Source organism: Achromobacter sp. (assembly GCF_057314935.1).
In genome coordinates this window covers 1-56,746 of sequence record NZ_DBHKZA010000032.1, presented here as the reverse complement: position 1 = coordinate 56,746, position 56,746 = coordinate 1, and the positions used below count along the sequence as shown (strand labels likewise).

47 protein-coding genes (1 of these 47 cut by a window edge) are annotated in these 56,746 nt (G+C 66.6%); 16 read left to right on the top strand and 31 right to left on the bottom strand.

The window, feature by feature from the left end; translation table 11 throughout:
* Positions 1-460: the 5' portion of an SIR2 family NAD-dependent protein deacylase gene (locus ACO6D5_RS14015; RefSeq protein ID WP_485825720.1), read on the bottom strand. The gene continues 326 nt to the left of window position 1, outside the view; only the first 460 of its 786 coding nucleotides appear in the window; the start codon lies at positions 458-460; its stop codon lies beyond the left edge, outside the window.
* Positions 461-629: 169 nt separating this feature from the next.
* On the opposite strand from ACO6D5_RS14015, the gene ACO6D5_RS14010 reads away from it, so the two are divergent.
* Both ACO6D5_RS14010 and ACO6D5_RS14005 read left to right on the top strand, forming a co-directional pair.
* Positions 630-1,256, top strand: a complete 627-nt coding sequence (locus ACO6D5_RS14010) for a cysteine dioxygenase family protein (protein ID WP_485825719.1) — start codon at positions 630-632, stop codon at positions 1,254-1,256.
* A 77-nt stretch (positions 1,257-1,333) separates the two neighbouring features.
* Complete coding sequence (locus ACO6D5_RS14005) at positions 1,334-2,098, top strand: IclR family transcriptional regulator (RefSeq protein ID WP_006225528.1); 765 nt, start codon at positions 1,334-1,336, stop codon at positions 2,096-2,098.
* Here the strand turns inward: ACO6D5_RS14005 and ACO6D5_RS14000 are convergent.
* A complete protein-coding gene (locus ACO6D5_RS14000; RefSeq protein WP_485825718.1) occupies positions 2,007-3,668 on the bottom strand; it encodes an FAD/NAD(P)-binding protein in 1,662 nt (553 codons plus the stop codon). The two genes, ACO6D5_RS14005 and ACO6D5_RS14000, sit on opposite strands and share 92 nt — an antisense overlap.
* Complete coding sequence (locus ACO6D5_RS13995) at positions 3,665-4,630, bottom strand: tripartite tricarboxylate transporter substrate binding protein (RefSeq protein WP_485825717.1); 966 nt, start codon at positions 4,628-4,630, stop codon at positions 3,665-3,667. The genes ACO6D5_RS14000 and ACO6D5_RS13995 overlap by 4 nt, the downstream gene beginning before the upstream one ends.
* Positions 4,631-4,929: 299 nt before the next feature.
* Here ACO6D5_RS13995 and ACO6D5_RS13990 point away from each other — a divergent pair, with 299 nt between their 5' ends.
* From ACO6D5_RS13990 to ACO6D5_RS13970, 5 genes are read left to right on the top strand one after another with little or no spacing between them, the layout of a single operon-like run.
* Positions 4,930-6,099, top strand: coding sequence for a CoA transferase (locus tag ACO6D5_RS13990; RefSeq protein ID WP_315527975.1), 1,170 nt, complete (start codon positions 4,930-4,932; stop codon positions 6,097-6,099).
* Positions 6,096-6,818, top strand: coding sequence for an enoyl-CoA hydratase/isomerase family protein (locus tag ACO6D5_RS13985; protein ID WP_485825716.1), 723 nt, complete (start codon positions 6,096-6,098; stop codon positions 6,816-6,818). The genes ACO6D5_RS13990 and ACO6D5_RS13985 overlap by 4 nt, the downstream gene beginning before the upstream one ends.
* A gap of 32 nt (positions 6,819-6,850) precedes the next feature.
* Positions 6,851-7,684, top strand: coding sequence for a CoA-transferase (locus ACO6D5_RS13980; protein ID WP_315527972.1), 834 nt, complete (start codon positions 6,851-6,853; stop codon positions 7,682-7,684).
* Positions 7,677-8,411 carry a CoA-transferase subunit beta gene (locus tag ACO6D5_RS13975; RefSeq protein WP_485825715.1) on the top strand — a complete coding sequence of 245 codons (735 nt, stop codon included), beginning with the start codon at positions 7,677-7,679 and terminating at the stop codon, positions 8,409-8,411. Before ACO6D5_RS13980 ends, ACO6D5_RS13975 begins: the two co-directional genes overlap by 8 nt.
* A 9-nt stretch (positions 8,412-8,420) precedes the next feature.
* Positions 8,421-9,926 (top strand): class I adenylate-forming enzyme family protein, encoded by a 1,506-nt coding sequence (locus ACO6D5_RS13970; RefSeq protein WP_485825714.1) that lies wholly within the window; start codon positions 8,421-8,423, stop codon positions 9,924-9,926.
* A gap of 62 nt (positions 9,927-9,988) precedes the next feature.
* On the opposite strand, the gene ACO6D5_RS13965 is transcribed toward ACO6D5_RS13970, so the two are convergent.
* From ACO6D5_RS13965 to ACO6D5_RS13945, 5 genes are all read right to left on the bottom strand, one after another.
* Positions 9,989-10,903: a GntR family transcriptional regulator gene (locus ACO6D5_RS13965; protein ID WP_485825713.1), complete on the bottom strand. Its 915-nt coding sequence runs from the start codon at positions 10,901-10,903 to the stop codon at positions 9,989-9,991.
* Positions 10,904-10,908: 5 nt separating this feature from the next.
* Complete coding sequence (pdxA, locus tag ACO6D5_RS13960) at positions 10,909-11,961, bottom strand: 4-hydroxythreonine-4-phosphate dehydrogenase PdxA (RefSeq protein WP_315527967.1); 1,053 nt, start codon at positions 11,959-11,961, stop codon at positions 10,909-10,911.
* Positions 11,958-13,175 carry a D-threonate kinase gene (gene dtnK / locus ACO6D5_RS13955; protein WP_315527966.1) on the bottom strand — a complete coding sequence of 406 codons (1,218 nt, stop codon included), beginning with the start codon at positions 13,173-13,175 and terminating at the stop codon, positions 11,958-11,960. The genes pdxA and dtnK overlap by 4 nt, the downstream gene beginning before the upstream one ends.
* Positions 13,172-14,200 (bottom strand): 2-keto-3-deoxygluconate permease, encoded by a 1,029-nt coding sequence (locus tag ACO6D5_RS13950; protein WP_315527964.1) that lies wholly within the window; start codon positions 14,198-14,200, stop codon positions 13,172-13,174. The genes dtnK and ACO6D5_RS13950 overlap by 4 nt, the downstream gene beginning before the upstream one ends.
* A gap of 194 nt (positions 14,201-14,394) precedes the next feature.
* On the bottom strand, positions 14,395-14,928 hold the full coding sequence (locus tag ACO6D5_RS13945) for a MarR family winged helix-turn-helix transcriptional regulator (RefSeq protein WP_485825712.1): 534 nt from the start codon (positions 14,926-14,928) through the stop codon (positions 14,395-14,397).
* Positions 14,929-15,056: 128 nt separating this feature from the next.
* Between ACO6D5_RS13945 and ACO6D5_RS13940 the strand changes: the two genes are divergently transcribed.
* Both ACO6D5_RS13940 and ACO6D5_RS13935 read left to right on the top strand, forming a co-directional pair.
* Positions 15,057-16,031 carry a Bug family tripartite tricarboxylate transporter substrate binding protein gene (locus tag ACO6D5_RS13940; protein WP_485825711.1) on the top strand — a complete coding sequence of 325 codons (975 nt, stop codon included), beginning with the start codon at positions 15,057-15,059 and terminating at the stop codon, positions 16,029-16,031.
* Between the two features lie 11 nt (positions 16,032-16,042).
* Positions 16,043-17,611, top strand: coding sequence for a sulfatase-like hydrolase/transferase (locus tag ACO6D5_RS13935; RefSeq protein ID WP_485825710.1), 1,569 nt, complete (start codon positions 16,043-16,045; stop codon positions 17,609-17,611).
* 10 nt (positions 17,612-17,621) lie between these two features.
* Here the strand turns inward: ACO6D5_RS13935 and ACO6D5_RS13930 are convergent, their stop codons facing one another.
* From ACO6D5_RS13930 to ACO6D5_RS13885, 10 genes are all read right to left on the bottom strand, one after another.
* Positions 17,622-19,328 (bottom strand): AMP-binding protein, encoded by a 1,707-nt coding sequence (locus ACO6D5_RS13930; RefSeq protein ID WP_485825709.1) that lies wholly within the window; start codon positions 19,326-19,328, stop codon positions 17,622-17,624.
* Positions 19,329-19,336: 8 nt separating this feature from the next.
* Positions 19,337-19,927: a chalcone isomerase family protein gene (locus ACO6D5_RS13925; RefSeq protein WP_315527958.1), complete on the bottom strand. Its 591-nt coding sequence runs from the start codon at positions 19,925-19,927 to the stop codon at positions 19,337-19,339.
* Positions 19,891-20,436, bottom strand: a complete 546-nt coding sequence (locus ACO6D5_RS13920; RefSeq protein ID WP_315528115.1) for a DUF4442 domain-containing protein — start codon at positions 20,434-20,436, stop codon at positions 19,891-19,893. The genes ACO6D5_RS13925 and ACO6D5_RS13920 overlap by 37 nt, the downstream gene beginning before the upstream one ends.
* Positions 20,436-21,635, bottom strand: coding sequence for an acetyl-CoA C-acyltransferase (locus tag ACO6D5_RS13915; RefSeq protein ID WP_485825708.1), 1,200 nt, complete (start codon positions 21,633-21,635; stop codon positions 20,436-20,438). Before ACO6D5_RS13915 ends, ACO6D5_RS13920 begins: the two co-directional genes overlap by 1 nt.
* Before the next feature lie 160 nt (positions 21,636-21,795).
* A complete protein-coding gene (locus tag ACO6D5_RS13910) occupies positions 21,796-24,186 on the bottom strand; it encodes a 3-hydroxyacyl-CoA dehydrogenase/enoyl-CoA hydratase family protein (protein ID WP_485825707.1) in 2,391 nt (796 codons plus the stop codon).
* A 54-nt stretch (positions 24,187-24,240) separates the two neighbouring features.
* Positions 24,241-25,563, bottom strand: a complete 1,323-nt coding sequence (locus ACO6D5_RS13905; RefSeq protein ID WP_485825706.1) for an OmpP1/FadL family transporter — start codon at positions 25,561-25,563, stop codon at positions 24,241-24,243.
* A 64-nt stretch (positions 25,564-25,627) separates the two neighbouring features.
* A complete protein-coding gene (locus ACO6D5_RS13900) occupies positions 25,628-27,592 on the bottom strand; it encodes a 3-hydroxyacyl-CoA dehydrogenase NAD-binding domain-containing protein (RefSeq protein WP_485825705.1) in 1,965 nt (654 codons plus the stop codon).
* Positions 27,589-28,884 carry an acetyl-CoA C-acetyltransferase gene (locus ACO6D5_RS13895; RefSeq protein ID WP_315845291.1) on the bottom strand — a complete coding sequence of 432 codons (1,296 nt, stop codon included), beginning with the start codon at positions 28,882-28,884 and terminating at the stop codon, positions 27,589-27,591. Before ACO6D5_RS13895 ends, ACO6D5_RS13900 begins: the two co-directional genes overlap by 4 nt.
* Before the next feature lie 12 nt (positions 28,885-28,896).
* A complete protein-coding gene (locus ACO6D5_RS13890) occupies positions 28,897-31,245 on the bottom strand; it encodes an acyl-CoA dehydrogenase (RefSeq protein ID WP_485825704.1) in 2,349 nt (782 codons plus the stop codon).
* A 50-nt stretch (positions 31,246-31,295) separates the two neighbouring features.
* The gene (locus ACO6D5_RS13885; protein WP_255469041.1) at positions 31,296-31,967 is read right to left on the bottom strand and encodes a TetR/AcrR family transcriptional regulator; all 672 of its coding nucleotides are present in this window, start codon (positions 31,965-31,967) and stop codon (positions 31,296-31,298) included.
* Between the two features lie 416 nt (positions 31,968-32,383).
* Here ACO6D5_RS13885 and ACO6D5_RS13880 point away from each other — a divergent pair, with 416 nt between their 5' ends.
* From ACO6D5_RS13880 to ACO6D5_RS13870, 3 genes are all read left to right on the top strand, one after another.
* Positions 32,384-33,994, top strand: coding sequence for a glucosamine inositolphosphorylceramide transferase family protein (locus tag ACO6D5_RS13880; protein WP_485825703.1), 1,611 nt, complete (start codon positions 32,384-32,386; stop codon positions 33,992-33,994).
* A gap of 563 nt (positions 33,995-34,557) precedes the next feature.
* On the top strand, positions 34,558-35,307 hold the full coding sequence (locus ACO6D5_RS13875; RefSeq protein WP_006225555.1) for a response regulator transcription factor: 750 nt from the start codon (positions 34,558-34,560) through the stop codon (positions 35,305-35,307).
* A gap of 355 nt (positions 35,308-35,662) precedes the next feature.
* A complete protein-coding gene (locus ACO6D5_RS13870) occupies positions 35,663-36,328 on the top strand; it encodes a LuxR C-terminal-related transcriptional regulator (RefSeq protein ID WP_315845294.1) in 666 nt (221 codons plus the stop codon).
* Between the two features lie 151 nt (positions 36,329-36,479).
* On the opposite strand, the gene ACO6D5_RS13865 is transcribed toward ACO6D5_RS13870, so the two are convergent.
* The 13 genes from ACO6D5_RS13865 to ACO6D5_RS13805 form a co-directional block, all read right to left on the bottom strand.
* A complete protein-coding gene (locus ACO6D5_RS13865) occupies positions 36,480-37,751 on the bottom strand; it encodes a WcaI family glycosyltransferase (RefSeq protein WP_485825702.1) in 1,272 nt (423 codons plus the stop codon).
* Positions 37,748-38,308 (bottom strand): putative colanic acid biosynthesis acetyltransferase, encoded by a 561-nt coding sequence (locus ACO6D5_RS13860; protein ID WP_006225559.1) that lies wholly within the window; start codon positions 38,306-38,308, stop codon positions 37,748-37,750. The genes ACO6D5_RS13865 and ACO6D5_RS13860 overlap by 4 nt, the downstream gene beginning before the upstream one ends.
* Entirely contained in the window at positions 38,305-39,192 is an 888-nt protein-coding gene (locus ACO6D5_RS13855) for a glycosyltransferase family 2 protein (protein WP_315845296.1), read from the bottom strand. The genes ACO6D5_RS13860 and ACO6D5_RS13855 overlap by 4 nt, the downstream gene beginning before the upstream one ends.
* A 13-nt stretch (positions 39,193-39,205) precedes the next feature.
* Positions 39,206-40,333, bottom strand: a complete 1,128-nt coding sequence (locus ACO6D5_RS13850; protein ID WP_315845297.1) for a glycosyltransferase — start codon at positions 40,331-40,333, stop codon at positions 39,206-39,208.
* Positions 40,326-41,630, bottom strand: a complete 1,305-nt coding sequence (locus tag ACO6D5_RS13845) for an O-antigen ligase family protein (RefSeq protein ID WP_485825701.1) — start codon at positions 41,628-41,630, stop codon at positions 40,326-40,328. The genes ACO6D5_RS13850 and ACO6D5_RS13845 overlap by 8 nt, the downstream gene beginning before the upstream one ends.
* A 20-nt stretch (positions 41,631-41,650) precedes the next feature.
* The gene (locus ACO6D5_RS13840) at positions 41,651-42,553 is read right to left on the bottom strand and encodes a glycosyltransferase family 2 protein (protein ID WP_183012914.1); all 903 of its coding nucleotides are present in this window, start codon (positions 42,551-42,553) and stop codon (positions 41,651-41,653) included.
* 22 nt (positions 42,554-42,575) lie between these two features.
* The gene (locus ACO6D5_RS13835) at positions 42,576-43,892 is read right to left on the bottom strand and encodes an oligosaccharide flippase family protein (RefSeq protein ID WP_315845299.1); all 1,317 of its coding nucleotides are present in this window, start codon (positions 43,890-43,892) and stop codon (positions 42,576-42,578) included.
* 32 nt (positions 43,893-43,924) lie between these two features.
* Positions 43,925-44,887, bottom strand: coding sequence for a GDP-L-fucose synthase family protein (locus ACO6D5_RS13830; RefSeq protein WP_485825700.1), 963 nt, complete (start codon positions 44,885-44,887; stop codon positions 43,925-43,927).
* A gap of 6 nt (positions 44,888-44,893) precedes the next feature.
* Entirely contained in the window at positions 44,894-46,003 is a 1,110-nt protein-coding gene (gene gmd, locus ACO6D5_RS13825; protein WP_175174023.1) for a GDP-mannose 4,6-dehydratase, read from the bottom strand.
* A gap of 10 nt (positions 46,004-46,013) precedes the next feature.
* Positions 46,014-46,376 (bottom strand): VanZ family protein, encoded by a 363-nt coding sequence (locus tag ACO6D5_RS13820; protein ID WP_485825699.1) that lies wholly within the window; start codon positions 46,374-46,376, stop codon positions 46,014-46,016.
* Between the two features lie 91 nt (positions 46,377-46,467).
* Entirely contained in the window at positions 46,468-47,898 is a 1,431-nt protein-coding gene (locus ACO6D5_RS13815; protein WP_315845303.1) for a mannose-1-phosphate guanylyltransferase/mannose-6-phosphate isomerase, read from the bottom strand.
* A 5-nt stretch (positions 47,899-47,903) separates the two neighbouring features.
* Complete coding sequence (locus ACO6D5_RS13810; protein ID WP_315845336.1) at positions 47,904-48,356, bottom strand: GDP-mannose mannosyl hydrolase; 453 nt, start codon at positions 48,354-48,356, stop codon at positions 47,904-47,906.
* Positions 48,357-48,408: 52 nt separating this feature from the next.
* Entirely contained in the window at positions 48,409-49,818 is a 1,410-nt protein-coding gene (locus ACO6D5_RS13805) for an undecaprenyl-phosphate glucose phosphotransferase (RefSeq protein WP_485825698.1), read from the bottom strand.
* A 241-nt stretch (positions 49,819-50,059) separates the two neighbouring features.
* On the opposite strand from ACO6D5_RS13805, the gene ACO6D5_RS13800 reads away from it, so the two are divergent.
* The 4 genes from ACO6D5_RS13800 (at position 50,060) to pgi (ending at position 56,645) form a co-directional block, all read left to right on the top strand.
* Positions 50,060-51,196: a polysaccharide biosynthesis/export family protein gene (locus tag ACO6D5_RS13800; protein WP_315845305.1), complete on the top strand. Its 1,137-nt coding sequence runs from the start codon at positions 50,060-50,062 to the stop codon at positions 51,194-51,196.
* A gap of 82 nt (positions 51,197-51,278) precedes the next feature.
* Positions 51,279-53,540, top strand: coding sequence for a GNVR domain-containing protein (locus ACO6D5_RS13795; protein WP_006225572.1), 2,262 nt, complete (start codon positions 51,279-51,281; stop codon positions 53,538-53,540).
* A gap of 20 nt (positions 53,541-53,560) precedes the next feature.
* A complete protein-coding gene (locus ACO6D5_RS13790; protein WP_485825697.1) occupies positions 53,561-54,964 on the top strand; it encodes a phosphomannomutase/phosphoglucomutase in 1,404 nt (467 codons plus the stop codon).
* A 13-nt stretch (positions 54,965-54,977) separates the two neighbouring features.
* Positions 54,978-56,645 (top strand): glucose-6-phosphate isomerase, encoded by a 1,668-nt coding sequence (gene pgi / locus ACO6D5_RS13785; RefSeq protein ID WP_315845307.1) that lies wholly within the window; start codon positions 54,978-54,980, stop codon positions 56,643-56,645.
* The last annotated feature ends 101 nt before the right edge of the window (positions 56,646-56,746 follow it).

The window sequence follows — 56,746 nt, the reverse complement described above, 5'->3', positions numbered from 1 at the left end:
GGCGTCCTTCGTCGGGTTCTTCAGGCATGCCGTCGGAAAACGCTTGTGGCGCGCCGCAAGACGAACAGCGCGGCGCATGCAGGCTGCCGTGCAGGTGCGCCACCTGCGCGCTGCCGGCGCGCTCATGCAGGTCGTCCACGTTCTGCGTGACGACGGTCAGCTCGGGAACGTGGCGCGCAAGCGCCGCGATGGCGCGGTGCGCGGCATTCGGCTCGGCACGCAGGGCTTGCGCGCGACGCCATTCATACCAGCCCCAGACGATATCGGGGTGCGCGCGGAACGCGTCGGGCGTGGCCAGCGCCTGCGCGTCAAAGCGCGACCACAAGCCCGTCAATGCATCCCGGAAGGTGGCGATGCCGCTTTCCGCGGAAACCCCGGCGCCGGTGAAGACGACGACGCGTTGCGCGCCGCGTAAGGTCTCTGCCAGCGTGGGCGGAATATCTTGATAAGTACTCGTCATTTTCAACCTGGAAGATAGTCCGATACGCTGCGCGCTCAGGCCCAGGCCTGTCAAGCGCGGCTTGCCACCGATCGCCGTGACGGCGGCAGGGGCAAGCGTGCGCAAGTATCCCGAATGGTGGATACTGGTTTTCTCATCTGGGATTTTCCCGACGATACGGAGATACGCAATGCTCGACGCCACACCCGGTCTGGACCGGCTTCGCCGTTTCATCGCCACCGCAACGCGGCTGGCGGCCCCGGACGCGCTGGCGCAGACGCCCGCGCTCGAGGCGGCTTTCGCCGACCTGGTGCGCCACGATGACTGGCTGCCCGAAGCCTGTACCACGCCGCACCCGCAGTACTACCAGCAGTTCCTGCTGCATTGCGATCCCCTGGAGCGGTTTTCGCTGGTCAGTTTCGTCTGGGGGCCGGGGCAGTTCACGCCCGTGCATGACCATGAGGTCTGGGGCTATGTGGGCATGCTGCGCGGCGCCGAAATCAATCAGCGCTATGTGCGCCATCCGGACGGCCGGCTGACGCCCGCCGGCGAGGCCTCCACCTTGCAACCCGGCGATATCGAACGCCTGTCGCCTGAAGCAGGCGACATCCATCGCGTCTCCAACGCCTTCGCGGACAGCGTGTCGATCAGCGTGCATCTGTACGGCGGCAACATCGGCGCGGTGTCGCGGCATGTCTACGATCCGCAGACGGGGCAGCCCAAACCATTTGTCTCCGGCTATTCGTCGCCCAGCCTGCCGAATCTTTGGGACCGGTCCGCCGCCGTGCGCGCCGCGATCCCCGGGCTGAAAGGCTGAGCGCCGCGTCCCGAAAGCGCTGTTCGCGCGCGGCGTCTCATGCTATGTTCCTGTCCTAAATATTAGGAAAAAATAGCATGGACAAGACGCTGCTCAAGGGGCTGATGGTGTTGGAGGCGGTGACCGACGTGGACAATCCGCCGCGCACCATCGATGCGCTGGCCGCGAGGGTTGGCCTCACCCGCAGCAATACGCATCGCACACTGCAAACGCTGATCCATGCCGGCTACGTCATCAAGGACGATGACGGCGGTGGATACCGTGGCGCGGTGCGCCTGTTCGAACTGGCCGCGCGCCAGCTTGCGCAACTTGACGTGCGCAAGCTGGCCGCCCCGTTCATGCGGACGCTGGCCGACCAGACGGGCGAAACCGTGCACTTGTCGGTGCTGGATGGGTTTGACGTGGTCTACGTCGACAAGATCGACAGCCCGCAGCCCATCCGGGCCTATTCGATGGTGGGCGGCCGCGCGCCCGCTTACGCGGTCGCGACCGGCAAGGCCTTGCTGGCCTACCAGCCGGACGGCTATGTCGAGCGCTATGCCGAGCAACTGGTGCGGCACACGCCTTCCACCATCGTGTCCATGGCGCTGCTGAAAGACGAGCTGCGCAAGATCGCCCGCGCGGGCTACGCCGTGAACCGCGGCGAATGGCGCGAAGGCGTGGGCGGGCTGGCCGTGACGCTGTTCAACAGCCTGGACCAGCCCGTGGCGGCAGTGGGCATCTCTGGACCGCTGGACCGCCTGAGCGCTGCTAGGATGAAGCAGCTGGCGCCGGATGTGTCCGCCTGTGCGCAGGCCATCTCGCAGGGGATGGGCTATCGGCGAGGCTTCCTGGATCAGTAAGCGGCGCCGGGTGGGCGAGCGTCGCCGCGATGCGCTGCGCCTGATCCCGCGCCAGCCGCGCGTTCACGTCCATGGACGTGGTCCAGAAGTAGGTGCCACCGGCCAGGCTGCCCAGCACCGAGATCTGCGTCAGCACCGCATGTCGCGCATCTTTCAGGCAACCCGATTCGTAGTCCAGCGACAGTCCGCCGAACGGGTCCGGTTGCGCATGGCCATCGTGCAGCAACGCCGCCACCAGCGGATCACGAGTCGCCGCGGCATCTACCGAGAAGCTCGTGGCATTGATCAGGTGGCGGCTGGCGTGCGCGACGGTGCCGTCGGCGCTGCGCAGGCGCGTGTGGAACTGCAGATCCGCCGGGTCGTAGCGGCTGTCCACATAGCCTGCCCGCACGTGCAATTGCCCGCGTTGGAACAGCGCCTGAAGCTTCAGGGCATTGCGCATCGGGAAGGTGGCGCGGCGCGCCATCCACAACGACCGCCATTGCGATTGGAAACGGCGGCGTTCCGCCGCGGGCATCAAATGCCAGATCTGATCGACCGCCGCGTTGGTGGCGGCGGCCACGGCTTGCCAGGGTCGGGCCGCTAGCGACGAACGGCGGATCTCGTCGTTCAACGCGGTTTGCGCGTCCGCCTGCAAGCCCATCACGTCGTCGGCGTCCAGCGGGCCGCCCATCGCCCGCACTTCGTCCTTCAGCGCCTGCGCGATCACCTCGACGGATAGTGCGCCGCCGTAGCGCGCCGCCAGCTGCAAGGCGCCATCGCGGCTCAGCTGGCGCAGCGCTGCCGGCGGCTGGTTGTGAGGGCTGCGCACCGAGGGCAGCCGGCCGTTGCGCGATACGCACAGAATGGGGCCGCGATGGCCGGATTGCTGCAAGGCGGCGATGGCGTCCACCGCGCTGAGGCTGGTGCCGACCACACACACAGAGGCGTCCGGCGCGATCGCGCCCGCCAGTTCGGCGACCGGGTAGGGGCTGTTGAAATAGCCGGGCGCGCCTTCCAGATGCGGAAAGGCCTGCGAAGGCAGGTTGCCGTTGCACAGCACCGCATGGCGGGCATGCCAAGGCGCGCCCGCGTCCGGATTCACGCGCACGCCGCCATCGGGTAGCGGCGCCACGCGTTGTACCCGGCTTTGCACATGCAACAGCGCGACGCCCAGCCGCGGCGCCAACTGGCGGCAACGCGCATGGACGGCCCGCATGTAGGCGCCGAAGAGCGGCCGCGGAAGGAAGTCGGACGGGGCGATGGCCTGCACGCCATAGCCGCGCAGCCAGGCGGGATCCTGCTCGCGCAGCCAGTCGACGAAGTCCATCCGCTGGTCGGCCCGCGCCGACATGTTGCCGGCGGGGATGTTGAGCAGATTGCTGGAGAGGTCTGCTTGATAGGCGCCGCCCGGTCCCGGTTCGGCCTGGGGTTCGAAGACCGCCACGCGAAGCGGAGGGGAGGCAGGGCCGCGGCCCGCGGTTTCGAGCGTCAGCAGGAACTGGTACAGCAGGCTGACGCCGACCGAGCCGCCGCCCACGATGGCCAGGTCCGCGGCCGACGGCGGAGATGAGGCGGGGGCGGGCATCATTTGGCGGTAGACAGGCGCACCACGTCGGCCCAGCGGGCGACTTCCTGCTTCAGCACGCGGCTGGTGTCGGCGGGCGACGTGGCCACGGCATCGGCGCCAAGCTTCAACGCGGCCTGCTGTACCGAGGCCATGGCGGCGGCTTTCTGCATGCCGGCCGACAGTTTGTCGACGATGGCGGGCGGCGTGCCGGCGGGCGCCAGCAATGCGTAGGCGGTGGCGACGGAATAGTCCTTCACGCCTTGCTCTATCAGCGTCGGCAAGTCGGGCAGGGCGGTGGCGCGCGTGGCGGTGGTCACCCCCAACAGCCGGATCTTGCCGCTGGCGACCTGCGGCAGCAGCGCGGGCAGGGTTTCGATCACCATGTCGATCTGGCCGCCCAGCAAGTCGGTGATGGCCGGGCCGCTGCCGCGGTAGGGCACATGCATCAGGCGGGTGCCCGTCACCACCTGGAACAGTTCGCCCGCCATGTGTTGCGACGTGCCGGGGCCGGCCGAGCCGAACGTGATGGTGCCCGGCTTGCTCTTGGCCAGCGCGATCAGTTCCTGCACGTTCGCGGCGGGCACCTTGCTGTTGACGGCGACCGCCATCGGCATGCTGGTCGCCATGGAAACGCCGACGAAGGCGGTGGCGAAGTCATAGCCCGGCTTGTCCGGCATGGCGGCATGGATCGCATGGCTGCCCACGGCCCCCATCAGCAGCGTATAGCCGTCCGGCGCCGATTTGGCGACGTACTCGGCGCCGATTTCGCCGCCCGCGCCCGCCTTGTTTTCGACCACCACGCCTTGCCCCAGGAAATCCCCAAGGTGTTGCGCGTAGATGCGCGCAGCGGCATCCGTGGCGCCGCCAGGCGGGAACGGCACGACCATGCGCACGGGTTTCGAGGGCCAGGCCTGCGCCAGGGCTGGGCCGGCGGCCAGTGCCAGGACGGCGCCGGCGAGCGCAATGCGCCACGTTTGCTTCATGGGGAGTCTCCTTGGTGTGGTCGGTCCGTCATGCGCGGGCACCTGCGGTCGCGGGGCTTGCGGCGCTGCGGTCCTGTTTTATAAGTCCTAACATATAGGACTCGTATTCCAATAAATGGTTTACGTAGAATTCCACACGGTGATATGCTGGTCAACAATTAAGCGCTTCACTTAGGGATTGCACTAGGAAACACAGGGGGCTCGCACAAATCCGTCCGGCATGATGCCATCCTGGAAACCGCGCTCTTATAATATTTTTCGAATCCTAAATATTGAATTTTCATAACGAGAGGTCAGACATGACACCCAGTTCGGCACTTGCCGGCATCACGGTGCTGGAGATTTGCAATGTCGCGGCGGGGCCGTTTTGCGGCATGTTGTTGGCGGATATGGGCGCCGACGTGATCAAGGTCGAAAACCCCGAGGGCGGCGACACCCTGCGCAGCTGGCCCCCCATCTCCGACGGCTACAGCGAGAACTTCGCGTCACTGAACCGCAACAAGAAATCGGTGACGCTGAACCTGAAAGACCCCGGTGACCTGGCCCTGGCGCGCGAACTGGCGCTGGCCGCCGACGTGCTGATCGAAAACAATCGGCCGGGCGTGATGGACCGCCTGGGGCTGGGCTACGCGCAACTGCGCGAGGCCAATCCCAAGCTGGTCTATTGCTCCATCTCGGCCTATGGCCAGTCGGGTCCGCGCTCGCAGGAAGGCGGTTTTGACCTGACGATCCAGGCGATGAGCGGCATCATGAGCGTCACCGGCGAGGCCGGCGGCGAACCCGTGAAATGCGGCGTGCCGGTGGCGGACTTTTCGGCTGGCCTGTACGGCGCCTTCGCCATCGCTTCGGCGCTGCGCGCGGCCGCAGCCAGCGGGCAGGGCACGCACATCGACGTGCCGATGCTGGGCGCCACGCTGGGCATCGCTGCCTTGCAGACGTCGGAGTTCTTCGGCAGCGGCAAAGACCCCGTCAAGCTCGGGTCTGCGCACCCGCGCAACGCGCCGTACCAGGCGTTCCGTTGCAAAGGGGGCTACTTCGGCATGGCCGCGGGCAACCAGGCGCTGTGGAAGGGCGTGTGCGCTACCGTGGGCCGCGACGACCTGCTGGCAGATCCGCGCTTTACCGACACCAGCGCCCGCGCCCGCAACCAGACGGCGTTGCGCGAAATCCTTGAAGCCATCTTCGCCGCGGAAGAGGCGCACACCTGGCTGGCGAGGTTTCGCGCGGCCGGCGTGCCGTGCGCACCTATCAACACGTATTCCGAAGTGCTGGCGGATCCGCAGGTGGAGCATATGGGGTGGGTGCAGCCCGTGGAACTGCCCAACGGCGTGCAGACCCGCACCTTCGGCCTGCCGGTGCGCTTCGACGGGCAGACCACGGCGCTGCGCTTGCGCCCGCCCGCGCTGGGCGAGCACAACGACGAGGTGCTGGGCGCCTTGCGTGCCGCCAGGAAAGGAGTGACGGCATGAGCGGCGTTCTGCATATCGACAAGCAGGGAGACCGGCATGTGCTGACGCTTGCGCGCGCCGACAAGATGAACGCGCTGTCCGCTGAACTGGTGGAAGCGCTGATCACGGCGCTGGACGAGGCCGAGGCGCAGGCCGCCAAGCTCATCGTGTTCAAAGGCGAGGGCAAGAACTTCAGCGCGGGGTTCGACTTCGGCGACTGGCAGACGCAAAGCGAGGGCGACCTGCTGCTGCGCTTCGTGCGCATCGAGACCTTGCTGCAGCGCGTGGCGGCATCTCCTTGCCTGACCGTGGCGTTGGCGCATGGCCGCAATTTTGGCGCGGGCGTCGACCTGTTCGGCGCGTGCAAGTGGCGCGTCAGCGCACCAGACGCCACGTTCCGCATGCCGGGCCTGAAGTTCGGCCTGGTGCTGGGCACGCGCCGCTATGCCGCGCTGGTGGGCGCCGAACGTGCCCGCACGGTCTTGGAGCAGGCCGCGACATTCAGTGCGGAAGAGGCGTTGCGCGACGGTTTCGCCAGCCGGCTTGCCGCGCAGCAGGAATGGCCTGGCGTCGAGCAGCAGGCGGCGGAAACGGCAGCCGCGTTGACGGACGCCAGCCGGGTCCAGCTGTATGCGGCCTTGTCGCTTGAGACGCCGGACGCCGACCTGGCGCGCCTGGTGCGTTCCGCGGCGGCGCCGGGCCTGAAGGACCGCGTGGCCGCCTATCTGCAGGCGCGCTAGCGGCACAAGAACCAGCAGGGGAGGACAAGACAATGGCTTCGGGTTTCAATCAAAAGAACAAGCAGTGCTCGGTGGCGGCGTTGGCGGCGCTGGTGCCGGATGGCGCATCCATTGCGCTGGGCGGCAGCTTCCTGCACCGCGGGCCGTTCGCGTTCGTGCGCGAACTGATCCGCCAGGGCAAACGCGATCTTGAACTGATCAAGCAATCGCCCGGCTACGACGTGGACATCCTGTGCCGCGCCGGCGTGCTGCGCCGCGTGCGCGCGGGCATCGTGGCGATGGAAGGCAACTTCGGCCTGGCGCCGTGGTACCGGCGCGCGGTGGAGCGCCGCGAGATCGAATTGGAAGAGCACGCCTGCGCCAGCCTGACGGCGGGGCTGCGGGCGGCGGCCTTCGGCGTGCCGTTCCAGCCTTGCGGCGGCCTGCATGGCAGCGGCTTGCCGGCGCTCAATGGCTGGGCCTGCCTGGACGACCCTTACGGCAGCGGCGAGAAGACGTATGTCGTGCCGGCCATCCGTCCGGACTTCGCCGTGATCCAGGCGTCTGAAGTGGATGCGCTGGGCAATGTGCGGGTACATGGCACGGCGCATTGGGACCGCATCATGTCGCGCGCCGCGGGCAGCGTGCTGGTGGTGGCCGAGAAGGTCGTCGACAGCGCGGTGTTCGAAGCGCAGCCGGAATCCACGCTGGTGCCGTACTTCATGGTGCAGGCCTACGCCGTGGCGCCAGGCAGCGCGTGGCCGGGATCGTGCTGGCCGGATTACGCCATCGACTATCCCGCGGTAGAGGCATACATGGACAAGAACAGCGATCTGCAAGCGCACCTGGCCGCGGCGCCCGAAGCGCAAGGGGGCAATCATGGCTGAGCAATGGTCGGGCTTTTCGTACATCGTCACCAACCTGGCGCGTTTCATCCGCCCCGACGAGATCACGTTCAGCGGCGTCAATTCCACGATGCCGATGTTGGCGTGCCTGCTGGCCAAGCGCGCCTATGACTGGGACTTCGTCTACATCAACGTGGCGGGCGGCGTGAATCCGCGGCCGTCGCACATCCCGATATCCAGCTCCGATCCGGTGCTGGCCGAGCACACGGCGTCGATTTTCTCGAACGAGGATTTCTACGATCTGTGCACGCGCGGCCGCATGGACCTGACCTTCCTGGGCGCGGCGCAGATCGACGGCGCGGGGTGCGCCAACAATTCCTGCATTGGCGACTGGCACGAACCCAAGGTGCGCCTGCCGGGCGGCGGGGGCGGCGCGGTGATGCTGCCCACCGCGCGTCGCGCGTGCACGTGGCGCACGGAACACTCGCGCCGCACGTTCGTGCAGAAGCTGGATTTCATGACGTCCTGGGGCGGCTTCCATGGCGTGGTGACGCCGATCGCCGTATTCGTGAAGCGCGACGGCAAGCTGGCCTTGCAGTCGTGGCATCCGGAGTCCAGCCTGTCGGAAGTGCGCGAACGCACGGGATTCGATTTCGACGCGACCGGCGCCGCGCCGTCCGAGCCGCCCACGGCGGCTGAAGCCCGTGCGCTGCGCGAGCTGGATGCGGACGGTCAGTTCGAACGCGACGCCGCCGTCGCGCTGCGCTAGGAGGCCGCCATGACGATTGCCGAGGCCACGCTGGTGGCGGCGTGCGAACGCGCGTGGCGCCAGCCTGAATGGTCGGCGCGGCCCGCTATCTTGACGGCCGACGAAACGTTGACCTATTCGGCGTTGCATCGCCGGGTGGGGCAGGTGGCCGGTGGCCTGCGCGCTGCCGGCGTGCCCCGTGGCGCTTTTGTGGCGGTGGCTATGGAACGTTCGCTGGCGCAGGTGCTGGCCATTCTGGGCGTGATGGCGGCGGGGGCTTGCCCTTGCCCGCTGGAGCCGCGCCTGTCGGTCGAGGAAACGGCGCGGCGCGTGTCGGCGGTGGGGCTGGGCTGGATGCTGCACGACGTGGTCAACGCCGCGACGGCAGAGGCTTGCGGCCTGCCCCCGGCACGCTTGCTGGCAGCCGGCCAGATCGCGCAGGGGCCGGTGGACTGGTCGGGCAGCGACGTCGCTACCGCGGACCCCGGCCTGCTGCTGTTCACCTCCGGCAGCACGGGCAATCCCAAAGGCGTGCTGCTCAGCCACCTGGGGCTGGCGAACAACGCGCGCGGCGTATTGGCGCACACCGGGTTGACCCCCGATGACCGCCTGCTGCACGTGATGCCGCTGCATCACACCAATGCCCTGAACAATCAGATTTTCACACCGCTGCTGGCGGGCGCCAGCGTGGCGCTGGCCGGCCGCTTCCGGGCGGACGACATGCCGGGATTGCTGCGCGCGTTCCGGCCCACCATCATCACCGGCGTGCCCACCATGTACGCCCGCATGCTGGAATTGGCGTTCGATCCGCAAAGCCTGGCGGGCTTGCGCTTCGCGCGTTGCGGGTCGGCCCCGATCACGGAGGCGTTGCACCGGCGTATCGAGGCCTTCCTGGGTTGCCCGCTGGTGGTGTCCTATGGCTTGTCGGAGGCGACCTGCACGTCCACGATGAACCCGCCCGCGGCACGGCGCGTGGGCTCCGTCGGTACGGTGCTGGCTGGTCAACGCGTGACGTTGCGGCTGCCGGACGGCTCGCAGGCCGCACCCGGCGGCGAAGGCGAGATCTGCATCGAAGGCGACAGCCTGATGCTGGGCTACCTGGGGGTAGGCGACGCGGACGGGGGCGCGCCTTTGCTGTTGCGCACCGGCGACCTGGGCCGATTCGACCCGCAGGGATATCTGAGCATCACCGGCCGCATCAAGGATGTGATCATCCGCGGCGGCGAGAACATTTCACCGGCGTTGGTCGAAGGCGTGGTTACAGGCTTGCCAGGCGTGGCAGCGTGCTGCGTGGTCGGCGCGCCCGATGAGGACCTGGGGGAGGTGCCGGTGATCTTCGTGCAGCGTGGCGGCGACGGCGTGGCGGATGACGCGTTGCAGGGGGCGGCGATCCAGGCCGAGGTGCTGGCCCGCCTGGGACGCATCTATGTGCCGCGCGATGTCGTGTGGATCGATCGGCTGCCGGAGAATGCGGTGGGCAAGGTGGACCGCAAGGCCTTGGCCCGCCAGGTGGCCGCGCAGGCTGCCAGCGCCTGAAAGGGTCTGTCGGGCCGGGCAGGGCCAGATCGGCACGTCCCGCGCAGGTCGGCAGAGGCCAGTCAGGACTGGCCGCGCAGCCTGGCCAATTCGGCCGATAGCTGCGCGACAAGCGCCTGCGCGCGGGCCAGCGGATCGTGCCCCTCGGGCAGGGAGCCCGCGGGCGCGGCGTGGCCAGTTTCGGCTTGGGCGGGAGCATCCTGCAGCCGGGGGTGCACGCTTTCGTGGCCCACGCTGACATCCACGTCGAACACCAGTTGCTCGGCGCGGTGCCAGGTCGTGAACCATTCCAGCGGCCGGCCGTGCTGGTCCATGCCCTGGCCTTGCAGCATCAGCAAGGGCGTACCCGCCTGCGTATCCAGCAGGCCGGCCAGCGCGGCGTCCGCGGCAACGGCGCGGATCTGGTTGCGGCCGGCGCCTGGGCGCAGGCCGAAGCGCCGCGTCAGCACGCCGTGCAACGACGCGTCGGTCAGGTCATCGGCGCGCAGGCCAGGCACCGCGTCGGCGGGCAACCAGGTGCGCACATATGCCAGCGGGGCGTCTGCCACGTGGCGCAGGCGTTCCAGCATCAGCAACTGGGCCGTGCCGAAAAAAGCCGCCACGTCATCGGGTGGTTCGGCGCGCGCGAAGGCCAGCACGCGGGTCTGCAAGGCAACGCCCGATTGGGCGAACTGTTCGTACAGGCCGGTAGAGCGCTGCACCAGCCGGCGGTGTTCCTGCGGCGCCGCTACGGTCGCGGGACGCCCGGTTTCGCGCTGGATCAATCCTTCGGTGGCCAGGGCGGCCAGTGCCTGGCGCACCACGCTGCGCGCGACGCCGAACCTGTCGCATAGCGCGGCTTCGCTGGGCAGCACGGCGCCGGCCGCGAGCTTGTTCGTCCGGATGTAGCCCCGCAGCAGGGTTGCCACCTGGGCGTGCAGCGGGATGTCTCCACTGCGATCAAGAACGGGCAATGCGTCGTGCGTGGCGGGCGCCATGGGAATCAACCTCCGGTTTGTGCCCGCGCAGTTTCCCACACATGCGTCCAGCCCGGGGCCAGATGCGCGGCGCGCTCGGCGGCCAGGATCAAACTGTCTTCGCGGGCGATGCCCTTGCCGGCGATGTCGAACGCGGTGCCATGGTCGACGGACACGCGCACGACGGGCAGGCCCACCGTGATGTTCACGCCGTCGTCGCCATAGACCGCCTTGAAGGGCGCGTGGCCCTGGTCGTGGTAACAGGCGATCACGAACTGCCATTTGCCGCGCACGGCTTGCGGGAACAGGGCGTCGGCCGGGATCGGGCCGGCGGCCAGGATGCCGGCCGCGTTGGCTTCGGCGACGGCCGGGGCCAGGATGTCGGCGTCTTCGCTGCCGAAGATCCCGTTTTCACCAGCGTGCGGGTTCAGGCCCGACACGGCCACCGGCTGGTCGCCGCGGCCCAACGCCTTGGCGAACGATCCGGCCAGGCGCAAGACGGCGCGCATGCGCGTCGGGGTCAGGTCTTCAATGGCCTGGCGCAGCGACACGTGGGTGGTGGCGTGGAAGATGTACAGGTCGCCGGCCGATAGCACCAGCGAGAACGTCTTGACGCCGAACTCGTGCGCCAGCAGTTCGGTGTGGCCGGGCCACTTGTGGCCGGCGGCGTGCATGGCGGCCTTGTTCAAGGGCGCGGTGACGATGCCATCGACTTCTCCGGCGCGCGCCAGGGCGCAGGCCGTCGTGACGAAGCGCACCGATCCGTCGCCGGCGTCGGCGCTGATTTCACCCAGCTTGACGTGGGCCAGCGACGGGCCGGCTTGCAGCACTTCGATCGTGCCGGGGGCGTTGCTGCAGTCGGCCGCGCGGTCAAGCTTGCGCACGATGGCGGGGTCGCCGCCCAGGTTGCGAACGGCGTTTGCCATGACGTCCACGTCGCCGACCACCAGCAGGCGTGCCTTCTGGCGCAGTTCGTCATGGCCCATCAGCATCTTGGCCGTGATTTCCGGGCCAATGCCCGCCACGTCGCCCAGGGTGACGGCCAGCAGCGGCAGCTTGTTGGGTTGGGGTTGTGTCATCGCTTGAATCTCCTGTCGCGGATCGCGCTCACCGCGCGAACCAATACGTCTTCGGTGCCAAAGCCGCCGGCCTTGGTCACCACGGGCAGGCCAGCGGCCGTGCCCCCGGTCAGCGTGCCCAGAGGCACGCCGCCCATCACTTCGTCCACCAGCGCGATGCCGCGGGCGGCCAGCGCCACCAGCACGCTGCGCGCGCCGTCCCCGCCGGTGGCGACCACGCCTGCCGCGCGCGAGGTGGTGATCAATTGCGCCGCCAGGCTGCCCAGGCGCTCGGCGACCATTTCGGAATCCAGTCCGTCGAGCTGCCCTTCGGGCGCCAGCAGCAGCACGGTGCCGGCCTCGGCCGGCGCCTGCGCATGGTGTTGCAGCAGCGGCTGGCTCCAGGCGCGCCAGGCCGCGTCGTCCGCCAATTGCGCCAGCGACGGCGTCCACGTGTCGGCGCCCGCGGCCTGCAGCGCGGCGGCTTGCGCGCGCGCCGCGCTGTGCTGCGACGTCACGACGACGACGACAGGCGCCGTCTGGTCGGCGCCTGCCCAGACACGGGCCAGCGGCACGGCCAGGCCGCCCGCGCCCACGGGCAGGGCCTGTTCGCCGAGCAGGCCGATGGCGCGGGCCAGGCGTTCCAGGTCGGCATCGGTGGCGGCGTCGACCACGACCGTGTTGCCGGCCTGCCGGATGCGCGCGGCCAGCGTGTCGGGCGTATCGCCCGCTTGCGCCGCGACGTGGGCGCAACCCAGCAGCGTGGGGATATGGCTTTCGGTCACCGGCGTGACCGGGTCGGTCGCGGCCGAGGTCTCGGTGACCGGCTTGCCGTTCACATACAGGATGCCCTGTTCGACGGTGCGGCCCGTGGCAGGAAAGGCGGGGCAGATCACCGCCACCGTGTCCGGGCCCCAGGCGTCGCGCGCCGCGTCGATCTCGGCCTTGAATGCGCCGCGCAAGGTGGAGTCCACCTTCTTGTACAGGCGCGATACGCCGGCGGCACGCAACTGCCGCACGTTCTGCTCAATGACGCGTGCGGCGTCGGCGGCGGGCAGGGCGCGGCTGTTCGTCGTGACGGCCAGCACTTCCACGCCGGCCGTGGCCGGGCCGGACAGCGCCTCGTCGGCGCCGCCGATGGACAGGTGAGTGCTCCAGCCGGCGCGGACGAACTGCACCGCGGTATCGCCGGAACCGGTCAGATCATCGGCGACGATGGCGATCGTGGGATTCAAAGAGCCTCTCCGCGCGCCTCGCCCAACGTGGGCGTGCCGCTAGTAGTTTCCGCATCCTCGGATTTGAGTTCACCGGCTCGTTTGAGGAAGTACGAGGCCAGGATCGGCGCCAGGATCGAGCTGATCAGCACGCACGCGGCGACCTGCGCGGTGGCGGTCGCGACGTATTGCTGGAAGTTGGGGTCGGCTGCCGCCACCACGGCGGGCGTGGCGATGGCGTTGCCGGCCGTCGTGCCGGCAGCGAAGCCCAGGCCGCTCTTGCCGCCGCGGCGCAGGATCATACGATAGCCCAGGTAGACCAGACCGCCGGTGATGGGGCTGATGATCAGGCCCAGGATCAGGCCGCTCATGCCGCCGCTGACGACTGCGCCCAGGTTGATGCCGGTGCCCAGCGCGAAAGCGAAGAACGGGATGACGATGTTCGGCACGGGCTTGAGCACGTCGCGCCATTTGGGGTCCAGGTTGCCGACCACCACGCCCAGCAGGAAGGGCACCAGCGCCGCCACCAGGGCGATCATCGGAATGTCGGCCAGGCCGGACGCGCCCAGGAACAGCAGGCTGAAGAAGGGGCCGTCGTTGACTGCGCTGGCGACGTAGGCGCCGCGGTCGCGGGCATCGCCGTACTGGCCGGTGTAGGCCAGCCACAGGCCGCCGTTGCTGTTGTCGAAGGCGGCCAGCATGGCCAGGATGGACACGCCCAGCACGCCGTCCAGGCCGACATAGCTGCCCAGGATGATGATGAGGGTGGCGGGCACCAGCGTCTTCATCAGCAGGATGGTGCCTGCGGTGGCCAGGATGGGGCCGCCGGTGCGGGTGTTGACCTGCGTGCCGGTCGCGAAGATCAGCAGAGCGATCAGCGGCAGGGCGCTGTTCTTGAAGAGGGCGGTGGTGAAGCCGCCGATGGCCAGCGCATCAGGGGCGAAGGTGCCGATCAGGGAACCCAGGATCAGCGGCACAAGCATCAATCCGCCAGGGATCTTTTGCATGGTGCCAAAAAAAGGCGAACGGGAAGTTGCGGTCGACACTGGCTTCAGTCTCCAGGATGGTTCTGTTGGGTTGCAGACGTTCGTTGACGCGTCTGTCACGGTTGAAAACCGACAGTGTACACCTGTACGTACAGCTAGTACGTACAGGTTTTCCCTTCCCGCAGCCGGTCGTCGCTGCGCCGCATCGGGGCCCGGTGCCAGGGGATGTGGGCGCCCGCGTGCCAAACAGCGTGTCAGGCGTACCGCGCCCGGCGCGTGCCACCTTCGCGGCGGCTGGCTTTTTCCGAAACGATGTTGTCTTCGGCCATGCGGCGTCCGCGTTGTTCGATACGGGCCAGCAAGTCGCGCAGCAGCGCGATTTCATCGTGACTCAGGTCCTGCACCAGCAGGTCGTTCAGCCGGGCGACCTCGGGCAGCAGCCCCCGGTAGCGGGCGATGCCTTCGGCGGTGGCTTCCACGCGCACGACCCGGCGGTCGGCGCTGTCGTGAAGCCGCCGCAGCCAGCCCTTTTCGCACAGCGTCCCGAGCGTGCGCGACGTGCGGGGCAGATCCAGCTTGGCGGCAGCAGCCAGTTCGGCCGAGTTCATGATGCCGCCCTCGACGGCGCAGGCCAGGATCCGCCATTCCCGGCGTGTGATGCCGAAACGCCCTTCGCACAGCCGCACGAAAACCGGATTGGATTGCGACCAGGCCTGGTACAGCCGGTACATCAGCATGTCCGCCAGATGAGGCGGTTCGGATGGGAGCATGGATGGCATGGCGTGCATATCGTTATGGAAAGTCCTGGATTAGATCAACCAACGGCCGCGTTGCTACAGTCCATTCACTCATTCGGGTATCGGCCAAGCATGGATAACCATAACCGACAGCGGGCCACTGTCTCCAGGAGAAGACAATGCGGAAATGGATGACGGGCGCCCTGGTGGCGACGGTGTTGATCGGGCTGAGTCCGCTGGCCTGTGCGCAGCAAGCGCCGCTGGACGGCCCGCTGACCATCGTGGTCGGCTATCCGCCGGGCGGCAGTTCGGACCGCATCGCGCGGCTGGTGGCTGACCGGCTGAAAGACCGGGCTGGCGTGTCGGTGGTGGTTGAGAACAAGACCGGCGCCGGCGGCCGCATCGCCGCGCAAGGATTGCACGCGGCGCCCGCCAGCCAGAACGTGCTGATGCTGGCCAACCCGGCCGTGATGGTGGTGGCGCCCCTGGTCTATGCCCAACCGGGCTATGACGCCCAGCAGGACTTCACGCCCGTGTCGTTGGCCAGCCGCTACAAATTCGCGCTGGCGGTGCCGGCCAGTTCACCCATCAAGGACGTGGCGGCATTGCGCCAATGGCTGCGCGATAACCCCAAGCAATTCACGGTGGGCGTGCCGGCCACGGGCAGCTTGCCGCATTTCTTCGCGTTGATGCTGGGCCGCGAGATCAAACAGGAGCCGGAAGTGGTTGGCTACCGGGGCTCGGCGCCGCTGATCTCGGAACTGATCGGCGGCATTCTGCCGCAAGGCATCGACACGCTGGACACGCTGCTGCCGCAGCACCGCGCCGGCAAGATACGCATCCTGGCCACGTCCGGGGACACGCGCGACGCGGATCTCAAAGAGGTGCCGACCTTCAGGGAAAGCGGCGTGAACCTGGCGGCCGACGGCTGGAACGCCTTCTTCGCGCCCGCCGCCATGCCGCGGGCCAAGGTCGACCGGCTGGGCGCGGACATCGCCGCCATCCTGCGCGAGCCGGCCATGCAGGAAGCCGTGCGCAGCGTATTCCTGGAGCCCGTCTCGCTGGATGCCGCGGGCACCGCCGATGCACTGGCCGCCTACCGCAAGCAGTGGGAGCCCGTGGTGCGCGCGTCCGGCTTCACGGCCACGCAATGACAGGATCCGCAATGAGCACCGTGCAGAATGTCCTGTTCATCATGGCCGATCAGTTGCGGGCCGACCACCTTGGCTGCTATGGGCATCCCTACCTGCAGACACCCAGCCTGGATGCGTTGGCGGCGCGCGGCGTGCGCTTTGACCGGGCCTTCGTGAATTCGGGCGTCTGCGGCCCCTCGCGCATGAGCTACTACACGGGGCGCTATCCTTCACGCCATGGCGCGACCTGGAACCGCGTGCCGCTGTCGGTCAATGAGATCACGCTGGGCGAGTACCTGGCCGGGCAGGGGCGTGAGCTGGCGTTGGCGGGCAAGACCCACATCATCCCCGATAAAGCCGGCATGGAGCGGCTGGCGATCGACGGTGCCTCCGAGCTGGGCGTGTTGCTGAGCCGCGGCGGCTTCACCGAGCTGGACCGTTATGACGGCCACCACACCCCCGGAAAGGAAAGCGGCTACCCCGCATTCCTGCGCCGCAACGGCTATGACAGCGCGGACCCCTGGACCGATTACGTGATCGCAGGCGTGGACGCTGGCGGCAACGTCGTCAGCGGATGGAACATGCGCAACGTGCATCTGGCCTCGCGAGTCGCCGAGCCGCATTCCGAGACCGCCTACATGACGGACCAGGCGCTGGACTTCATGAAGCAGCGCGGCGGCCAGCCCTGGGTATTGCACCTGAGCTACGTCAAGCCGCACTGGCCCTACATGGCGCCCGCGCCCTACCACAAGCGCTATACCGCCGACCAATGCCTGCCCGTGCGGCGCAACCGCGAAGAACTGGTGGACGCGCATCCCGTCGTGGCGGCCTACCGCCAGCAGGAAGAAAGCGTCAGCTTTTCCACGGATGAATGCGTGCGTGTGGTGCGGCCCGCCTATCAGGGCCTGATCCGGCAACTGGACGACCATCTGGGCCGCCTTTTCGACTACATGGAAGGCGCCGGTCTGATGAAGAACACGCTGATCGTGTTCACGGCGGATCACGGCGACTTCCTGGGTGACCATTGGCTGGGCGAAAAAGAACTGTTCTACGACACCGTGCAACGGGTTCCCTTCATTGTGATGGACCCGTCGGCCGCGGCCGACGCTACGCGCGGCCGCGCCTTGGCGGACATGGTCGAGAGCGTGGACGTGGTGCCGACCGTGCTGCGAGCGCTGGGTACGCCGGGACCGGGGCATCGGCTCGAAGGCCGGGAGCTGCAGACGCTATTGCATGGCCGGGATGCCGCCACGCCTTGGCGGGATTGCGTGTATTCCGAACTGGACTACAGCTTCCGGCAGGCGCGCGTGCTGCGCGGCAAGACGCCGCTGAACGCGCGCGCCTGGTCGGTGCGGACCGACCGCTGGCGCTACGTGCATTGGCTGGACGAGCCCGAGCAGCTCTTCGATCTGCATGCCGACCCTGACGAATTCCAGGATCTGGGCACCAGCGGCGCACACGCAGGCGTGCGCGCGGAGTTGCGTGCACGCTTGCTGGACTGGATGCTGCGCGGCAAGCGCCGCACCACGATCAGCGACGAGGCCGTGGAAAACGCCACCAACGCGCATAAGCGCGCGGGGGTGTTTTTTGGGCAGTGGTAGGGGGCGGTGTTCAGGCCTTTACCGCGGACCGGGTTTGGGGTCGAGGCGTCGCATTCTGCGCCTCCGGCTTCAGCTCCCGCCGCAGGATCTTGCCCACGTTGGTGCGCGGCAGGTCATCGCGGAATTCGACGTAGCGCGGCACCTTGTAACCGGTCAGTTGCGTGCGGCAATGGGCGATCAGCGTTTCCGCGTCCAACCCAGGGTCCTTGCGGATCACGTACAGCTTCACCGCTTCGCCCGAGCGTTCGTCCGGCACGCCGACCGCCGCCACTTCGCGCACGCCGGGATGCAGCGCGGCCGCGTCTTCGACTTCGTTGGGATAGACGTTGAAGCCGGACACCAGGATCATGTCTTTCTTGCGGTCGATGAGGAAGACGTAGCCGTTTTCATCGACGTAGCCGATGTCGCCGGTGCGCAGGAAGCCGTCCGGGTACATCACCAGCGCCGTTTCGTCGGGCCGGTTCCAATAGCCTTGCGTGACCTGGGGGCCGCGCACGCAGATCTCGCCGCTTTCGCCGATGCCTTGCTCCTGGCCTTCGTCGTTGCGGATGGAGATCTCGGTGGATGGCACCGGCAAGCCGATCGACCCCGTGAATACCTTGACGTCCAGCGGGTTGACGGTGACGGCGGGCGAGGTCTCGGTCAAGCCGTAGGCCTGCGCCAGCGACTTGCCCGTGACGGCGCGCCAGCGGTCGGCCACCGCGCGTTGCACCGCCATGCCGCCGCCCATCGTCAGGCGCAGGCGCGAGAAATCCAGCTTGGCGAAATCGGGATGGTTGAGCAACGCGTTAAACAGCGTGTTGACTCCGGTGAAGGCGGAAAACGGCACCTTGCCCATCTCTTTGATCAAGCCGGGGATGTCGCGCGGATTGATGATCAGCAGGTTGCTGGCGCCGATCTTCATGAAGGTCAAGCAGTTCGCCGTCAACGCGAAGATGTGATAGAGCGGCAGGGCCGTCACGACGCACTCTTCGCCTTCTTTCACCAGCGGCTTGATCCAGGCATGGGCCTGGCTCAGGTTGGCCACCAGGTTGCCGTGCGTCAGCATCGCGGCCTTGGCCACGCCCGTCGTGCCGCCGGTGTACTGCAGGCAGGCCAGGTCGCGCTGGTCCAGCGGCACCTCGGTGAACGGCGTGTCGCGGCCGGCGCGCAAGGCGTCGTCCAGCCGGACGGCGCCGGGCAGCGACCAGGCGGGGACCATGCGCTTGACGCGGCGGACCACGAAGTCCACCAGCCGGCCCTTGATGGGTCCGAGCATCCCGCCGATAGACGTCACCAGCACGCGCTCGATCGCGGTCTGGGGCAACGCCTTCTGCAGGGTGGCCGCGAAGTTGTCCGCCACGACGATGGCGCGCGCGCCCGAATCGGCCAACTGGTGTTCAAGCTCGTGCGCGGTATAGAGCGGGTTGCAGTTGACGACGATGCAGCCGGCGCGCAGCGCGCCGAACAGGCAGACTGGATACTGCAGCAGGTTGGGCATCATCAGCGCCACGCGGTCGCCCTTTCCCAGCCCGTTGGCGTGCAGCCAGGCGGCGAAGTCGCGCGTCAGCGCGTCCAGCTCGGCGTAGCGGATCGACTTGCCCATGCTGATGTACGCGGTCTTGTCCGCGAAGCGGCGGCAACTCTCCTGCACGACTGAGACCAGCGTCGTCACGCCGTCCATCTCGATCTCCGCGGGAACGCCGGAGGGATAGCTCTTGTGCCAGATTCGTTCCATCGTTGTGCCTAGTTGCCCAAGAGGGCTTTCTTCAGGGAGGCCTGCGCGGGGTTGTCGCCCAGCCAGACGCGCAGCAAGGCGCGCGCGAACTCGGGACTGTCGACACGGCCCAGTTGCTTGCCGTTGCCAGTGACCGTGACACCCCGGGCGTCGAAATCCAGATCGACCACGTCGCCCGTCTTGGCGGTGCCGATTTCGGCCATCAGACGGGACAAACGGTCTGCCGACGCTTTCAGCGCGGCAAGCTCCTGCTTCGGCGTATTGTCGCGCAATCCCTCCTGCAACGCGTCGTCGAGGCTTTTGCTGTCCACGTCGCGCAGCAACTGCAGGCGCATGCGGCGGGGCTCAGCACTGTTGACCAAGGCCGCGGCATCGCTGCTCTTGGCGGTGGCGTACAGCGCGGCTACGTAGACCTTCACGACGAACTTGGTGCGCACGCCGGCGCCGTTGAGCACCAGCGCGCGGCCGCCTTCGGACAGATGCTCCGGCACGCGCACGCCTGCGACATCCATGTCCGCAGCGAAGGCGGGCGCACCCGCCAGCGTGGCGGCAACGATGATGCTCAGGGCGGCGGATCGCCCTCCAGAGATGGGATGCATGGGTCTCCTCCTGTGTTCTTTCGCTTGTAGAACTTCTTGTCGGCGATATAGATCGTGCGTTCCACGACGGCATAGACCACGCCGTCCTTGTCCTTCAACTCCACCGTGTACGTGCGGGTCGTCTCATGGTCCCGCGCGAGGATGCGGCGGATTTCGGCAATCTCTCCGGGCGGCAGCCGGAAGTCCACATACAGGGTCGTGTAGGCGGGCTTGCGGTAGCGGATCGACGCCGCCTTGTCCCACACGATGTGGTCCGCGCCCAGCGCGGACATGAGCATCGTGGGGTGCGCGCCGTCCGTTACCGCGAACAGCGAGCCGCCGTACATCGACCCGACGATATTGCGCGTGCGCCGCAGCAAGGGCAGCTTGATGCGGATGTGCTGGAAGTCCGGCGACACATGCAGCACGCGGCCGCCGGTGGCGCGAAACGCCGGGTGCAGGTTGAACCCCACCCGCATCAGGCGCGCGCGCCATTGCGGCGACAGGCTCTTGAACCAATAGGGCTTGATCACATTGACTCGAACAGCCCAGCCGCACCCATGCCGGTGCCGATGCACATGGTGACCAGTCCGTACTTGCCGCCCGTGCGGCGCAGGCCGTGCGTGATCGTAGCCGTGCGGATCGCGCCGGTCGCGCCCAGCGGATGGCCCAGTGCAATGGCGCCGCCCAGCGGATTGACCTTGGCGGGATCCAGCTTCAGTTCCCGGATCACGGCCAGCGACTGCGCGGCGAAGGCCTCGTTCAGTTCGATCCAGTCCAGGGCGTCCTGCGTGATGCCCGCGCGTTCCAGCACCTTGGGGATGGCGGCGATGGGGCCGATGCCCATGACTTCAGGCGGCACGCCGGCCACCGAGAAGCTGACAAAGCGCGCCAGCGGGCTCAAGTTGAATTCGCGCAGGATGCGGTCGGACACGAGGACCACGGCGGCGGCGCCGTCGGACATCTGCGAGCTGTTGCCGGCGGTGACGCTGCCGCGCGCCGCGAACACGGGACGCAGCCGGGCCAGCGCTTCTGCGCTGCTGTCCGGGCGCGGACCTTCGTCGACTTCGACCAGACGGCGCATCTGCCGGACGGCGCCGCTGGCGCCGTCCGGCAGATGCGACACCACTTCAAACGGCGTGGTTTCCGCGCGGAAGTGGCCGGCCGCGATGGCGGCGCAAGCTTTCTGATGCGAGGCTAGCGCAAAGGCGTCCTGATCCTCGCGCGAGACCTTCCAGCGCTCAGCGACCTTTTCGCCGGTCAGGCCCATGCCGAAGGCCATGCCGATGTTCTCTTCGTGGGCGAAGATGGCCGGGTTCATCGATACCTTGTTGCCCATGATCTGCGGCATGGCGCTCATGGATTCGGTGCCGGCGCCGATCATGATGTCGGCTTCGCCCGTGCGGATGCGGGCGGCGGCATCCGCCACCGCTTGCAGGCCCGACGCGCAGAAGCGGTTGACGGTGACCCCGGCCACGCTTTGGGGCAGGCCGGCCAGCAGCAGCCCGATGCGCGCCACGTTCATGCCTTGCTCGGCTTCCGGCATGGCGCAGCCCGCGATCACGTCTTCGATGCGCGCCGTATCCAGCCCGGGCACCTGGGCCAGCGCGCCGTTCAGCGCGGCGGCCAGCATGTCGTCAGGGCGGGTGGTGATATAGGCGCCGTTGCGCTTGCCTACCGGCAAGCGCGTGGCGGCGACGATGTAAGCGTCCTGAATCTGCTTGCTCATGTTCATTCCTCATATCTCTACAGCGAGACAATAAACAGCGAAACCTATAAATCCCCCCCTGCGCATAACGATGCAGCTCCAGTGGGGCCGCGCGGATCCGGCTTCGCCGGTCCGCAGCCGGCGCCCCTGGGGGAAGGCGCCGCAGGCGCTGCGGGGGGGACTAATTCCGTAGCGGCTTGCCGGTTTCCAGGGTGTGGCGGATGCGGGCCTGGGTTTCAGGCGTGCGCAAGAGCGCCACGAATTCCCGGCGCTCCACCGCCAGCAGCCATTCCTCGTCCACCTTCGTGCCGGTTTCGACCTCGCCGCCGCACAGGGCCACGGCAGCGCTGCGCGCCACGCGATAGTCATGCGCGCTGATCATGCCGCCTTCGCGCATGTTGACCAGCACCATCTCGAAGTTGGCGATGCCGTTGCGGCCCGCCACCGGGATGTTCGCCAGGCGGGGCGGCGGCGTGTAGCCGGCCTGGGCCGCGGCGCGCGCCTGGCCGATGGCCACGAACAGCAGCTCGCCGGGATGGAACAGTACGATGTCGTGCTCGCGGGCAAAGCCCGTATCGATGGCTTCCAGCCCGCTCTTGGCCACTTGCGCCGTGGCGATGGTCTGGAAGATGGGTTGCAGGTAGGGGAAGACCTCGCCCGGGGTGGCGGTCTTGGCCGCCAGTGCCGCTGCGCGGCCGGCGAACTCCTTGCTGCCGCCGCCCGCCGGAATCAGGCCGACGCCCGCTTCCACCAGGCCGATATAGCTTTCCAATGCCAGCACGCGGTGCGAGGCGTGCATCAGGAATTCGCAGCCGCCGCCCAGCGCCATGCCCTGTACGGCAGCGACGGTGGGGATCTGCGCGTACTTGAAAGACTGGGAGGCGCGCTGGAATTTCTCCACCATGGCTTCCAGCATGTCGAATTGGCCGGCCGCGCAGGCTTCGACCACCTGTTGCAGGTTGGCGCCGACTGCGAAGGGGGGCTCATGCCAGATCACCAGGCCGTCGAACTCGCGCTCGGCGCGGGCGACTGCTTGCAACACGCCTTCCAGCACCTCGCCGCCCAGCGTGTGGTTCTTGGACGTGACCGACAGGATGGCGATGCCGGCGTCGACGTCGGGCAGGTTCCACAGGCGCACGCCCTCGTTCTCCCACACGGTGACGCCGCGGTCGTCGGCCCCTTCGCCGAATACGCGTTCCGGGAACAATTGACGGCGGTACACCGGGAGCGCCGAACGCGGATGCAGGCGGCCGGTGCGCGCGGAATACGAGCCTTCCGGCGTGTGCACGCCTTGGCGGCCCGGCTCCAGCGCCCAGGCGGGCAGGGGGGCGTCGCTCATGGCGCGGCCGGCGGCGATGTCTTCGGCAACCGCGGCGGCGATCGCCTGCCAGCCGGCGGCCTGCCAGGTTTCAAACGGGCCTTGCGCCCAGCCGAAGCCCCAGCGCATGGCCAGGTCGAGGTCGCGTGCATTGTCGGCCACGTGCTCGAGCTGCACGGCGCTGTAGTGGAAGATGTCGCGAAACAGGCTCCACAGGAACTGGGCCTGCGGGTGCTCGCTTGCGCGCAAGGCGGCAAAGCGACGGGCGGGGTCGCGTTCTTTCAGCAGCGCGGCGACCTCGTCGGCCAGCTTGCCGGCGCTGGGCCGGTAGTCTTGCGCCTTCAGGTCCAGCACCAGAATGTCCTTGCCTTGCTTGCGGTAGACGCCGGCGCCGGTCTTCTGGCCCAATGCCCCTTTCTGGATCAATGCGGACAACCAGGCGGGCAGCGCAAAGTAGCGGTGCCAGGGGTCGTCGGGCAGGTTCTTTTCCATCGTGCCGACCACGTGGGCCAGCGTGTCCAGGCCGACGACGTCCGCGGTGCGGTACGTGGCGCTCTTGGGACGGCCGATTTTCGGACCGGTCAGCGCGTCGACTTCGTCGAAACCCAGCCCCAGGCGCGCGGTGTGGTGCATGGCCGCCAGGATCGAGAACACGCCGATGCGGTTGGCCACGAAGTTGGGCGTGTCCAGCGCGCGGACCACGCCCTTGCCCAGCGTGGACGTCAGCCAGGTTTCCAATTGGTCCAGCACGGCAGGCTGGGTGTGCGACGTGGCGATGATCTCCACCAGCCGCATGTAGCGTGGCGGATTGAAGAAATGGATGCCGCAGAAGCGGTCACGCAGGCTCGCGGGCAAGGCATTGGCCAGCGCGTCGATCGACAGGCCGGACGTATTCGAGGCGATGATGGCGTCGGGCGACACATGCGGGGCGATGCGCTCGTATAGCGCCGTCTTCCAGTCCATGCGTTCGGCGATGGCCTCGATGACCAGGTCGCAGCCGCGCAGCGCGTCCAGGTGGTCGTCGTAGTTCGCGGGGGTGATCAGGGCGATGCGGGCCGCGCCGGCCAGCGGCGCGGGTTCCAGTTTTTTCAGGCCGGCCAGCGCCTTCTTGACGATGCCGTTGCGGTCGCCTTCGGCCGCGGCCAGATCGAACAGCGTGACGGGCACGCCCGCATTGGCCAGGTGGGCGGCGATCTGCGCGCCCATGACGCCGGCACCCAGGACGGCGACGTGTTTGACGACGAACTTGCTCAAGGGATTCTCCTGGAAAGGCGGGCGGGCGGCGCGGGGCCGCCCGCCCGTGCAAGGCTAGAAGCGGGACGACAACTGCAGGCCGACGATATGGCCGCTGCTGTCATAGGTACCCGCCACGCGGCCCTTGGTCAGCTGATTGCCGGACGTCGTGTCGATGTCCGTCTTGCGCAGGTAAAGATAGGTGTAGCCCAGGTCCAGCGTCGTGCTCTTGGTGGCTTGCCATTGCACGCCCGTCGAGAACCAGTACCGGTCGTTGTCGGGCAGCGAGGTCGGGCGGTCGGCTTCCTTGTGGACCGGCGACTGGTCATAGGCCAGGCCGAACTTCCACTTCCAGTCGGGGGCGAACTTGTAGTTCGCGCCCACGGCGACGCGCCACGTGTCGCGGAAGTTCAGCGGCAGATCGTCGTCGCGCGCGCCGGCGCCCGAGTTGCGGATCTTCAGGTCGGGGATGCTGCTCCAGCCCGTCCATGACACGTCGCCCAGCAGCTCCCAACGTTCGTTCAGCTGGTGCGTGGCGCTGAGGATCAGCGAGTCGGGCAGGTCCACCGAGGCCTTGGCGTCGAACGAGACCGAGGCCTTGGTGGGGCCGATACTGGTGATGTCGGTGTCGCCCTTGGCGGTGTGCTTGATCTTCGAGCGGTACGACAGGCCGATGCGCGTGTCTTCCGTGGGTTGCAGCATGAAGCCCACGTTCCAGCCCCAGGCGTCGCCCTTCAGGTTCAGGTCCGCGTCGCCGTTGGTGGCCAGTGGCAGGCCGGCGATCGGCACGACCGTCTTCTTCTTGTAGTTGGCGTCGATGTGCTGCCAGTTCACGCCGAAGCCCATCGAGAACTTGTCGTTGACCTTGTAGGCGATCGACGGGTTCACGTTGATGGTCTTGATCTCGAACTTGTTGGAGTGGTACTGGCCGACCCAGCCGTCGTCGTATTCGGTCATCAGGCCGAACGGGGCGCCGACGCCCAGGCCGATATACCACTGCTCGTTCAACTGCCAGGAGGCGTACAGGTTGGGGACGACGCCCAGGTTGCCGGCGTCACCACCATTGCCGCCGGTGGGCACTGACCCGTTCAGGCCGGAGCCAGGAATGCCGGGCACGCTGGGGTTGCGGCTGTTGCCGTTGTCCGAGAACTTGAACGAGGGCTTGATCAGGTTGACCCCGCCCGAGAAGTTGATGCCCGGCAGATACGTCATCCCTGCCGGGTTGTAGTAGATGATGCTGGCGTTTTCCGGATTTGCCGCCGAGCCCGCGTACGCGTTGCCCAGCCCGCTGGCGTTCTGCTCCAAGAGCTGAAAGCCGGCGGCGTAGGACGTTGCGGATGCGCCAAGACCGACCACAATGGCCGACAAGGTGCTCAGGGACAATGAACGTCTGCGCATGGTACTGCCTCCTCGAGTTGGATGTATGTCTCTATTGCACTGCCGGTCTGCTTGTCGGGCCGGTCTAATCGGCGTGAGCCGTTTCACTGCTGTGCTTGGGGTTGCTGCGTTGGTAATGCAAGGGTCCGCCGGTGAATGGCGCGAACCCCGTTCCGAAAATCACACCGGCGTCGGCCAGGTCGGCATCAGCCACGACGCCCGCTTCCACGCGCTGCCGCGTGGCGTCGATCAGCGGTTGGATCAGGCGCTGCGCCAGGCCGGCGGGGGCGGCGGCGGGCGCGGCGCCGCCTGGCTTGACCGGCTTGCCGTCGCGCCAGGTGTAGAAGCCCTTGCCGCTTTTCTTGCCCAGGTCGCCGCGCGCCAGCCGTTCGGCCAGGCAGCGCGGGGGCTCGGCGCCACCGGCCAGTTCTTCGCCCGCCGCGCGCGCAATGTCCAGGCCCACCGTGTCGGCCAGCTCCAGCGGCCCCATCGGCATGCCGAACGCCACCATGGCGGCGTCCACCGTTTCGGGCGCGACGCCGTCGTCCACGCTGCGCATGGCCTGCAGCATGTACGGCGCCAGCACGGCATTGACCAGGAATCCGGGCGCGCTCTTGACGGGCAACGCCAGCTTGTCGATCTGGCCGACGAAGGCGCAGGCGCGCGCGAGCGCATCGCCAGTGTCGCCCTCGGCATGCACCACTTCGACGAGCGGCATCTTGGCCACCGGGTTGAAGAAGTGGATGCCGATCAGCCGTTCGGGGCGCGCCAAGCCGGCGCGCAGGGTTTCGAGCGACAGGCTGGAGGTGTTGGTGGCCAGCAGTGCGCCGGGCTTGATGCGGGGCTCCAGCGACCGGTACAGCGAACGCTTTGCCTCCGGCTGTTCGCTGATGGCCTCGATGACGATGTCGGCCAGCGGCACGCCGTTGCCCGCCGGGTCAGGGATCAACCGGTCGAACGCCGCGCGCGCCAGGCGCGGGTCTTTCAGGCGCCGGGCATACAGCGTGGCGGCGCGTTGGATGGCGGGCGCGATGCGGGACATGTCTTGGTCTTGCAACGTGACCGTCATGCCCTTGAACGCGCACCAGGCCGCGATGTCGCCGCCCATGACGCCGGCGCCCACGACATGGACGTGGCGCGCGGGCGCGACGCCGGTCTGTTTGCCATTGGCCTTCAGGCGTTCCTGCAAGCGGAACACGCGCAGCAGGTTGCGGGCGGTGTCCGACGCGATGATGCCGTCGATCAGGTCGGGCGCCTGCAGGGCGTTGCCGCCGTGCTTTTCCCACAGCGTCACGATGGCGGGCGCGGCGGGGTAGTGGCCCAGGGGATCCTTGGCGGCGATCTGCTTGCGGGCCCGATTGGCCACGATGGATTTCAACGGCCAGCGGTTCGCCCAGGCGCCCAGGCCGCGCGCACGGCGCGGCGGCTTGTTCGACAGCACGGTCTGGCGGGCGGCCGCCCGCAGCAGCCGGGGCGGCACGCGGGCATCGGCCAGGCCCAGCGCGGCGGCGCGGCGGGCGTCGGCGCCACGGCCGGTCAGCATCATGTCCAGCGCAGCCGGCGCGCCGATCACTTGCGGCAGGCGCAGCATGCCGCCCCAGCCGGGAAAGATGCCCAGCATGACTTCGGGTAGCGCCAGCGACGTGCCGGGTTGATCGGCCACGAGCCGGTACCGGCAGGCCAGCGCCAGTTCCAGCCCGCCGCCCAGGCAGTGGCCCTGGATCAGCGCCAGCGTGGGATAGCGCACGGCGGCCAGGCGCTTGAACAGGTTCCAGCCGCGGGCCACCAGCGCGCGGCCTTGTTCGGGCGTGTCCAGGCTGGCGAATTCATTGACGTCGGCGCCCACGATGAAACCCGTGGCCTTGCCGGATTGGATGATCAGGCCCTTGGGCGGCGCGGCGTCCAGCGCGTCCAGCACCAGGGCGAGTTCGGCCATGGTGTCGGCCGACAAGGCGTTGACGGCGCTGCCCGCGCGGTCGAACGTCAGCCACGCGACGCCGTCGGCCTCGCGCTCCAGGCGCCAGTGGGAAAGCGAGTCCAACGTCGTCATGGGCGGTCCTCGTCCAGGGTTTCAACCAGCATCGCGCCGCCTTGGCCGCCGCCGATGCAGATGGCCGCCATGCCGCGCCTGGCGCCGCGGCGCTTCAGGGCGTCAAGCAGGTGCAGGACGATGCGGGCGCCAGACGCGCCCACGGGATGGCCGATCGCGATGGCGCCGCCGTCCACGTTGAGCTTGGCAGGGTCAAGCGCGCCCCATGCTGGCGTACCGAAGTGTTCTTGGCAATAGGCGTCGTCGCGCCATGCGGCCAGGCAGCCTAGCACCTGGGCGGCGAACGCCTCGTTGATCTCCCACAAGTCCAGGTCATTCAAGCCCAGGCCGTGGCGCTGCAGGATGGGGGTGGCCGCATGCACGGGCCCCAGTCCCATTTGCGCCGGATCCAGCCCTGCCCACTGGCTGTCGACGATGCGGCCGAGCGGGCGCAGGTTCCATTTGGCGACGGCCGCTTCGGATGCCAGCACCAGCATCGCGGCGCCGTCAGTCACTTGAGAGCTGTTGCCGGCGGTGATGTTGCCCCAGGGCTTGTCGAACACAGGCTTGAGCTTGGCAAGCTTTTCCGGCGTCGAGTCCTCGCGCACGCCGTCGTCATCGGGATACAGCTTGCCCTGGGTATCGATGAGCGGCGTGATCTCGGTCATGGCGCCTGCGGCGCGGGCCGCCAGCGCGCGCTGGTGGCTGCCGGCTGAATAGGCGTCCATGGCCGCGCGGTCGATGCCGAAGCGGGTAGCGACGTTTTCGGCGGTCTGGCCCATCGACAGGCCCACCACGGGGTCCGTCAGGCCTTTCAGCAAGCCGATGACCGGAGCCAGGTTCTTCAGCCGGAAGCGGCGCAAGGCGGCCAGTTTGGCGCCCACGCCACGGGCCGCATACCAGCCGGCCAACCAGCGCACCATGTCGTCCGAGAACAACACCGGCGCGCGCGAGAGGGCATCCGTGCCGCCCGCCAGCACCAGTTCCGAGCGGCCGGACTGAATGTTGGCGATGCCCGAATCCAGTGCCTGCATGCCCGATGCGCAATTGCGCATCACCGTCCAGCCTGGCACCTTGTTGCCGCAGCCCAGGCGCAGCGCGATGACGCGGCCGATGTTCACCTCATCGGGGGAAGGGGCGGCGCAACCCACGATGACTTCGTCGAAGTCCGTGGGCGTGAAGGGCTGGCGCAGCAGCAGGCCGCGGCCCGCCTGCACGGCCAGGTCGCTGGCGGAGAAGGGGCCGGGCCCGGTGCGCGCTTTCAGGAAGGGCGTACGGGCGCCGTCGACGACGTAAACCGGTTTGAATGCCATCCGTTCCCTCCCTTAGGCGACCTTGAGCTCGGCGGCGGGCCTGGTTGCACCCGACGCGCCAAGGTCAAAGGGGAAATCATCCACTTTCACGACGGTATCGCGCAAGCTGTTGCGGCGTTTCACCACCGCATATTCTTCGGCGGTGATGCCGCCTGCAGCAAACGCGGCATCCGCGATGTCGCGCACGTTGGCCTGCGGGTTGCCTTCCAGCGCGCCGCGTTTTTCCAGTTCGCGGATCTTGGCTTCAATGGGCTCGGCCTCCAGCGTGGCGGCCAGCGCCTGTTCGACGGCGCCCACCGGCTCATCGGCCGAGGCGGGCAGATGGCAGCCCGCCGTCAGCCGGTCACGCGTGGCGCCGGGGTTGATCAGCAGGCGCGCCACCTCCTGGCCAAGCTGGTCGGAGGGCAAAGACTGCGTGCGGCCCCAGGGGAAGATGATGCGCGCCAGGCTCCAGGCCACGAAGCGGTTGGGGTAGTTGGCGAGCACGCCGTCGAACGCCTCCTGCAGCTTGAACAGCGCGTCCTGGATCGACCAGTGCGCAAGCGGCGCGTCGGCGGCCTGGCGGCCTTCGTCTTCGAAGCGCTTGAGCGTCGCGCTGATCAGGTACATCTGCGACAGCACGTCCCCCAGCCGCGCAGACAGGCGTTCGCGGCGCTTCAGGCTGCCGCCCAGCACCAGCATCGAGGTGTCGGCCAGCAAGGCGAAGGCGGCGGAATACCGGCTAAGCAGTTGGTAGTACCGCAACATGTCCGGCGCGACATCGGCGTTCACGCTGACGTAGCGGGCTCCGGTCAGCGCGGTGCCCAGGGCGCGCAGCTTGTTGCGGGCGACAAAGCCGACGTGGCCCCAGAAGGCGCGGTCGAAATCGGTCAGGCCTTGCGTCTTGTCCGGTGATTGGGCGGCCTGCATTTCGGCCAGCACATAGGGGTGGCAGCGGATCGCGCCCTGGCCGAAGATGATCAGGCTGCGCGTCAGGATGTTGGCGCCTTCGACGGTGATGCCGATAGGGATCTGCTGATACGCCCGGCCCAGGAAGTTGTTCGGACCCAGGCAGATGCCCTTGCCGCCAATCACGTCCATGCCGTCGTTGACGACCTGGCGCGCGCGTTCGGTCACGTGGTACTTCACGATCGCCGAGACGACGGACGGCTTCTCGCCCAAGTCCACGGCGCCCGCGGTCATGCTGCGTGCCGCGTCCATCATGTACGTATGGCCGCCGATGCGCGCCAGCGCTTCTTCGACGCCTTCGAACTTGCCGACCGGCATGCGGAACTGGCTGCGCACGCGGGCATATCCGCCCACGGCGCGGGCGGTCAGCTTGGACATGCCGGTGTTGGAGGAGGGCAGTGAAATGGAACGGCCTGCGGCCAGGCATTCCATCAGCATGCGCCAGCCCTGGCCCGCCATGGCCGGACCGCCGATGATGAAGTCCAGCGGCATGAAGACATCGGTGCCGCGGGTGGGCCCGTTCATGAACATTGCATTCAGCGGGAAGTGGCGGCGGCCCGTGTCCACGCCGGGGTGGTCGTGCGGCACCAGCGCGCAGGTGATGCCCAGATCTTTCTTGCCGCCAAGCAGGCCATCGGGGTCATACAGGCGGAACGCCAGGCCCAGCAAGGTGCAGACAGGCGCCAACGTGATGTAGCGCTTGTCCCAGGTCACCCGCATGCCGATGACTTCACGCCCCTGCCACTCGCCTTTGCAGACGATGGCGCTGTCGGGGATGGCTGCGGCGTCCGATCCGGCCCAGGGGCTGGTCAGCGCGAAGGCGGGCACTTCTTCGCCGCGCGCCAGGCGGGGCAGGTAGTGGTTCTTCTGTTCGTCGGTGCCGTAGTGCAGCAGCAGCTCGGCAGGGCCGAGGGAATTGGGCACCATGACCGACACGGCCAGCGCGGATGAGCGCGTGGACAGTTTGGTGACGATCTCGGAATGCGCATAGGCCGAGAAGGCCAGGCCGCCATATTCCTTGGGGATGATCATGCCCAGGAAACCCTGGGACTTCAGGTAGGTCCAGACATCGGCGGGCAGGTCGTAGCGTTCTTGCGTGACGCTCCAGTCGTTGACCATGCGGCAGGCTTGCTCTGCCTGGTTGTCCAGGAAGTGCTGCTCTTCGTCGGTCAGGCGCGGACGCGGATAGGCCAGCAGGCGGCTCCAGTCGGGTCGGCCGCGGAACAGTTCCCCCTCCCACCACACTGTGCCGGCCTCCAGCGCGTCGCGCTCGGTGTCCGACATCTGCGGCAGCACTTTCCGGTACAGGTTGAAAATCGGCGCGGACAGCAGCGCCCGCCGGATGGGGCGCACGCCCAGCACGACGGCAGCAAGGAGCGCGATGACGACCAGCGCGATGAGGACTGCGTTCATTTCTTTGTCTCCGTATGGGTTTTGTTCTGGCTGCCGGTCCGCAGGGCGCGCTATGTGCCGGCCAGGGGGGGCAGCGGCGCGCGCAGGCCGCCCAGCAGGAAGCTCATCAGCCGGGGCAGCAGCAGGTCGGGGTTGTCGGGTTGTTCGGCTTCGTCCAGCGTCCATCCCGTGACGGACCGCAGCAGGTCCGTGCCGATGATGGCGTACGACGTGGCGCCAAGCATGAACTGGAAACGCCACACGATTTCGGCCTTGGGCACGTCGGGCAGCGCCGCGAACAGGGCATTGCGGTAGCGCTCCAGCACGTCGGCGTATTCCTCGGCGAACAGCGCGCGGATGAAGTCGGACGGGTCGGTCATGGTGCGTTCGAGCAGCGGCAGGAAGGTGCTGCCCGCCTGGGCCGGATCGGCCGCCAGGCGCAGTAGCGTGCCGAAGAAAGCGTCCACGATGAGCGACGGCTTCAAGGGCTTGCCGCCGGATTGCGACTCCAGTTCATCCAACAGGCGCAGGCGTTCGCGGTTCAGGACCTCCAGGCGCCGTTTGAGCACCGCCTGCACCAGTGACTCCTTGGAGCCGAAGTGATAGTTCACCGAGGCCAGATTGACGCCGGCCGCGCCGGTGATCTGCCGCATCGATGTCCCGTCATGGCCTTGTTGCGCAAAAAGCGCTTCGGCCGTGTCCAGGATGGATTCGCGAGTGTTGGGGGTTCTGATTTCTTGCATAAGGTTGAATTCAAACGTTTGTTTAAAAGCATTATGGGGTAGCGAAGCGCGGGAAGCGAGCCTCGGCTATCCCCAATAGGGTTTACCCGTAATGTCGCTGCCGCACCGGTTGATCTGCGCCTTTCAGGTACTGAAGCACCAGTCGCTCTGAACCCTTCAGGTATCGAGGCACCAGGACAGCTAGACCAGAAGGATGAAGCGGCTCGCGCAGTCGGACGACCCGAATATCGGCCGTCGGTGGGGGGGCTGAGCCGTTCGCCCTCGGACGGTCGACCTAGGATGAATGTGGTCTGGAAGGCGCGCCCAAAACGCCGCAGTATCAGCGCGAGGACTTGAACGCATTGCACCGGCGATACGTGACGCGGGCCCGTTTGCCGCTGCGGCCACCCGTGCGCCCTGACACAGGAGCAGGACAAATGAAGACCTACCGAGTGGGACTGCTGGTTGACGGGTATGAGCAACCCGGCTGGATGCATGAGATGGCGGAGTGGTTGATCCACAGCCAGGACTTCGACATGTCCGCCTTGTTGGTGATATCCCCCGAAGGCATGGGCAAAGCGCCGCGATTGGGCATGAAGGCGCTGTTCGGGACGTTGTCGCGCTTCGAAGCCCGGCTGCTGCCGGTCAAGCAGCGCCAGATGCTGGCGAATTGCCGCGACATGCGGCATAGCATGCCCGCCGGCGTGCCGGTCTTGCCGTTGACGCCGCGCGAACCGGGAGAGGGCGCGCTGGGCGAGGACGTCGTGGCCGCGCTGGGGCTGGACCTGGTGATCACGCTGGGCGCGTCGCTGGCGACGCGCGCCCAGATGATGGGGTGGGCGCGTCTGGGCGTCTGGCAACTGAGCTATTCGGATATCGCGGTGTCGACCAGCCGGTACGCCGGTTTTTGGGAGGTTTATCAACGCGAGGATCACACCACGGTGAAACTCTGGCGCGTCGGTCCGGATGCGGATCAGGATGAGCTCCTGGACCAGCGCAGTTTCAACACGGAAGTGTTCTGGTTGAAAAACCAGGCACGGGCGTTCAGCCTGGGAAATTTCATGGTCTACGACGCCCTGCAGGCGCTGGCGCGCGCCCGGCAAGCCTTGGCGACGCCCGAAATGCAGATCATGAGCGGGCCGCGCCGGGCGGATCCGGCGGAGTGGGACAGCGCGGCATATATCGCGCGTCAAGCCTGGTTAATATCGGATTTGATTGTGCGCCGCATCATGAAACGCAATGTCCGATGGCGGATCGGCATGTTCCCCTCGTCCCGGCAACAGGCGGTGGTATCCGAGGCAATGGTGCTGCAACCCCCGAAGGGGCGTTTTTTCGCAGATCCGTTTGTATATACCCACGACAAGAAACCATATATTTTTTTCGAGGATTACGACTTCACTTCCCGCAAGGGGACGATTTCGGTCGCGACCTACTCCGACGGGGCTTTCCGGCTGCTTGGCACCGCCCTGAACCTGCCTTATCACCTGTCGTTTCCTTATATATTCGAACATGACGGCGTGACCTACATGGTGCCGGAAACGTGCGGAAATCGAAGTATTGAATTATGGAAATGCACCGATTTTCCGCTTAAATGGGAGCTTGATGTCACACTGATGACCAATATATCCGCCGTTGATACTATTATTTTTAAACACGGTGAATATTGGTGGTTATTAACGAATATTGATCGAACAGACGGGCAAAGCCACTGTGACGAGCTGTTCGCGTTTTTTTCGGATTCGCCTCGTTCCACCGTCTGGACGCCGCACGCCTGCAACCCGATCGTGCGCAACCCGATGCGGGCCCGCAACGCTGGGATCGTTGTCTCGCCTGAGGGAGACGTCATCCGCTGTGCCCAGTACCAAGGCTTTTGCCACTACGGCAAGGGCGTCTCGCTGAACCGGATCGAGGAGCTGTCGCCAACCACCTACGTGGAAACAGACGGCGAAATCCACTACGCGAGCTTTTTAAGGAAGCGTCATGCTTCAATGCACCATTGGCATCATCAAGGGGGGCATACGGTATTTGACTTCGCCTATATGGAGTAAATGACGCCTCCGGCAAAAAAATAAAAATGTTACCTATATTTCGATTGAAAGATGCCTGCACGGGCAGCGTGTGTCCGTGGAAACATATCGATAGGCTTTTCATCCAAAACCGGACTTTCGAGCTGCGGCGGGGGCGTGCCCCGGCGCGGCTTTTTTTCGGCTGTTTCCGCCCGTCATCCCCGTCCCCATTGCGCTTGCGCAGGGTGAACACCGAGGGGGATCTCCTGGGAACACCGTGGCATCTTGGTGAAAACCCTAGCGGTAAAAAGGGGGAGACGGTCATCTCATCCGTATTTACGATAGTGATTAAGGCTAACGAATGATTTCTGTTTTTATCGGATTATATCGCCCTGAAACGTCTTGATTTTGGCAGTTTCGAACCATAAGATGGGTTCATGCCATCCGTTATGTTGGCTACCAAAGTTGCCCAGCCCAAACGCCCCGGTCCAGCTTCATTAGATATTCCGGGATAGTGCGGACCACCCACCGCGGGGCTGGAAAAAAAATAGTCTTCAGCACAGCGAAGATCCCTTCTAGGCCCGTCGAAAAACCGGGAGGACACCATGGCCAAGATGGTCCTGATTGAAGCTCATCCGCTATTGCGGTTGGGGTTGTGGCAGATACTTAGCAAGTTGGACGATGTGTGGGAAATCGAGGGGATGGGCCTGGCGGATTTGTCCAAGGCCGACGGCGCGCACGCGGGCGCCGATCTTCTGATCTACGGGTTGCCGGTAGATACCGACGAGGCATGGAGCGCATTGCACGAGATCCAGCGTGTGCTCACCCCGAAGCGGATTCTGCTTCTGACGGACGTGATGCCCTTGCCGATGCCGGTGCAGGGCCTGCCTGGCGCAAGCGTGTACGGCTGCCTGATGAAGACCGCTTCGGTCGAAATCCTGGAAGCCGCAATACGCCTGGTCATGGCTGGCGGGCAGTGCTTTCCCAGCGAGCAGGCATTGCAGGCGCCTGCGGCTACGGTTTGCGCTTTGCCTTCCCGCGATGCCGACGACGCATCCGGAAAGGGCACGATGCCGGTCAGCGCCGGGGCGCAGTTGCTCCAGATCACCCCGCGTCAGTACGAAGTCCTGGTGTTGCTGGCCAGGGGCTATCCGATCAAGACGGTCAGCCGCATGCTCAATATTTCTGTCGCCACCGCCAAGACGCATGCCTGCACGCTTTACCAGCGTCTGCATGTCAAGAACAAGGGAGAGGCCGTATACGCGGCGTTGCAGCGTGGCGCGACCCTGGAATGGCATGATCCCAATGGCAGGGATACGGACGCCGGGCAGATCTATGGGCGCAAGCTGGGGTAGTAGCAGTTTGCGCTGCCTGCCCGGCAGCCTGGAACGCACAGGTTCCGTTGCTGCCGGGTCCTCATAGCCATCCTGGCTAAGGCATACACAGCAGGGCCCGGCGTGCCGCTCGGCACGCCTTTCCTCCACCAATCATCCACCTGACCGAGATTCAGCGGACGTAGCCGCTGATAGCATGGGTTGTGTCCGCAAGCATGGGTTGAGAGCGCGAATCACAACGCCTCGCGATCGCTATCCAATAGCGCGGACGAGATTCCCGTCATGCCGGCGCGCCGCCACAACCTGCCTTGGCAGCGTGATGCGCCGATGTGACGGGAACCGTGTATGGGCCATGCGTCACAAGGTTCCTCCCGGGATGACAACCGTACTGATCGAAGACTACGCTCTGCTTCGCGTCGCAATCCAGCATGTACTGGAACGTGTCCGGAACGCCGACGACATCCTGGCCATTTCGCCAGCCCATCTGCTCAACATGTCCAGTTCGATCAACCGTCCAGTGGAATTGCTGGTCGTCGGTTGCAGCGGCATGGCCGAGCAGGACATCGGGCTCATCTCCCAGGCGATGGCCTTCTTCATGCCCCGGCTGGTCCTGGTGCTGTACTCCGTGCTGGATCCCTCGGTCATGGGCGTGTGCGCGCGGACCGGCGTTGCGGGATATCTGCCCAAGGCGTCCAGCCCGGACGCCCTGGCTGCTGCCGTCAGCCTGGTGATGGCGGGCGGCGAGTGCTATCCCCAGCCAGCTGGCCGGGCCCAGCCCGTATCCCACGCGCCGGTCCAGGAACTGCGCGAGCTGACGCAGCGCCAGGAAGAAATACTGCAGCTGCTGGTGCAGGGCAAGACGATGCGGGAGATCGGCCAGCAGGTCGGCATATCCGTCGCCACGGTCAAGAGCCACGCGCGCACGCTGTACTGGAAGCTGAACGCGCGCAATCAGGCCGAAGCGGCTTACATCGCGGTGCAGATGGGACTGGTCAGAAGCGGCGGTACGCCGGCGCAGGGCAAAGCGGACAGCAATGGATAGGGGCGGGGGCGCTTGTCCCCGCCGCGATCACCTGATGGGAAACCGTAGGGCGGGTGGGGCGCGAGAATCATTGGGCAAGGACGCTTGCGTCCAGCGCGCGCAACCCATCAGGCAGCGGTTGTGTTGTGGCTGAACTCGCCCTCCACCCATCCTACGTATCGCTTTCGCGGGTTCGGCTTTTCAGGGATGCCGGCTTCGCCTTGGCGCCGACGACGGACGCGAACTCGCGTTCGGCCGCCGCCAGCACCGCGTCCACGTGCAGGTGGGTCAGCGCGTAGTGGCGCGCCGAGGCGCCCAGGGTTTCGCGGGCGTGCGCATCACGGCTTAGCGTGCGCACGGCCCGGGCCATGGCGTCGGCATCCTCGGGCGGGGTGAGCAGTCCGCAATGCGCGACGACGTCGGCCAGTTCCGTGCCGGCCGCGGCCCCGCAGACGACGGGGCGGCCGCTGGCAAGCATGCCGGTCAGCTTGGATGGCATGACGAGGTCGGCCGCGCCGGCGCGTTGCGGCAACAGGTGGATGTCGGCCGTGTTCAGCAGCGCGCCCAGCCGGGCCGCCGGTTGCAGGTCCAGGAACCGCACGCGCGGCAAGCCTTCGCAGCGCGCCTGCAGCGGCGCGCGTTCCGGTCCCTGGCCGCAGAACACGAACCAGACCCGCGCGTCGTCCGCAAGCTGCCGGGCCACGTCGGCCAGCGTCTGCAGCCCTTGCTTTCCGCCCATGTTGCCCGAGTACAGGGCAACGATTGCGTCAGCGGGAATGCCGAGTTCGGCGCGGTAGTCGCCGCCGTCCGCGCGAGGCGTGATGGCGTTGACGTCGATCCAGTTTGGCAGCAGCACGGCGCGGTCAGGCGCCACGCCCTTGGCCAGCGCCAGGTCCAGCATGCGGTGCGAGATCGTTGACACGCGGTCGAAGCGGCGCATCAGCCAGCGTTCGGCCCGCTTGACCATGGCGCGCAAACCGGCGCCCTTGAGCAGCCCCAGCTCGAACGCCGCGTCGACTTCGTAGTCCTGGATGTGCAGCCACGCGCGGGCGCCGCACAGCCTTGCGGTCAGCCAGGCGGCAGGCGCGCAAAACAAGGCGGGTTCCACCACAAGGATGAGGTCCGGCCTGCCGGCCGCCGCGCGCAGCAGCGGCGGCACGCTCGACACCGCGAAGCTGGCCAGGTGGATCAGGCGCTTGAGCCCGCCCGGGCGCGCCGGCACCCACAGGGGCGCGCGGCGCACCGTGACCCCGGCGCGCGCCTCCTTGCGGTAGCGGCCGGCGCGGTAACCGTCGTGGACCTGCCATTGAGGGTAGTAGGGCGGGGCCGTCACGACACTGACCTCATGTCCGTGAGCGGCCATCCATTCAGCGAGTTCGGCGCTGTACTTGCCGATGCCGGTCAGTTCCGGCGCGTAGTTGATGCCGTAGATCAGTATCTTCATGGCGGCGTCGGCATGCGGGGGCGGACGGGCCGGCACGGGTTGCCGTGGCAAACCATCGCGGGCGGCATGTTGCGAAAGACCGAGCTGCGGGCGCCCACCACGGCTTCGCGGCCGATGGTCACCCCCGGGCCGACGAACACGTCGGTCGCCACCCAGGCGCCGTCCTCGACGCGCACCGCGCGTTCGCGCAAGGGAAAATCCGGCTGGCCCGCATCATGGTCCGCCGCGCACAGGTAGCTGCGTTGCGACACCACGGCATGCGCGCCGATATGGATGGGCCCGAGGCTGTAGATCACGGCATCGTCGCCGATCCAGGCATAGTCGCCGATCTGGACCTTCCACGGATAGGTCACCGTGGCGGTCGGCCGAATCAGCACCTTGCGGCCGACCTGCGCGCCGAAGCAACGCAGCAGCCAGCGGCGAAAACCGTACGCCACCTGCGGCGACCACCGGAACACCGTGCCTTGCACCATCCACCACAGCTGCACCGTCAACGCGGAGCGGCCGCGCTGGCCGGGGGCCAGCGCAAAGCGATCCAGTTGCTGAAGCGTGCTCATTTGGCGGCTCCCGCCACGGTGTCGGCCTGTGTGTCCCCGGCACGCGCCTGGCGCGCCTTCTGGAGTTCTTCGGTCTTGATGCGGATCTGCCAGTAATACATGGCGCGCGCCACCGCATAGTCGTAGCCCGCCTTGCCATCCAGGAAGCCCAGGCGGAACACGTAGGAATGCAGGAAAGAGATCGGCGCCTTGAAGGGCATGGCCTGGAAGATGCGCTTGAGCAGCGCGCGCGCGCCCACGTTGGCTTCGCGCGGGTCGTTCATCAGCCCCTTGGTGCGCAGGTTCGCTTCCCAGTCCGAATAGCGGTTGTGCTTGTCGAAATAATGGAAAAGCGAGTCGTGGTCGTTGTGCACCATGCGCTGGCGCAGCGCAAAGGTCTCGCCCTTGACCTGCGGCTGGTAGTGGCCTTCGACTTCCCACATGTGGGCCACGTCCAGATCGTCGTAGTCCAGGAAGCGGGACTGGTCGCGCGCCAGCAGCGCCAGCTTGTAGACGCGGTGGCCGTGTTCCAGCTTCTTGCCGCAGAACACGTAGTCGAACGGCACGAAGGCGCCGCCGGCGCCGGCGGCGAAGCGCGGCAGCACCTCGCGGATCTCGGCGGCCAGCGCGGGCGTCATTTCCTCGTCGGCGTCCACGTACAACACAACGGGGTGCGAGAACGGCAGCTGTTCCAGGCACCATTGCTTTTTCTTGGGATACTTGCCGTTCCACTGGAAGTTCGAGACGCGGGCGCCCAGCGCCGTGGCCATCGCGCAGGTGGCGTCGGTGCTGTCGGAATCCACCACGAACACTTCGTCGAATTCCACCAGCGCTTTCAGGCACTTGGCGATATTGCGTTCCTCGTTTTTCGTCATGACCACTACGGAAACCGGTATTTTCTGCATGATGCTGTCCTGTTCAAGGCGTGCCGCGTTGCATCAGCGGCTGGAATAGCGCGATGACGTTGCGGCAATGCCGCTCTAGGGAAAAGGCGTCGGCGCGCTCGGGGCCTTGGGCGGCCAGTTGTTCGCGGATGCTGCCGTCATAGGCCAGGCGGCGGACCGCGTCGGCCAGCGCTGCGGCGTCCCCCACCGGCACCAGCAGGCCGTAGCGGCCCGCATCCAGGATTTCCGCCGGGCCATGGGGACAGTCGGTCGAGATCACCGGCACGCCCAGGCACAACGCTTCGACGAGCACATTGCCGAAGCTCTCGCGGATGGAGGTCAGCGCGAAGGCGCCCGCACCGGCGATCACGGGGAAGGGGTTGTCGATGTGGCCGGCCAGCGTGACCGACGTGCGGGAAGGGCGATCGTCGATGCGCTTTTGCAGCGCGGCGTGTTCGGAACCTTCGCCCAGAATGGTGAAGGCGATGCCGGGATCGTCCAGCAGCGCCGCGGCGTCGATCAGGGTGGCGTAGTCCTTCACCGCTTCCAGCCGGCCCACCGCCACCACCTGGTACGGGCTGTCGCCTTCGCCGTCCGGGCGCTGGGCGCCTTGCTTGCGCACGTTGTCCAGCGGTACGCCGTTGTAGATGGTGTGCACCTTGCCGCGCAACGGCGGGAACATGCTGACCAGATCCTCCTTCACGCCGCGCGACACGCCCACCACGGCGTCATGGCGGCGGTAGGTCTGGCTGACCAGCCAGCACTTCAGGCGCCGCATCCGCGACGCGCCGTAATGGATGGCCGGGCTGCTGTGCTCGAACGCGACGGTCCGGAACGTGCCTCCCAGGAGCTTCCTGGCCAGCACCACCAGCATGTTGCACAGCAGGCCGTGCGAGCACACGATTGCCGGCTTGTCGCGCCGGATCTGGGCCACCAGGCGCATGAAGGCCACGGGAAGCATCAGCCTGAGCTTGGTGGGCGATTCGATGACCGGCAGCGCCCGGGTGACCTTCGGGTTGCCGACGGGGTATTCGCGGTTGCGCGAACGCAGCAGGAACAGCGCGGAATCGACGCCCTGTTCCGGCAAGGCGTCCACGATGAAGGCGACGCATCTTCCGACGCCGCCGTGCAAGTCGGGCGCGACAAACAGGACATCAGGCATGGGGAATCACTCGCGGTAGCGCCCGGCGCGCGGCGTCCGGACGGTGGCTGGGGGTGAGCGTCGCGCCAGGCGTGTCGGCCTGCGGCACGGGCATGATCTGCGCATTGCGCATCAGCGACAGGCAATAGCACAGCAGGAAGCCGGTGAACGCGGTCTTGGGCGCGTACGCCAGGCCGCCCGACAGCGAATCGATGAAGATGTAGATGGGGGCGGTCGCCAGCAGGTAGCGCCGGTGCATCTCGAGCCCGGGATGGTTGTATCGCCTGAGCAGCGTCAGCAGCAGGATCAGCAGTGGCGGCAGCATGATCATGATGGTGCCCACCACGCCGAACTTCATCAGGTAGAACGCCCACGAGTTGTGCGCGAAGGTGCTGAGCTCGAACCCGTTCTCGCCCATGACCCAGCTGCGGAATCCCGCGCCCTTGCCGAACACGGGGCTTTCGGCGAAGAAGTCCATCTGCCCCTGCATTTCCTGGATGCGGGCGCCGTAGCTGGAGTCCTCGTCCAGCTTTTCAACGCTGAAGATGCGGTTGGTCAGCACGTCCAGATAGCCGATGCTGGCGAATACCAGCACGCCCGCGACGGCGGCCGGCGCGAAGATCAGCACGGCGCGCCGGCGGATCTCGGGGCCGGACCCCAGCAGCACGGCGATCAGCACCGATACCGCCAATTGCAGGTACTGGCTGCGGTTCAGCGAGAACACCAGCGCCAGCAGCATGTACACCGTCAAGGCGTAGGCCCTTGGCCCGGATACGTTCAACGTGCGGCGAAAGTACAGCAGCGAGACGACGCCGAACGGAATGGCCCAGACGCCCAGCCGCACGTTGCGCAGCGGGTTGGCCACGCTGAAGCCCTGCAGCTGCTCAAGCAGCATCAGCGTGGCGACGGCCAGGCAGGCCGCCACGATGTACTTCTGCAGCACGGCGTAGGCGGTGGGGCTGTCGATGTCCTTGTAGCAAAGGAACGGCGTGCACAGGAAATAGAACACGATGCGCAAGTCGCGCGCCACGTCGCCTGTCTCGATGCCGGGATGATGCACCGACACCAGCAGCAGATAAATCACCGACATCGCCTGCAGGCCCAGCAGCGCGCCAAGCAGGCCGCGCGGCAAGGCGTAGGCGCTGGGCTCGGCCAGCCGCAGCGCCTTGACGGCCAGCATGGCGACGAACAGCACGTCGAAAGGCGACAGCTTGAAGCTGCCCACGCCCAGGATAAAGCGGTCGTCGTTCAGGGCCAGGGCCGTGAACGCGAACAGCCCCAGCAAGTGCAGGGTGGATAGGCGGCGGTGCGGGCTCATGTGGGTGTCCTGGTGGGGCTCTAGTGCGCGGCCCAGTCGTCGCGTCCGAAGATCTTCGTCGTCAGTTTTTCGAACAGGTAGGACAGGTCCCCCTGGCGCGCATGCGCCGCGACCTTCGATGCCCGGCAGGACAGTTCGAACAGCCGGCCCAGCCCCGGCTCGGTGCGCCGGATGCGGGTCACGATCTGTTCGCGCTCTTCCAGCAGCACATCCTGCATCAGCGCGGTCTTGGTTTCGTCATGCGCCGTGTAGACCCCCAGCGCGTCCGGCACGATCAGGTTCTTGCCTTCGCGCAGCAGGCGGCTCCACAGCTCCAGGTCCATGCAGTAGCGCATGCTTTCCTGCAGCAGGCCGTACTTGCGCAGCAGGTCGCGGCGGAAGATGGCGGACTGGTTGGGGATGGACGCCTTCACCACGGTCAGCGTGCCGCGGTTGACGGGCGTGTAGTGGATCTTGCGGAAGATCTGGTTGTTGGCGTCGGCCACGAACAGGTTGCCGCTGACGATCGGCGCCCGGCCGCGCGCGGCCGCCGTGCCCAGCTTGCGCAGCGCGCCCGGGAAGTACAGGTCGTCGGAGTTCTGCCAGCCGACGTAGTCGCCGGTGGCGCGCTCGAACCCCTTGTTGATGGCGTGCGACTGGCCGCGGTCGGGGGTGCTTTCCCAGTAGGTCAGGTAGCGTTCGTACTTGCGGATGATGTCCACGCTGCCGTCGGTCGACCCGCCATCGATGATGATGTATTCCAGCCGCGGGTAGCCCTGGTTCAGCACGGAAAGAATGGTGCGTTCCAGGAACTTGGCCTGGTTGAACGAGGGAGTCACGATGGTCACCTTGGGCAACAGGCCTCCGGCGATCGGCGCGGGCGGGCGGAGCTCGCGGACGAAGTCGATGAGCTGACGTGAGTACTCGTTATGACGCTTGCGCATGTAAGACCTCAACATGTTGGGGTTATCGGGTGGCCGCTGGCAATGCGCCCGGGAAGTCGGGGCGGGATTGACGGATGGCGAGAGCCACGCCGGCCAGCGTGATCGCCGCGTAGGCCATGCGGCCCCAGGCCGCGGCGTGCTCGCCCGCCGCGTGTACCAATCCCGCCATGACGCACAGCATCGCCAGTCCGCCCAACCCGTTCAGGATGGCGACCGCGCGGGAATTCCCCAGGCCGAGCAGCGAGAAATGCGCCGCGGCATTCAGGGACAGCAGCCCCGACGCCACGATCAGCAGACGGAAGGTGGCAAGATGGCCGGTGGCCACGTTGTCGCCCAGCAGCAGGTTCAGCAGCGGATGGCTGACCGCCAGCACGGCAAGCGTGGCGCCGGTCGACAGCACCAGGTTCCACAGCATCATGCGGCGGATCTCGTGCTCTGCCGCGCCGACATACGGCGGCGACACCGACAGGCGGCTGACGCGCGGCATGGCCTTCTGGAAGATCGCCACCGATGCGGTATGGATGATCTGGCCGACTTGCACGCCGACCGTATAGATCGCCAGCGCGGCCGGCCCCATCAGGCTGCCCACCAGCACGCGGTCCACGGACCCGAACGCCAGCGCGCTCAGGCTGTTCAGCCACGACCAGCGTGAAAATTTGAATGCGTCCATCATTGCGGCGCGGTCGCGCACCGGCCGCACCAGCACCCGTCCGTAGGCGCGCGAGAACACGCGCATCTTCACGGTGCCGGCGATCAGCAGCCCGAGCGCCTGCGCCACGCCTGTCCAGGTGGGTGACGCGGTCAGCCAGGCCGTGGCGCAAGCCAGCGCCATCGTGCCGGAACGGCTGAAGACTTCGCACAGCGCAGTGGCGCGGAAATCCTCGCGCCCTTTCAGGCACCCCGAGAACAGCTGGTCATATTGCTGCGTCAGGTAGATGGCCAGCGCCGGCATGGCCAGCAGCGTCACCGCCACGCCGCCGAAGGTCGCGGCGGGCCATCCCAGGCCGACGACCGCCCACAGCAGCACCGCGGCCAGCGTGACCACGCCCAGCGCGCAACCGATCAGCGACATGCTGACGCCTGCCGCCCGGTAGGCGCCGCCCGGTTCATGCAGGCGCTCGGACACCAGCTTGGTCGCGGTCACGGCCGCGCCCAGGTTGGCGGCGTTGCCGAAGCCGGCCAGCGCGATGATCATCGAATACTGGCCGAAGCCCACCGTGCCCAGTTGGCGGAACAGGATGGGCAGGGCCACCAGCGCCGCGACGGGGCCGATGCCGTATTCCACCAGCCCCCAGAAAGAGGCATTGCCGGCGATGTGTTTCCTGACGAATCCAAGCATCGGATAGCCTGTGGTTCATGCTGGCGCGGCCGTCAGGCCACGGGCAGCGCCTGTCGGGGTTGATCGGCGCGTTCCCGCAGGAAGTGGCCGTACGCCAGCGTGATGCCGTCGACGAGCGACACCTCGGGCCGCCAGCCCAGCGCCTGCACGCGCGAAGAGTCCATCAGCTTGCGCGGGGTGCCGTCGGGCTTGGCGGTGTCGTAGACGATGCGGCCGTGGTAACCGACCACCCGCGCCACCAGCGCCGCCAGGTCCGCGATGGAGATGTCCTTGCCCGCGCCGATGTTGTAGATGCCTTCGGCGTCGGGGTGCTCCATCAGCATCACGCAGGCCTGGGCCAGATCGTCCACGTACAGGAACTCGCGCAGCGGCGTGCCCGTGCCCCAGATCGTCACGCTGTCCTGGCCCGATTCGCGGCCCTCATGGAACTTGCGGATCAGCGCCGGCAGCACGTGGCTGCTGTGCAGGTCGTAGTTGTCATGCGGGCCATACAGGTTGGTGGGCATGGCGCAGATGAAGCGCGCGCCGTACTCGCGCTGATAGGCTTCGCACAATTTCAAGCCTGCGATCTTGGCGATGGCGTACGGCTCGTTGGTGGATTCCAGCGGGCCGGTCAGCAAGGCGTCTTCGCGCAACGGCTGCTGAGCGTCGCGCGGATAGATGCATGACGAACCCAGGAACAGCAGCTTGCGCACGCCGGCCGCGTAAGCGGCGCGGATGACGTTGCACTGGATCATCAGGTTCTTGTAGAGAAAGTCGACCGGATGATTCTGGTTGGCCAGGATGCCGCCCACCTTGGCCGCCGCCAGGTACACCACGTCGACCGGCGTGGTCGAAAAGAAGCGGTGCACCTGGTTCTGGTTTTCCAGGTCCAGTTCGGCGCGGCTGCGGGTCAGCACTTGGGGGTAGCCGCGCCGCTGCAGTTCGCGGGTGATCGCGGCGCCCACCATGCCGCGATGGCCGGCGACAAACACGCGTTGGTCCAGGTTCGTCATGGCGGGCTACTCCTTGTAGGCGTAGATTTCGTAGCCGTTCTGCTCGACCAGCGCGTCCCGGCGCGCGTCCTTCAGGTCGCTCTCCACCATTTCCTTGACCAGTTGCGCGAACGTGGTGCGCGGCGACCAGCCGAGCTTTTCGCGCGCCTTGGTGGGGTCGCCCAGCAGCGTCTCCACTTCGGTGGGACGGAAGTAGCGCGGGTCGACGCGCACGATCACCTGCCCGGGCTTGATGTCGTGGACGGGCGAGAACAGCACGGTGGCCGTCTCTTCCAGCCCTTCGCCTTCCCAGGCCAGCAGGATGCCCAGCTCGCGCGCGGCGGTATTGATGAATTCGCGCACGCTGTATTGCATGCCGGTGGCGATGACGTAGTCCTCGGGGGTGTCCTGCTGCAGCATCAGCCACTGCATTTCGACGTAGTCCCGCGCATGGCCCCAGTCGCGCAAGGCCGACAAATTGCCCAGGTACAGGCATTCCTGCAGGCCCAGCACGATGCGCGCCAGGCCGCGGGTGATCTTGCGGGTGACGAACGTCTCGCCGCGCTTGGGCGATTCGTGGTTGAACAGGATGCCGTTGCAGGCGTACATCCCATAGGCTTCGCGGTAGTTCACGCTGATCCAATAGGCGTACAGCTTGGCGGCGGCGTAGGGACTGCGCGGATAGAAGGGAGTGGTTTCCTTCTGCGGCGTTTCCTGCACCAGGCCATACAGCTCGGAGGTGGAGGCCTGGTAGAAGCGCGCCTTTTCCTCCAGCTTCAGGATGCGGATGGCTTCCAGCAGGCGCAAGGTGCCCAGGCCGTCGGCGTTGGCGGTGTATTCAGGCTCTTCGAACGACACCCCCACGTGGCTTTGCGCGGCCAGGTTGTAGATCTCGTCCGGCTGAACGGATTGCACGATGCGGATCAGGCTGCACGAATCGGTCATGTCGCCGTGATGCAGCACGAAATTGCGCGGCTGGTCGTGGGGATCCTGATACAGGTGGTCGATGCGCGCGGTGTTGAACAGCGAAGCGCGCCGCTTGATGCCGTGGACCTCATAGCCCTTGGCCAGCAGGAACTCGGCCAGGTAGGCCCCGTCTTGGCCGGTAACGCCGGTAATCAGTGCCCGTTTTGGCATGGTTGTATCCTTAAGACTTAGTGACTGCACGAAAGGAGCCGAAGGCTGCGGAACCGATGTGCAATGAGATTACTGTTGCACCAGCCGCCAAGATATCGGCCAAAAGGTCTAAGAGTTCAGCCTGTCGGTAGGGAAAAAAGGACTGGATTGATTCATCCAGCGCACCTAACGCCGTGGCCGTCAGCATGGCCACCAGGGCTGGGCGCCGGTTGACCGACAGGTAAATCATGGCGGTCAGGAAGGCGTAAGCCACAAGGTGCAGGCGCTTGTCCCCAAAGGCATCGGACATATCCGCCGCCAGGCCGGGCAGGTTGCCCACCGTCACCAGCACGGCGAAGAACAGGCCTGCCACAGGCAGGCAGATCCTGGCCATGCCGGGACGCCAGAAGGCGCCTTTGTCCTCGGACTCCCCCAAGGAGGCTGACGCCGCCCGAGGGGTTGGCAAGCGCGTGCCGCCCGGGGGCTCATACCCGGCCATACATATCCTGGAAACGCACGATGTCGTCTTCGCCCAAGTAGGCGCCCGACTGCACCTCGATGATCTCCAGCGGGATCTTCCCGGGGTTTTCCAGGCTGTGGGTTTCGCCCAGCGGGATGTAGGTCGACTGGTTCTCGGTCAGCAGGTATTGCTTGTCGCCGTTGTAGATGCGCGCCGTGCCTGAGACGACGATCCAGTGCTCGGCCCGGTGGTGGTGCATCTGGGACGACAGGCGCGCGCCGGGCTTCACCGTGATGCGCTTGACCTGGTAGCGCGGCCCGTGGCCCACCGAGTCGTACGACCCCCACGGGCGCTGCACTTCGCGGTGGTGGTTCAGTTCGGACCGGTGCTGGGTCTTGAAGATCTCGACCAGGCGCTTGACGTCCTGCGACCGGGACTTATGGGCCACCAGTACGGCGTCGGCCGTTTCGATCACCACGATGTCGTCCAGGCCCACCGAAGCGACCAACCGGCTGGTGGAGTGGATCAGGCAATTGCGGGAATCCTCGACCATGACGTCGCCCGTGGTGGAGTTGCCCTCCAGCGTTTTCTGGGCAATGCCCCAGACCGCGTCCCAGGCCCCCACGTCGCTCCACGAGGCTGCCAGCGGGATGACGACGGCGCTGTCCGTGCGTTCCATGATGGCGTAGTCCATCGAATCGCTGGGGCAGGCGTCAAACGCGGGCCCGTCCAGGTGGAACAGCCCGCTTTCCCCGTGCCCCGCGGCGACGGCGGCCTGCACCTGCTCGAGCATCTTCGGCGCCAGCCGGGCCATTTCAGACAGGAAGACCGACGCCTGGAAGGCGAACATGCCGCTATTCCAGTAGTAGCCGCCGTCGTCGATGAAGCGTTGGGCGACCTCGGGCGACGGCTTTTCGACGAAGCGGCGCACGCGGCGGGCCGGCGCCATGACGCCGGGTTCCTCCGCCTGGATGTAGCCATAGCCGCTGAGCGGCGCCGTCGGGGTGATGCCGAAGGTAACCAGCGCGCCCTGGCGCGCGGCCTCGTAGGCGGCGGCGAAGGCCGCGCTGAGCACCTCGCCGTCCTCCAGCACGTGGTCCGACGGCATGATCAGCATGATGGGGTCTTCGCCGTCGCGCATGGCGCGCAAGGTGGCCGCGGCGATCGCCGGCGCGGTGTTGCGGGCGAAGGGCTCCAGGATCACCTCGGCGTCCTTGATGCCCAGCTCCAGCGTCTGCTCGGCGGCGATGTACTGGTGGGCGTCGTTGCACACCAGCATCGGCTTGGCCTGGGCGCCGGCCGAGCCCAGGCGCAGCAGCGTGTTCTGCAACAGGCTGCGGGCATCGGTCAAACGGATGAACTGCTTGGGCAGCAGCTCGCGCGATAACGGCCACAGGCGCGAACCGGAACCGCCGCAAAGGATGACAGCCCGGTAGGGGGGAGGGGGATTCGTCATGGCGCTCACTCCTTGAAGTAGGCCTGGGTGTACGGATGCACGCCGGGGTCGGCGGCGATCTCTTGCGCAGGCAGCCAGCGGTAGCTGTGGTGCTGGGCTTGCGGAAGGCAAGCGGTGTCCAACGACAATTCGGCCTCGTAGGCGAGGACGACGTAATGGGTGGAGCGTCCGGCTTCACCCGCGAAATTGGTGCCATAGAAGTGTTCGTACACGCCACGCGGGGTCCAGGCCTCGGCCGCGATCGGCAGGCCAAGCTCGTCGTTGGCGATGCGGCGCAGGGCGTTGCGCAGGGACTCGTTCTTGCGGATGCGGCCGCCGGGCACGAACCAGGCGCCGCGGGCGGGCGGGTTGGTCCGCAGGCCCGTCAGGTAGCGGCCATTGGCGTCGCGCAGCAGCAGGTCGATGGACACCAGCGGCAGCATCTCCACCGCCTGGCGGAAGTCGGCCTGGGCCAGCATGCCGCCGCGGCTGTCGTCCGCGCGGGCGCTGTGGCCCGGCCATCCCAAAGGCTTAGTAGACATTGCGGCCCGTCCATCCCGATACGGCCGTGCGGGCGATGATCAGCAGGTCCATCCGGAACGTCCAGTGCTGGATGTAGTAGATGTCATGCTCGACGCGATCGCTCATCTTGCGCAGCGTGTCCGTCTGCCCCCGGAACCCGTTGACCTGGGCCCAGCCCGTGATGCCCGGCTTGACCCGGTGGCGCATCATGTAGCGCTGCACCAGGTCCTTGTACATTTCGTTGTGCTCCAGCGCGTGCGGGCGAGGCCCGACGACGGACATGTCGCCCATCAGCACGTTCAGGAACTGCGGCAGTTCATCCAGGCTGGTGCGCCGCAGGAAGCCGCCGATGCGCGTGATGCGGGAATCGTTGCGGGTCGCCTGCGTGACCGTGCCATGCTCCTGATGCACGGTCATGGTGCGGAACTTGTAGACGTGGAACACCTTGCCGTCCACGCCCAGCCGCGGCTGGGTGAAGAAAACGGGGCCACGGGACGTCAGCTTCACCATCAGCGCGATGGAGATCATCAGGGGCGACAAGCCGATCAGCGCGCAAAAGGCGAAGCCGCGGTCGAAGACTTCCTTTGCCCAGCCCCGCACGCCCGCGGCCGGCAGGCTGTTGAGCTGGATGGCGGGCAAGCCCAGGAATTCGCCGATGCGGTGGCCCAGCAACTGGATCGACATCACATCGGGGATCCACCGGATATCCACCAGGTCGTTGCGCAGGTGATAGAGCACTTCACGCAATTCCTGGCCTGCCTCCATCGGAAGGACGATCCAGATCTCCCGCACGTTGTGCTCGTGGACGAAGGCGTGCAGGTTGTCCAGGTCCTGCAGACGGCGCACTTGCGGCGGCAGGCTTTCATGCGGTTCGGCATAGATGCCGGCCACGGTGTAGCCCGCGCCCCGGTACCGTTCGACGCGGCGCCACAGGTCGTGGCCCAGCGCGCCGAAGCCCACCAGCAAGACGTTCTTCTTGTTCAGCCCCCGGTCGCGCGCCGCGCCCAGCGCCGCATAGACGGCGATGCGCACGCCTGCCAGCGTCAGCGCCGACATGCCGAACCAGGTAGCCGCCCATATGCGGGATATCGCGGCGGTCTGGTGCATGAGAAAACTGACAAGGATGCCCAGCGCGAATACGGTGGCCCAGGCCATCAGGCTGCGCACCACCAGATCCGTCAGCAGGCGGCCCCGCCACGACACGTACAGGCGGAACGCGGGAAAGATGGCGATCACGCCCAGGCCGCACAAGTAGACGAGGAACAGATGGATCTGCGGCGGGTCCGCCAGAGCATCGTCCGAGAATTTCAAACCGGTGGCAGTCAGGCCGCAGGTGATCACGATCGCGGCATCGAGCAAGCGGTACAGATAGCTTGCTCCGCTGAATCTTGCCGACGTGTCCGAGTTGGACGGGTCCATCGCGCACTCCTGTTCGTGGAGAGTCTCTTGCGGCCGGAAAAAACGATGCACTGCCGCAAAACATGTGGCTACCGACGAAATCTTATTGAGTGCACGACGTACCCGAAACCTCCAAACGATGTAGGAGAAGGCTTAGGACATCCGTCGAATGTGCGGGGCTTCGAAAAGAGAGTGGAATGTCGCAACCCGTTACGCATCGGGCTCCATTCCAAGCAACGAAGTCATTCACAGTGGATTTGCCATGACGACATTTTTCGGAACGTTGAGCCGAGCCATCGCCGCTATCGCGCTCGTGTCCTCGCTGGGCGCTTGCGCCCTGTCTCCCGGTATGACCTTTAATGCCGGCCACCTCGTAGATCCGCTGGATCCGAACTCCGTGGCCCCGATCAAGGAAATCACGCCGTCGCTGGTCGTGGACGACTTGCGCGCCCGCCAGGCGCTGATCGACAACGATGGCGTGGACCGCCTGGTCGGCAGTGCCGAGCCCTACCGCATCGGCCCCGGAGACATCCTCTCCATCGTGGTCTGGGATCACCCCGAGCTCGTCCTTCCGACGCAAACCTACGCCATCGGGACAGGGGTGACCGAACTAGTCATGGGAGATACCGCCTCGGGCATTCCGGGCTATACGGTGTCATCCACTGGATACATCCAATTTCCCTATACGGGATTGCTGAAAGTGGCGGGGTTGACGGAACTTCAGGCGCGCAATCTCATAGTCAATAGTTCCGGCAAGTACATCCAGGATCCGCAGATCACGGTACGCGTGCTTGGCTATCGCAGCAAGCGCGTCTACGTCGAAGGCGAGGTGAAGTTGCCGGGCACGGTTGCGATCAACGACATTCCGATGACTCTGCTCGAAGCGGTCAACCGCGCGGGAGGTTTGCTGCCCACCGCCGACCGCAGCGCCGTCTATGTCGTTCGTGAAGGCCGCCGTACCCGCGTGAACCTGCCCGCGCTGATCGAACGTGGCCAGGACTTGAATCAGGTCATGCTGAAGTCGGGCGACATCGTGCGTGTCACGCCGCGCGACGACAGCAAGGTGTTCGTGATGGGTGAAGTGTTCCTGCCCACCACGGTGGTGATGCGCGACGGACGCATGTCGTTGACCGAGGCGCTGGGCATGGCGGGAGGACCGAACCAGCTCACGGCCGACGCGTCGCAGATTTTTGTGGTCCGCAGTACCGAGCAGGCGACGCCGCTGGTGTTCCATCTGAACTCCAAGTCGCCGCAAGCTCTGGCAGTAGGAGCGAAGTTCGAGTTGGAACCCAAAGACGTCGTGTTCGTGGATACGGCCGCGCTGGTGCGGTGGAACCGCTTCATCAGCAACCTGTTCCCGAGCGCGCAAACGGTGCAGACCGTGAAATCGATCAACTAGTCCGCCTTTCGGGGTCGCCAGACCCTAAACCACGCCTTTGGGGGCGCCGCGTCCGCGGCGGCGCCCACGTCTGGAGAGCTGCATGTCGTTGCCCATCGAATCATTCGAGCCGAACGTCCCGGCTCGCCAGCAGGAAACCCCGTTGTCGTCCCACGTGGATGCGATCGTCTCGAACCGGTGGATGATCATCGCCATCACCTTGCTCGCCTTTCTGGGCGCGTTGGCATACGTGATGGTGACGCCATCGGTCTATTCGGCCGACATCATCGTGCAGGTCGAAGAAGAAATGCCCAATGGGCAGGCGCGCAGCCTGCTGGGCGACGTTTCCGCCATGTTCGACACGAAGGCCGAGACCTCCGGCGAAATGGAAGTGCTGCGTTCGCGCATGGTGGTCGGGCCGGCCGTCGACAAGTTCCTGCTCTACATCCACGCCAAGCCGCGCTATTTCCCCGTGGTGGGCGAATGGCTGGCGCAGCGCTACGAAGCGCTGCCGTACCCGTCCAGCCTGCCGCGCGGCGGTTATGCGTGGGGCGGCGAGTCCATCGCGATCTCGCAGCTGGACGTGCCCAATGAATGGCTGGGCAAGCCCTTTCGCGTAACCACGCTGGGCGAAGGCCGCTACACGCTCACCGACAAGTTCACCGGCGCCACGTTCAACGGCACCGTCGGCAAGCCGGAACACTTCCTGTTGCCCGGCGGCGGCGCGATGGATGTGCACATCGATGCGCTGGCCGGCCGTCCCGGCACCGAGTTCACGGTGTCGCGCAGCTCGCGCCTGGCAGCCATCGAAGACGTGCAATCGCATCTGGGCATCTTCGAACGCGGCCGCGCTTCGGGCGTGATCGGCGTCACGCTGGAAGGCAATGATCCCGCGCTGACCACGGCCGTGCTGAACCAGATCGGGCAGGAATACGTGCAACAGAACGTCAACCGCAAGTCGGCCCAGGCCGAGAAGTCGTTGACGTTCCTGGAGCAGCAGCTGCCCATCCTGAAGGGCGAGCTGGACGCGGCCGAGACCAAGTACAACGCCTTGCGCAACAAGCGCGGCACGATCGACCTGAGCGAAGAGGCCAAGCTGATCCTGGCGCAATCGGTGGACGCGCAGACCAAGGTGATGGAACTGCGTTCCAAGCGGCAGGAACTGATCACGCGCTTTGCGCCGACGCATCCCAGCATCGTGGCCATCGACCGGCAGATCACGTCGCTCTCCGGCGATGTCAGCCGCATCGGCAACAACATCAAGCAGTTGCCGGACCTGGAGCAGGACGTGGTGCGCCTGGTGCGCGACGTGCGCGTCAACACCGAGCTCTACACGGGTCTCTTGAACAACGCGCAGCAGCTGCGGCTGATCCGCGCCGGCAAGGTGGGCAACGTGCGCATCCTGGACGCGGCCGTGCAACCCGACCGCCCCGTGCGCCCCAAGGCCGCGATCATCATCGGCGTGGCGACGGCCATCGGCCTGATCTTCGGCATGCTGTGCGCTTTCGTCCGCAACGCGCTGTTCGGCGGCCTGTCGGAACCCGAGGACGTCGAACGCTATACGGGCCTGCCGGTGTTGGCCGCCATTCCCTACAGCGACATGCAGGACAAACTGTGGCGCCGCAGCCGCCGAAAGAACGCGACCGTGCCCGCGCTGCTGGCCCAAAGCCAGGGCAACGCGCCGCCCATCGAAAGCCTGCGTTCGTTCCGCAATGTGCTGCAGGCGTCGCTGCGCCAGTCCGCCAACAACATGGTCATGTTCACCGGCCCGGTGGCGGGCGTGGGCAAGTCGTTCCTGTCGGCCAACTTCGCCTTCATCCAGGGCGGCGTGGGCAAGCGCGTGCTGCTGATCGACGCCGACTTCCGCAAGGGCCAGCTGAACCGCTATTTCGGCGTGCCGAAAGAAGACGGCCTGTTCGAAGTGCTGTCGGGCACGATCCCGCTGACGCGCGTCAGGAAGCACAGCGTGTCCGAGGGCGTGGACTTCATCGCCACGGGCGCGGTGACGTTCGATCCGTCGGAACTGCTGGCTTCGCCCGTGTTCGGCGCCACGCTGCGCGAACTGGCGTCGCAATACGACATGGTGATCCTGGACACGGCGCCCGTGCTGTCGTCGCCCGACGCGGCGGTGGTGGGCACGCATGCGGCCGCGGTCATGGTGGTGGTGCGCTCCGGCATGAACACCGTGGGCGAAATCCGTGAAACGGCCAAGCGGCTGATCCAGGCCGGCGCCCCGGTGGACGGGGTGTTGTTCAACGGCCTCAAGCTCATGCCGGAGCGCTTCGGCTTCCGGTCCAAGTATGGGAGTTATCGGTATTCCCGTGCGGCGTATTACGGCGATTTCAAACAGAACGGCCCCAAATAACGCCACCCGGAGAAACTGGCATGCACGGAACTTTTGGCTGGGATACCCCGCAAATTCTGGATGCGGTTTTCAAGGCTTATGACATACGCGGCACGGTGCCGGACGAGATCGATGCGCGCTTTGCCCACAGCCTGGGCATGGCGGTAGGCACCCAGGCGCGGGAGCAGGGCGCGCGCTCGATCGTGGTGGGCCGCGACGGCCGGATCAGCAGCGTGGAGCTGGCGGCCGCGCTGCAGGCCGGGCTGCGGTCGGCGGGCATGCACGTCATCGACATCGGCATGGCCACCACGCCGATGGTGTATTTCGCCACGCGCCTGATGGACACGGGCGCCGGCATCGCCGTGACGGGCAGCCACAACCCGCCGGCGCACAACGGCTTCAAGATCGTGCTGGAGGGCGCGTCGCTGTACGGCGAAGGCATCACGGCCTTGCGCGACGCGATGCGCCTGCCGATCGAATCGGCCGCGGTGGCGGGCGGACGCACGCAGATGCAGATCCAGCCCTGCTACGCGGCCCGCCTGCTGGGCGACATCCGCATGGCGCGCCCGATGAAGATCGCCATCGATTGCGGCAGCGGCGTGGCGGGCGCGGTGGCGCCGGCGCTGTTTCGCGCGCTGGGCTGCGAAGTGACCGAGCTGTTCTGCGAGGTGGACGGCTCGTTTCCGGGCCATCATCCCGACCCGGCCGACCCCCAGAACCTGCAAGACCTGATCTATTGCCTGCGCTATTCGGACTGCGAGGTGGGCCTGGCGTTTGACGGCGACGGCGACAGGCTGGGCGTGGTGACGAAATCGGGACAGATCATCTGGCCCGATCGGCAGCTGATCCTCTTCGCGCGCGACGTGCTCGCGCGCAACCCGGGCGCGGAAATCATCTACGACGTCAAATGCAGCCGCCATGTGGCGCGCGCCATCGTCGAGGCGGGCGGCCGCGCCACCATGTGGAAGACCGGCCATTCGCTGATCAAGGCCAAGATGCGCGAGACGGGAGCGCTACTTGCTGGAGAGATGAGCGGCCACATGTTTTTCAAAGAGCGCTGGTACGGCTTTGACGATGGCATCTATGCCGCTGCCCGGCTGCTGGAGATCCTCTCGGCGGCGCCGGACCCGTCAGGCTTGCTGGAAAGCCTGCCGCAATCCTGCGCCACCCCTGAAATCAAGCTGGACACCGCCGAAGGCGAGCAGTTCGAACTGGTGGAGGCGTTGCGCGCGCAGGGCGAGTTCCCTGGCGCCATCTCCGTCAACGATCTGGATGGCGTCCGGGTGGACTATGCCGACGGCTTCGGCCTGGCGCGTCCGTCCAACACCACGCCGACGGTGGTTTTGCGTTTTGAAGGAGACACCGTGGCCGCATTGGCCCGTATCGAGGAGGACTTCCGCAACGCGTTCCGGCGCATTGCGCCTCACGTTCGTTTACCGTTCTAAGGAGCATCACGCGATGGGTAAGGCCAACTATGCGATTGAGGCGTTAAGGGCCAATTCCGGCCTGGCGCAAAGCCCCGAGTGGCAGGCGTTTGCGCAGGCCGCGCAGAGCGCCGGATTGGACGCCGGCACGTTGAAGGTGATCGAGGCAGCGGGATTGTGCGTGGACCTGACCATGCAGCGGCAATCCCCCGCCCTGGAGGCGGCGGCGTTGAACCTGCTGCAGGCGCGCGGCCTGGCCGATGCGCGCCACGCGTTGTTCGCGGGCGACCCGGTCAACTGGACCGAAGGCAAGCCGGCCTGGCATACCGCGTTGCGGGCCGGGCGTACCCGCGAGCAACCGGACGGCCTGGATGCGGATTCCGTCTGCGAGTATTCGCGCATGACCGATTTCGTCCGCAAGGTCGACCAGACGGCCGATTTCTCCTCCGTGTTGCACATCGGCATCGGCGGCAGCGATTGGGGCCCCCGATTGGCCATCCAGGCCTTCGGCGGCCCGGGGCAACGCCGCCAGATCCGCTTTGTCTCCAATATCGACGGCCATGCTTTCCATGATGCCGTGGCCGGGCTGGACCCGCGCCGCTGCCTGGTGGTGGTGTCGTCCAAATCCTTCACCACGTCCGAGACCCTGCACAACGCGCGTGCCGCCATCGCCTGGCTCAAGCAGGGCGGCGTGACCGACGTGTCCGAGCATCTGGCGGCGGTCACGGCGAACGCGCCTGCCGCGCGCGCCCTGGGCGTGCCGGCCAACCAGGTGTTCAAGATGTGCGACTGGGTGGGCGGACGCTATTCCGTGTGGTCGGTCGCGGGCCTGTCGATCGCATTGACGGTGGGCGCCGACGTGCTGATCGGCATGCGCGCGGGCGCCGAGGCGATGGACCAGCATTTCCAGCAGGCGCCGTTCGCCTCCAACGCGCCGATCCAGCTGGCGCTGGCCGGCCTGGTGAACTGCAGCGTGCTGGGCCACAACTCCCTGAACATCGCCGCCTACAGCGCGCGTCTGCTGCATCTGGTGACGTATCTGCAGCAGTTGGAAATGGAATCGCTGGGCAAGCGGGTCGCCGGCGACGGCACGGCCGTTGGCGTGCCGACGGCGCCGATCATCTGGGGCATGCCGGGCACAGACGGGCAGCACACCTTCTTCCAGTGGCTGCATCAAAGCGAAGACGGCGCGCCGGTCGACTTCATCGCCAGCCTGCAGGGCCACACTGACAGCCCAGACGCGCACCGCATGCTGCTGGCCAATTGCCTGGCTCAACGGCAGGCGCTGCTGCGCGGAAAGAACCTGGAACAGGCGCTGCTGGACGTGGCGCATATCGACGACCAGGAACGCGCGCTCAGCCTGGCGCAGCATATGGTGCATCCGGGCGGACGGCCGTCGACCTTGATCGTCCTGCGTCAGCTGGACCCGCGGGGGCTGGGCGCGCTGCTGGCCTTGTACGAGCACAAGGTGTTCGTGCAGAGCGTCGTCTGGGGCATCAATCCCTTTGACCAGTGGGGCGTGGAACTGGGCAAGCGCCTGGCCACCGGCATCGAACGCGAACTGGCGGTGCCGGTCTCGGCCGGCGTGGTGGACTGGGGCCATGACGCGTCCACGTCGTATTGGATCGACCGCTATCGCGGCCATGCCCAGGCGCCGCGGTCGCGGCACGCGTGGGTGCCGGGCGTGGCGGCGCACCTTTGACGGGGGCCGGCATGGCGGACCTGCATGTGCTGGTGACGGGCGGCGCGGGCTACATCGGCACGCACACGCTGGTCGCGATGCTGGCGGCGGGCCAGCGGCCG

What these genes read in the sequence shown, in the direction of transcription:
- ACO6D5_RS13995 (WP_485825717.1), bottom strand. Translation starts at nt 4,630, where the DNA reads ATGAAGCAAACGTGGCGCATTGCGCTCGCCGGCGCCGTCCTGGCACTG.
- ACO6D5_RS13860 (WP_006225559.1), bottom strand. Translation starts at nt 38,308, where the DNA reads ATGAGCACGCTTCAGCAACTGGATCGCTTTGCGCTGGCCCCCGGCCAG.
- ACO6D5_RS13965 (WP_485825713.1), bottom strand. Translation starts at nt 10,903, where the DNA reads ATGGCGCCCGCCACGCACGACGCATTGCCCGTTCTTGATCGCAGTGGA.
- ACO6D5_RS14005 (WP_006225528.1), top strand. Translation starts at nt 1,334, where the DNA reads ATGGACAAGACGCTGCTCAAGGGGCTGATGGTGTTGGAGGCGGTGACC.
- ACO6D5_RS13840 (WP_183012914.1), bottom strand. Translation starts at nt 42,553, where the DNA reads ATGCGCAAGCGTCATAACGAGTACTCACGTCAGCTCATCGACTTCGTC.
- ACO6D5_RS13985 (WP_485825716.1), top strand. Translation starts at nt 6,096, where the DNA reads ATGAGCGGCGTTCTGCATATCGACAAGCAGGGAGACCGGCATGTGCTG.
- ACO6D5_RS13895 (WP_315845291.1), bottom strand. Translation starts at nt 28,884, where the DNA reads ATGGCATTCAAACCGGTTTACGTCGTCGACGGCGCCCGTACGCCCTTC.
- ACO6D5_RS14000 (WP_485825718.1), bottom strand. Translation starts at nt 3,668, where the DNA reads ATGATGCCCGCCCCCGCCTCATCTCCGCCGTCGGCCGCGGACCTGGCC.
- ACO6D5_RS13835 (WP_315845299.1), bottom strand. Translation starts at nt 43,892, where the DNA reads ATGCTTGGATTCGTCAGGAAACACATCGCCGGCAATGCCTCTTTCTGG.
- ACO6D5_RS13970 (WP_485825714.1), top strand. Translation starts at nt 8,421, where the DNA reads ATGACGATTGCCGAGGCCACGCTGGTGGCGGCGTGCGAACGCGCGTGG.
- ACO6D5_RS13875 (WP_006225555.1), top strand. Translation starts at nt 34,558, where the DNA reads ATGGCCAAGATGGTCCTGATTGAAGCTCATCCGCTATTGCGGTTGGGG.
- ACO6D5_RS14010 (WP_485825719.1), top strand. Translation starts at nt 630, where the DNA reads ATGCTCGACGCCACACCCGGTCTGGACCGGCTTCGCCGTTTCATCGCC.
- ACO6D5_RS13930 (WP_485825709.1), bottom strand. Translation starts at nt 19,328, where the DNA reads ATGGAACGAATCTGGCACAAGAGCTATCCCTCCGGCGTTCCCGCGGAG.
- ACO6D5_RS13855 (WP_315845296.1), bottom strand. Translation starts at nt 39,192, where the DNA reads ATGCAGAAAATACCGGTTTCCGTAGTGGTCATGACGAAAAACGAGGAA.
- ACO6D5_RS13980 (WP_315527972.1), top strand. Translation starts at nt 6,851, where the DNA reads ATGGCTTCGGGTTTCAATCAAAAGAACAAGCAGTGCTCGGTGGCGGCG.
- ACO6D5_RS13795 (WP_006225572.1), top strand. Translation starts at nt 51,279, where the DNA reads ATGTCGTTGCCCATCGAATCATTCGAGCCGAACGTCCCGGCTCGCCAG.
- ACO6D5_RS13865 (WP_485825702.1), bottom strand. Translation starts at nt 37,751, where the DNA reads ATGAAGATACTGATCTACGGCATCAACTACGCGCCGGAACTGACCGGC.
- ACO6D5_RS13800 (WP_315845305.1), top strand. Translation starts at nt 50,060, where the DNA reads ATGACGACATTTTTCGGAACGTTGAGCCGAGCCATCGCCGCTATCGCG.
- ACO6D5_RS13870 (WP_315845294.1), top strand. Translation starts at nt 35,663, where the DNA reads ATGACAACCGTACTGATCGAAGACTACGCTCTGCTTCGCGTCGCAATC.
- ACO6D5_RS13905 (WP_485825706.1), bottom strand. Translation starts at nt 25,563, where the DNA reads ATGCGCAGACGTTCATTGTCCCTGAGCACCTTGTCGGCCATTGTGGTC.
- ACO6D5_RS13945 (WP_485825712.1), bottom strand. Translation starts at nt 14,928, where the DNA reads ATGCACGCCATGCCATCCATGCTCCCATCCGAACCGCCTCATCTGGCG.
- ACO6D5_RS13890 (WP_485825704.1), bottom strand. Translation starts at nt 31,245, where the DNA reads ATGAACGCAGTCCTCATCGCGCTGGTCGTCATCGCGCTCCTTGCTGCC.
- ACO6D5_RS13850 (WP_315845297.1), bottom strand. Translation starts at nt 40,333, where the DNA reads ATGCCTGATGTCCTGTTTGTCGCGCCCGACTTGCACGGCGGCGTCGGA.
- ACO6D5_RS13975 (WP_485825715.1), top strand. Translation starts at nt 7,677, where the DNA reads ATGGCTGAGCAATGGTCGGGCTTTTCGTACATCGTCACCAACCTGGCG.
- pgi (WP_315845307.1), top strand. Translation starts at nt 54,978, where the DNA reads ATGGGTAAGGCCAACTATGCGATTGAGGCGTTAAGGGCCAATTCCGGC.
- ACO6D5_RS13915 (WP_485825708.1), bottom strand. Translation starts at nt 21,635, where the DNA reads ATGAGCAAGCAGATTCAGGACGCTTACATCGTCGCCGCCACGCGCTTG.
- pdxA (WP_315527967.1), bottom strand. Translation starts at nt 11,961, where the DNA reads ATGACACAACCCCAACCCAACAAGCTGCCGCTGCTGGCCGTCACCCTG.
- ACO6D5_RS13990 (WP_315527975.1), top strand. Translation starts at nt 4,930, where the DNA reads ATGACACCCAGTTCGGCACTTGCCGGCATCACGGTGCTGGAGATTTGC.
- ACO6D5_RS13885 (WP_255469041.1), bottom strand. Translation starts at nt 31,967, where the DNA reads ATGCAAGAAATCAGAACCCCCAACACTCGCGAATCCATCCTGGACACG.
- ACO6D5_RS13935 (WP_485825710.1), top strand. Translation starts at nt 16,043, where the DNA reads ATGAGCACCGTGCAGAATGTCCTGTTCATCATGGCCGATCAGTTGCGG.
- ACO6D5_RS13810 (WP_315845336.1), bottom strand. Translation starts at nt 48,356, where the DNA reads ATGCTGGCCCAGGCCGACTTCCGCCAGGCGGTGGAGATGCTGCCGCTG.
- ACO6D5_RS13900 (WP_485825705.1), bottom strand. Translation starts at nt 27,592, where the DNA reads ATGACGACGTTGGACTCGCTTTCCCACTGGCGCCTGGAGCGCGAGGCC.
- ACO6D5_RS13940 (WP_485825711.1), top strand. Translation starts at nt 15,057, where the DNA reads ATGCGGAAATGGATGACGGGCGCCCTGGTGGCGACGGTGTTGATCGGG.
- ACO6D5_RS13805 (WP_485825698.1), bottom strand. Translation starts at nt 49,818, where the DNA reads ATGGACCCGTCCAACTCGGACACGTCGGCAAGATTCAGCGGAGCAAGC.
- ACO6D5_RS13880 (WP_485825703.1), top strand. Translation starts at nt 32,384, where the DNA reads ATGAAGACCTACCGAGTGGGACTGCTGGTTGACGGGTATGAGCAACCC.
- ACO6D5_RS13830 (WP_485825700.1), bottom strand. Translation starts at nt 44,887, where the DNA reads ATGACGAACCTGGACCAACGCGTGTTTGTCGCCGGCCATCGCGGCATG.
- ACO6D5_RS13815 (WP_315845303.1), bottom strand. Translation starts at nt 47,898, where the DNA reads ATGACGAATCCCCCTCCCCCCTACCGGGCTGTCATCCTTTGCGGCGGT.
- gmd (WP_175174023.1), bottom strand. Translation starts at nt 46,003, where the DNA reads ATGCCAAAACGGGCACTGATTACCGGCGTTACCGGCCAAGACGGGGCC.
- ACO6D5_RS13820 (WP_485825699.1), bottom strand. Translation starts at nt 46,376, where the DNA reads ATGGCCAGGATCTGCCTGCCTGTGGCAGGCCTGTTCTTCGCCGTGCTG.
- ACO6D5_RS13845 (WP_485825701.1), bottom strand. Translation starts at nt 41,630, where the DNA reads ATGAGCCCGCACCGCCGCCTATCCACCCTGCACTTGCTGGGGCTGTTC.
- ACO6D5_RS13925 (WP_315527958.1), bottom strand. Translation starts at nt 19,927, where the DNA reads ATGCATCCCATCTCTGGAGGGCGATCCGCCGCCCTGAGCATCATCGTT.
- ACO6D5_RS13790 (WP_485825697.1), top strand. Translation starts at nt 53,561, where the DNA reads ATGCACGGAACTTTTGGCTGGGATACCCCGCAAATTCTGGATGCGGTT.